Raw genomic sequence first — 57671 nt, forward strand, 5'->3', positions numbered from 1 at the left:
ATGCTGACGCACCGCGAAGTGGAATTGCTGTTCCTGCAAATTGAACGCCTGAAAGCCGAAGGCGTGTGCATCATCTATATTTCGCACCGCCTGGAAGAACTCAAGCGCGTGGCCGACCGCATCGCCGTGCTGCGCGATGGGCAACTCGTGTGCGACGACGATATCGCGGGCCATTCCGCCGCCGACCTGGTCAGCCTGATGGTGGGCCGCTCGGCCGACGACGCCGTCGACCTGAGCGGCCGCACCATCGGCGCACCGCTGTTGCGCGTGCGCGGCCTGACGCGCGGCAAGGTCGTCAACCCGACCTCGTTCGACTTGCGCGCCGGTGAAATCCTCGGTATCGCCGGCCTGATCGGCTCGGGCCGCACGGAATTGCTGCGCCTGATCTTTGGCGCCGACCGTGCCGATGCCGGTGACGTGTTCCTCGGCGACAGCGAGGTGCCCGCCGCCTTGCACTCGCCGCAGGCGGCAGTGAAAGCCGGCATCGCCATGATCACGGAAGACCGCAAGGGTCAAGGTTTATTATTGCGCCAGTCCATCGCCGTCAACACGACCCTCGCGTCGCTCGACACCGTCAGTGGCGCAGGCTGGCTCAACGATGCGGCCGAAGCATCGGTGGCCGACGATTACATCCAACGCCTCGGCATCCGTTCGCGCAACAGCGCGCAAACGGTGGCCGAATTGTCCGGCGGTAACCAGCAAAAGGTGGTGATCGCCCGCTGGCTGTATCGCGACTGCCCCGTCATGCTGTTCGACGAGCCCACGCGCGGCATCGATATCGGCGCCAAGTTTGATATTTATCAGGTGCTGGCCGAACAGGCGCGCCAGGGCAAGGGCCTCGTCATTGTCTCGAGCGACTTGCGCGAACTGATGCTGATCTGCGACCGCATCGCCGTCATGAGCGCCGGCAGCATCGTCGACACCTTCGAGCGCGGCGCCTGGAGCCAGGACGCGCTGCTGTCGGCTGCCTTCTCCGGCTATTTGACCCCCACTTCCACTCCAGCTGCGGCCTGATCCGCCGGAAAGATTCCCATGACCACCAATTCCTCTCCTTCGTATCTGCAGCGCAGCCTTGCCGACTTGAAAAACTATGCGGGCCTGATCGGCGCCCTGGTCGCCATGTGCGTGCTGTTCTCGTTCGCCAGCGAAAACTTTTTCACCCTGGCCACCTTGAGCACCCTGTCGAACAATATCCCGACCCTCGTCGTGATGGCTGTCGGCATGACGTTTGTCCTGATCATCGGCGGCATCGACTTGTCCGTCGGTTCCGTCATGGCGCTGGCCGCGTCCGTGCTGTCGCTGGCCGTCGTGCACTGGGGCTGGCCCGTGTGGAGCGCGGCCCTGCTGGGCATGTTCGTTGCCGCCTTGTGCGGCGCCACCACGGGCCTGATTTCCGTCGGCTGGCGCATACCCTCGTTTATCGTCTCCCTGGGCGTGCTGGAAATGGCACGGGGCCTCGCGTATCAAGTGACGAACTCGCGCACGGAATACATCGGCAGCGCCGTTGACGGCATCAGCTCGCCGATCGCGTTTGGCCTGTCGCCCGCTTTCATCGCCTCGATCGCCATCGTCGTCATCGGCCACCTGGTGCTCACGCGCACGGTGCTGGGCCGTCACTGGATCGGCATCGGCACGAATGAAGAAGCCGTGCGTTTGTCCGGCATCAACACAAAACCGTCAAAAGTACTGGTGTTTGCCTTGATGGGCTTTCTCGCCGGCGTGGGCGCCTTGTTCCAGGTGTCGCGCCTGGAAGCGGCCGACCCGAACGGCGGCGTGGGCATGGAATTGCAAGTGATCGCCGCCGTCGTGATCGGCGGCACGAGCCTGATGGGCGGACGCGGTTCCGTCATCAGCACGTTCATTGGCGTGCTGATCATTTCCGTGCTGGAAGCGGGCCTGGCGCAAGTGGGCGTGTCGGAACCCGTGAAACGCATCGTCACGGGCCTGGTGATCGTCGCCGCCGTCGTGCTCGACACCTACCGCCGCCGCGGCGAGCGTTCATAATAGCCGCCCATGGCAACCATCAAACAAGTGGCGCAGGCGGCGGGGGTGTCGTTTACCACCGTGTCGCACGTCCTCAACAATACCCGTCCCGTCAGCGACGAGGCGCGCCGCGCCGTGCTGGCGGCGGCGGAGGCACTGCATTACGTGCCCAGCGCGCTGGCGCGTTCCCTGCGCAGCCGCAGCACGGGCACCATCGGCCTGATCATTCCCAACAATACGAACCCGTATTTCTCGGAAGTGGCGCGCGGCATCGAGGACAGTTGCTACGCGGCCGGCTACAGCGTGATCCTGTGCAATTCCGATGACGACCCCGTCAAGCAGCGCGACTACCTGAATGTGCTCTTGACCAAGCGCTGCGACGGATTGATCCTGTCCGCGCTGGCCGACAGCGATGGCGAACTGCTGCGCAAGATGAAGGTGCCGGCCGTGCTGCTCGACCGCGCGCCCAGCGACCTGTCCATCGATGCCGTGGCCGTCGACAACCGCGCCGGCGGCGTCCTGGCCGCGCGCCATTTGCTGGGCCTGGGACGCCGGCGCCTCGCCTGCATCGCCGGTCCCCGCGAAGTGAGCATTTCCAACGACCGCATAGCCGGCGTGCGCAGCGCCATGGCGGAGGCGGGCGTGGCCCTGGCCGACGCCCTGTGCCGCCACGCGGACTTTACCAGCGCGGGCGGCTATGCGGCCGCGCTGGACTTGCTGGCGCTGCCGCCAGGCCAGCGCCCCGACGCCTTGTTCTGCTGCAATGACTTGATGGCCTTTGGCGCCCTGCGCGCCGCCGCCGAGCGCGGCATTGCCGTGCCCGTGGACCTGGCTGTCGTCGGCTTCGACGATATCGACCTGGCCAGCTTCGTGCATCCGGCCTTGACCAGCGTGGCGCAAAACACGCGCGAGCTGGGCCACATCACGGCCGCCTGCCTGCTGGCGCGCATCGCCGACCCCGCCTTGCCGCGCCAGCAGCGCAGCATCGCACCCGAGCTGCACGTGCGCGGCTCCAGCGTGGCCGCCACGCTACCTTCTTCCGCACCTACTTCTTCACCTGCAACTGAACTGATGGGAATGACATCATGATCGTGGTTATCGGCAGCATCAATATGGACCTGGTCTTGCGCGTACCGCGCATGCCCCTCCCCGGCGAAACCCTGACGGGCGGCGCTTTCCGTACAATTCCTGGCGGCAAGGGCGCCAACCAGGCCGTGGCTTGCGCACGCCTGAGCGGCAATGTGGCGGGCGCCCAGCAAGTGGCCATGGTTGGCTGTGTGGGCGACGACGCGTTTGGCGCGACGTTGCGCGCGGCGCTGGTGGGCGACGGTATCATCGACAGCCACATCACCACCTTGCCGGGCGTGGCCTCGGGCATCGCCTCGATCCTGGTCGACGACAATGGCCAGAACAGCATCGTGATCGCCGGCGGCGCCAACGATCTGCTCAGCCCCACGCACATTGACGCAGCGCAAGGTTTGATCGAACAGGCGGACATCGTCGTGCTGCAGCTGGAAACGCCGATGGCCACCGTCGTGCATGCGATCAAACTGGCCCGTTCGCTGGGCAAGACCGTGGTGCTGAACCCGGCCCCGGCGGCCAGCTTGCCGGACGGCGTGCTGGAACTGGTCGACTACCTGATTCCGAATGAAATCGAAGCGGCCATGCTGGCTGGCGTCAGCCCGGATGGCGCGGATGCCAAGGCGCTGGCCGCCGCGCTGCAAAAGCTGGGCAGCGACAACGTCATCATCACCTTGGGTTCCAAGGGCGTGCATGCGGCCCTGTATGGCGGCGATTACACGTTCCCGGCCGAAGTGGTGCAAGCCGTCGACACGACGGCCGCCGGCGATACCTTTATCGGCGGTTTTGTGGCGGGCCTGGCGTCCGGCATGGACGAGGCGGAAGCGATCGGCCAAGGCCAGCGCGCTGCCGCCTGGAGCGTCACCAAGCCCGGCGCGCAAACCTCGATCCCCCACTTGCACGAGTTGTTCTGAGACCATGAAAAAATCACCGCTGCTTAATATTGCGCTGTCGCAACTGATCGCTTCGCTCGGCCATGGCGACATGCTCGTCATCGGCGACGCGGGCTTGCCGTCGCAACCGGGCGTGCCCCTGATCGACCTGGCCCTGACGCGCGGCATCCCCGGCTTCATCGATACCGTCAACACGGTATTGAGCGAGATGCAGGTGGAATACCATTTGCTCGCCAGCGAGTTGCCGCAGCACAATCCGGTCATGGCGGCGCAGGTAGCGGCCCTGGCCTTGCCCGATGCGCGCCAGGTGACGCACGAGGAGTTCAAGCAATTGAGCAAGGGCGCGCGCGCCATCGTGCGCACGGGCGAGTGCAGTCCGTACGCCAACATCATTTTGGTGGCCGGCGTCGTGTTTTAACGCAAACAATGGTGAATTTGTTTGCCAAAAACATCAACGCTATTGTCCTCACTGAAATAATTATCCATTGGCAAAAGGGGCGGCTACAATAGCCTTACCCCTGCCAGCTCGGCAGCTTCCTGGTGTTCCGCCATGCCGATGAAAGCCCCCGACGCTTTCCGCTTTGTCTTGCCGCTCGCCGGCAGGCTGGCGCACGGCTGGCGCTGCCTCTTCTTCTTCTTCTTCTGCCTGCTGCTGTGCCTGGCTACGCCTGCGCGGGCGCTGGAACCCGTCTCCCTGCAGCTCAATTTCACGCACCAGTTCCAGTTTGCCGGCTATTACGCGGCCATCGAGCAAGGCTATTACCGCGAGGCGGGGCTGGACGTCAAACTGGTCGAAGGCGGTGGCGGGCAGTTGGCCGAGGCGGCCGTGCTGGCGGGCCAGGCCGAGTATGGCGTGGGCAACAGCACCTTGTTGCTCAGCCGGCTGGCGGGCAAGCCCCTGGTGGTGCTGGCCGTCGTGTTCCAGCATTCGCCCAGCGTGCTGCTGATGCGCCAGCAGGGCGGCGCGCCCGACGTGCGCAAGCTGGTGGGCGCGTCCGTGATGATCGGTGCGGCCGGCGATGTGGCCCTTGCTGCCGATGAAGTGTCGCTGTTCCTAGCGAAAATGGGCGTCGCGCCGCAGCAGATGCGCCACTTGCCGCCCAGCTACCGGATCGAGGATTTGATCAATGGCAAGGTCGATGCGATTGCCGCGTACTCCACCAACGAACCGGACTACCTGGACCGGGCGGGCTTTTCCTATTACCAATTTACGCCGCGCACGGCCGGCATCGATTTCTACGGCGACAACCTGTTTACCAGCGAGCACGAACTGCGCCGTCATCCCGAACGCGTCAAAGCGTTCCGCGCGGCCAGCCTGCGTGGCTGGCAATATGCGATGGCGCATCGCGAGGAAATGGCGCGCGTGATCCTTGCCAAGTACAGCCAGCGCCACGACCGCGCGCACCTGCTGTACGAGGCGCAGCAGATGGAATTGCTGCTGCAGCCCGTGCTGGTGGAGCTTGGCTACATGAATCCCCAGCGCTGGCAGCACATCGCCGACACCTATGCCAGCATGGGCGTGCTGCCGCGCAATGCCACGGACAGCCGCGCCTACAAAGGTTTTTTGTACCGCCCCGTGCCGGGCGCCGACCTGGGCTGGCTGTATCTGTCGCTGGGCCTGGCGGGCAGCCTGCTGGCCGTCTCGGCCGCCTTTCACTTCAACAACCTGGCACGCGAGCGCCGCCGCACGGAGGAAACCATCCGCCAAGGGGAATTGCGCTTCCGCACCATGTTCGAGGAAGCGCCCATGGGCATCGCCCTGATCGATACCGTGAGCGGACAGTTTCTCGACATCAATCCACGCTACCTGGCCATCAGCGGACGCAGCCTGGAACACATGAAGCAAACGAGCTGGATGGAGATCAGCCATCCCGACGATGTGCCCGGTGAGCTGGAGCAGGTGGCGCAGTTGCTGGCGCGCAGCTTGCACGGCTTTCGCCATGCCAAGCGCATCGTGCGGCCCGATGGCGGCGTGGTGTGGGTCGACGCGTCGGTGACGGCCATCGCCACGGCGCGCCATGGCGGTCCGCACCACTTGTGCATGCTGGAAGACGTGACGGACAAGCGGCAAACGGAAGCGCTGATCTGGCAGCAAGCCAATTTCGATACCCTGACGCAATTGCCGAACCGGCGCATGTTCCACGAACGCTTGCGCCAGGCCTTGGCCCAAGGCCGGCGCGATACGAGCCGCGTGGCCATCCTCTTCATCGATCTCGACCATTTCAAGGAGGTCAACGATACCCTCGGCCACCACCAGGGCGATATCCTGCTGATCGAGGCGGCGCGGCGCATCCGCGTGGGCGTGCGCGAGACGGATACGGTGGCGCGCCTGGGCGGCGATGAATTCACGGTGATCCTGTCCGACCTCGATGATTTGCAGCAAGTCGACCGCATCGCGCGGCAGATACTCGACGGCTTGCTGGCGCCGTTCCTGCTGGGGCAGGAGCAGGCCTTTATTTCCGCCTCGATCGGCATCACCCTGTATCCGGACGACGCGGGCACGATCGAGGACTTGCTCAAGCATGCGGACCAGGCCATGTATGTGTCGAAAGGGGCGGGGCGCAACCGCTACAGCTACTTTACGCCCGCCATGCAGGTGGCGGCCGTCAACCGCATGCGCCTGGGGGCGGACTTGCGCACGGCCTTGCGCGAGCAGCAGATGCAACTGTATTTCCAGCCCATCGTCGAGCTGCACAGCGGCAAACTTGCCAAGGCGGAAGCCTTGCTGCGCTGGCACCATCCGCAGCGGGGTGTGGTATGCCCGCCGGATTTCCTGGCGCTGGCCGAAAGCAGCGGCCTGATCGTGGAGATCGGCGACTGGGTGCTGTGCACGGCGGCCGCGCAACTGCTGCGCTGGCGCGCGCAGGGCCAGGTCATTGGATTGCCGGGGCTGCAACTATGCCTGAACCAGTCGCCGCTGGAACTGCAGCGCGAAGTGGAGGCGCCCGGCACCTGGCTGCGTCAGCTGATGGCGCTCGATGTGCCGGCCTCGGCCATCGTGCTCGACATGCGCGAAGATGTACTTTTGCCAGGTGGCAATAGCATGGCGCCACGCCTGCAGCACTTGCGCGAAGCGGGCTTGCAGATCGCCCTGGACGACTTCGGCAGCGGCCATGCCTCGCTGACGCAGCTGCAGCAGTGCGGCATCGATTACCTGAAGCTCGATGGCGTGCTGGTGCGCAAGCTGGCACCCGGCAGCAGCGAGCTGGTGCTGTGTGAAGCCATCGTCACCATGGCCCACAAGCTGGGATTGCAAGTCATCGCCGAAGGGGTGGAGACCGAAGAGCAGCGCGCGCTGCTGCTGGAGATCGGCTGCGATTTTGCGCAAGGCGAGCTGTTTGCGCCGCCGCTGGCCATCGTAGCGTTCGATGCGCTGCTGCTCGCGCAGCGGCCCTTGCACCCTTGAAACAGGCATCGTCCGCCACCAGATTTCATCCAGGCCTGCGGGACGGGGCTCCCGGCTTGAACGGGCTTATACTCGACGGGCTGGCGCCTGCGCCCGGCTTTGCTGTCACCGGTAGCTAACGGGGTGCGCAGGCAATATTTCTTCCATTCACTCAACTCGAGGTGACCTCATGGGCATTTTCAGCAATATCTACAACAAGATCTTCCACCATTCGTCCGACGCTGCCCCGGCAGCCACGCCGGCCGCCGCCACGACAGCACCTGCCGCAGCACCGGCGGACGCACCTGCACCTGCTGCGCCAGCGGCTGCCGTGCCCGTGGTGGACGTAGAAGTGGTGCTGGTCGACCTGGCCAGCAAGAACGCGGAAAAACTCAATTGGCGCACGTCCATCGTCGACCTGATGAAATTGCTTCAACTCGACAGCAGCCTGGCGTCGCGCAAGGAACTGGCGCAAGAGCTGCATTTCACGGGCGACACCAACGATTCGGCCAGCATGAATATCTGGCTGCATCGCCAGGTGATGATCAAGCTGGCGGAAAACGGCGGCAAGGTACCGGAAGAACTGAAAAATTAAACACCTGGCGGCGGCAGGGGTATCCACTGTCACCGCTATCCAATCGCGTGGGAACTGCCTATCATGGAGTTCCCATGATGTCGTGATAGCTAAAACTAATTGAAACTATTGTGACAATCAATTTTGAATATGGGTTAAAACCCCTTACACTAGAGTCTTACTGATTCACCACACGAGAGGAAATGAAATGTCGCTGATCAATACCCAAGTTAAACCATTCAAGGCAACCGCATACCACAATGGCAAATTCGTCGACGTGACGGAAGCGTCGCTGAAAGGCAAGTGGTCGGTATTCGTCTTCTACCCAGCCGACTTCACCTTCGTTTGCCCAACCGAACTGGAAGATCTGGCCGATCACCACGCTGAATTCCAGAAGCTGGGCGTCGATGTCTACGGCATCTCGACCGATTCGCACTTCGCGCACAAAGCATGGCACGACACCTCGGACGCGATCAAGAAAGTGCAATACGCACTGATCGGCGACCCAACCGGTACCCTGTCGCGCAATTTCGAAGTCATGATCGAAGAAGAAGGCATGGCACTGCGCGGTACCTTCGTCATCAATCCGGACGGTTTCATCAAAGTGCTGGAAGTGCATGACAACGGCATCGGCCGTGACGCATCGGAACTGTTGCGCAAAGTTAAGGCAGCTCAATACGTTGCCGCTCACCCAGGCGAAGTTTGCCCAGCCAAATGGACGGAAGGCGCAGCAACCCTGACCCCATCGCTGGACCTGGTCGGCAAGATCTAAGTCTCGATGCAGCACGTAGCAAACAAGTAGTTACCGCGATGCCGGACCGGGCGTCCGGCCCGGCATTCGCCTAAATATTTGTAAAGGAAGAAAAAATCATGTTAGATGCAACCCTCAAAACCCAACTGAAATCCTACCTGGAAAAAGTGGTGTATCCGCTTGAGCTGGTCGCTTCTCTCGATGACAGCGCAAAAGCCCGCGAGATGAAGGAATTGCTCCAGGAGATAGTCCTGTTGAGCGACAAGATCACGCTGGTCGAGCGCCTTGACGCTGGCGTACGCGCCCCGTCGTTCAGCATCAACCGTACCGGCTCGGACATCGGCGTGCGTTTCGCTGGTGTGCCGCTGGGCCACGAATTTACCTCGCTGGTGCTGGCGCTGCTGCAAGTGGGCGGCCACACCATCAAGTTCGACGATGCCGTGATCGAGCAGATCCGCAACCTCGACGGCGATTACGAATTTGAAACGTTTATTTCGCTCTCCTGCCATAACTGCCCGGAAGTGGTGCAGGCCTTGAATGCCATGGCCGTGATCAACCCGCGCATCAAGGTCACCACCATCGATGGCGGCGTGTTCCCGAAAGAAGTGGAAGAACGCCAGATCATGGCCGTGCCGATGATGTTCCTCAATGGCGAACACTTTGGCCAGGGACGCACGAATGTCGAGGAAATCCTCGCCAAGCTCGACACCAACGCCGGCGCTCGCCAGGCCGAAGCGTTGAACAAGAAAGACGTGTTTGACGTGCTGATCGTCGGCGGCGGCCCAGCCGGCGCGGCAGCGGCCATCTACGCGGCCCGCAAAGGCATCAAGACGGGCGTCCTGGCCGAGCGTTTCGGCGGCCAGGTGCTCGACACCCTTGCCATCGAGAATTTTATTTCCGTCAAGGAAACGGATGGTCCGAAGTTCGCCATGGCGCTGGAACAGCACGTCAAGGAATACGAAGTCGACATCATGAACACCCAGCGCGCCGCGAAATTGACGCCGGGCAAGTTGGTGCAGATTGAAACGGCGAATGGCGCCATCTTGAAAGCCAAGACCGTCATCCTGGCCACCGGTGCCCGCTGGCGCGAAATCAACGTGCCGGGCGAGAAGGAATACCGCAACCACGGTGTTGCCTACTGCCCGCACTGCGATGGTCCTTTGTTCAAGGGCAAGCGCGTGGCCGTGATCGGCGGCGGCAACTCGGGGGTGGAAGCGGCGATCGACCTGGCCGGTCTCGTGAAACACGTGACCCTGATCGAGTTCGGCGCGGAACTGCGTGCCGATGCGGTGCTGCAACGCAAGCTGCACAGCCTGCCCAACGTGACGGTGATTACGTCGGCGCAAACGACCGAAATCCACGGCGACGGCAAGATCGTCAATGGCTTGAGCTACACGGACCGGGTCAGCGGCGAGTCGAAGAAGGTCGAGCTGGAAGGCGTCTTCGTGCAAATCGGCCTGGTGCCGAACACGGAATGGCTCAAAGGCACGGTAGCGTTGTCGCGCCACGGCGAAATCGAAGTGGATGCCCGCGGCCAGACCTCGATCCCCGGCGTGTTTGCGGCCGGCGACGTCACCACGGTGCCATACAAGCAGATCATCATCGCCACCGGCGAAGGTGCGAAGGCAGCCCTGTCCGCCTTTGACCATCTGATCCGCTCGGACGACGACGAAGTGGTGGAAGAGTCGGCAGCGAAAGAAGCGTTGACGGCATAAGTATTGAGTTGTATCAAAAAACCGGAACGGTCGCGAGGCCCTTCCGGTTTTTTTTCGCCTGGCGCCTTACATCTTGAATGCCAGCCCCACGCGCACGTTGCGCCCTTCGCCGTAGTACGAGGAGTTCGAATTGACCTGGTATTGCTTGTCGAACAGGTTATTCACATTCACGGACACGCTGACGGTTTTGCTGAACGCGTATTGCAGCATGGCATCGGCCAGCACATAGCTGCCCTGGCGGATGATGGGGTCGCCCGGCAAGGCCAGGTAGGACATGTCGGAGCGCGTATGGTTTTGCCAGCGCACGCCGCCGCCCACGTTCAGGCCGCCCGCGCCGGCGCCGCCCAGCTCTGGCAAGCGATAGCTGGTGAAGACTTTGAAGGTGTTTTGCGGCACTTCCGTATTGAGTTGCTTGCCGTCGGAATCGGCGCTCATGTTGCGCGCAAAGCCGGCCATGCCTTGCCAGTTGGTGGCCAGCTGGCCCGCCACTTCCAGTTCCAGGCCGCGGCTGGTCGTGCCCGTGGCGGCGCGGTAGGCTTGCGAACCGTCCGGCGCAAAGGCGCCGGGGATCGACACGGCAAAATTGTCTTGCTTGGTTTTGTACAGGGCGGCCGTGACGTTGAGGCGGTTGTCCAGCAGTGCGCCTTTCACGCCCGCTTCGTAGCTGTTGCCCAGCAGGGGATCGAGGTAGCTGCCATCGGCGCCCTTGTTGTTTTGCGGCTGGAAGATATTCGTGTAGCTGCCATACACGGACCAGTCGCGGCTGACGTCGTAGACGATGCCGGCGTAGGGCGTGAATTCGCCCGTTTCCTGGCGGCTGCTACGGTCCGTGACCTTGCTGTCGTACGGCGTTTCCGATTGCGCACGCTTCCAGCTGGTGACGCGCGAACCGAGCACCAGCGCCAGGCTGTCGGTCGCCTTGATGCGCGCCGTGGCGTAGACGCTGTTGGTGCGCTCGGTGGAATGGATGTTGCTGTTGGGCGGATTGTCCGGTTTCACGGGCGTATTGCCATCCCAGGTGAAAATATTCTCGATGACCTTGCTCCAGCCGGGGAAGGACCAGCGGCCGTGGCCTTGCGTGTCGTTGCGCGTGCGCGAACTGGTGGCGCCCAGCACCAGTTCATGGCGGCGGCCGAACAGGTCGACGGGGCCATTCGCATAGATGTCCAGCGTATCTTGCACAGGTTCGCCTGCCCACAGGGCCGACCACAGCCCCACGCCTGTGCCGGTGACCTTGTCGATGCCGAATTCATCGGTCCAACCCGGCACTTCCGTGTAGTCGCTGCTGTCGCGCGTCAGCGTGGCCTTGGCGCGCCAGCCGTTGCCGAACTGGTGTTCCAGGCTGGCAAAGTAACTGCGGTTTTCGCGGTCGGTGGACGCCCAGCGCGCGCCCGAGGAATCGGAGCGGCGCCAGTGCGTGCGCGTGCCGTCCGTGTAAAAGAAGGGGCGGCCCGAGCGACCGACGCCTGTGGCGTTGTAGTCTTGCCAGGCAAAGCCGAGGGTGGCCAGCGTATTCGGCGCCAGGTCCGCCTCGACGATGCCATAGAGCACTTTGCGCTTTTCCTTTTCATAGTCGACTTGCGACTGGTTTTCCTGCACGGCCGCCACCAGACGCGCGCGCACCGTGCGTGCCTCGTTGACAGGGCCGGCAATATCGGCTTCGCCGCGGCGGTAATCCCAGGTGCCGCCCGTCAGCTTGAGGCTCGCTTGCGGCGTGGCCGTGGGACGCTTGCGTACCAGGTTGATGGTGGCGCCTGGCGTGCCGATGCCGTTCATCAGGCCGGTGGCGCCGCGCACCACTTCGGCGCGGTCATAGATCACCATGTCATTCGTCTGGAAGATGCCCACGTAATCCGTAAACAGCCGCGCCACCCCGTCGACCTGCATGTTTTGCACGCTGGCGCCGCGCGCAAAGAAGCCGTTGGTATCGCTGCCGGACGGACCGTATTGCACGAAGGTCAGGCCCGTGGTGCGCTTGACGAGGTCTTCCTGCTGCACGATGTTTTGCTCGTCCATCTGCTGGCGCGTGACGACGCTGACGGACTGTGGCGTTTCGCGGATCGACAGGGGCAAGCGCGTGGCCGTCTGCATCGACGCCGTGGTGTAAGAGGCGCTGCCTTCCGTGGTGCCGTCACGTTCCTGCGCCGCGCTGACGGTGACGGGCGCCATGGTCTTTTCCGGTGCGGCAATGCTCCCCACGCGGATGATCACGTCGTTACCTTCCACTTGCGCCACCAGGCCCGTGCCGGCCAGCAAGCGTTCGAGCGCCTGGCGCGGGGACAATTGCCCGCTGACTGCGGGTGCCTGCTTGCCGGCCACCAGGTCAGGGTGCACCATCAGTTGCAATCCCGCCTGGCGCGCCAGGGTATTCAAGGCCGTGCCCAGCGCCTGCGCCGGCACGGCCACCGTGACGACGGATTCCGTGGTCAAGGCCTGGGCGTGCAGCGAGGGCGTGGCGCCGATGGCGGCCAGGGCGATGGCCAGGGTGAGGGGAGCGAGGTGGAACGGGGAAACGGTACGCGGGCAAGACATCGGGGCTCTTCTCCAAAAGTAAACATAAATACGAATCATTACCAATGAAGACGCACGAGCTGCCAAACAGTTGAGGTCAATCGCAAAAAAATTTACGGCGCGGCCGTGATGACGGTGCTGCCGCCTTCTTCGTGCAGGCGCAGGGGCAGCACTTGCGGCAGGGCGCGGCGGAAGGATGCCACTTCGCGCAGTTTGAAACTGCCGTTCAGGCGCAGTTCGCCCACGGCCGCATCGCCCAGGCGCAAGTGCGTCGGGCCGTAGCGTTCGAACTCGGCCAGGGCTACACGCAGTGGCGTGTTGTTGAAATGCGCACGGCCTTCGCGCCACAGCAGGGCATCCTCGGGCGTGGCATTCGTCAACGCTCCCAGCTTGCCCGCCGCATCGCTACGCACGGCCTGGCCCGCCGTCAGCACCAGCGGTGCGCCGTTGCCCGCCACGCGCACGATGCCATGTTCCACTTGCACATTGGCGCCATCGCCGTACAGGCCACTATGCGTATGGCGCACGCTAAAGCGCGTGCCCAGTACGGTGACGCGCACGGGGCCGGCCAGCACCTCGAACGGGCGGGTCTTGTCGGGCGCGACCGTCAACAGGGCCTGGCCTTCCGGCAGGCGCACTTCGCGGCGCTGGCGGTACAGGGTGACGTCGGCGCGCGTGGCTGTGTCCAGGCGCAAGGTACTGCCGTCGGGCAATTCCACGGTCAATTGTTCGCCGCGCGCGCTGGCAAAGCTGGCGCTGTAGACGGGCTGATGCAGCCAGTATTGCCAGCCCGCCAGCACGGCGCAAACGACGGCGGCGCCAGCCAGGCGCATGGGCTGGCACAGTTGCATCAGCCAGGCAAGGCGGGGCGGCGATGGCGCCGCCTTGCTGGCGGGTACGGGACGCAGGCGGGCGATGGTGGTGTTCGGCAATGCGTCGAGGCCATCCCATGCGCGGGCCAGTTGCGCGTAGGCAGCTGCATGCGCCGCGCTGGCGGCCAGCCATTGCTGGAAGGCCGCTTCCTCGCGATCATCGAGGCCATCCTGGCGGCGCACCAGCCAGTCGGCGGCCTGCACGTCCAGCGCGGGCTGTTGCGCGAGGAAGGCGGCGCTGTCGTGGCGATCCGATGGTCTCATGGCTGCGTCTCCTGCATGCGCTCTTCCACGGCCTTGCAGGCGAGCACGCCGCGCATGATGTGCTGCGCCACCATATTGCGCGAAATGCCCATCTGGTCCGCCACTTGCTGGTGCGACAGGCCATCGAAACGGTTCAGGATGAATGCTTCGCGGCAGCGCGGTGGCAAGGCTTCGATGGCGCGGGCGATGGCCGTGGCATATTCCTCATAGGCATAGATTTCTTCCGGCTGCGCATGCGCGGGCGCGCAAGGCTGCTGCGTTTCCAGCAAGATGTCGAGCTCGTCATGGTCGCGCACGGCGCGGCGGCGGTGGCCATCGATCAGCAGGCGGCGCGCCGTCTGGTGCAGCAGGGCGCGTGGCTCGGCGATGGCTTGCCCCGCGCGCTGCATGCTGAGGAAGCGGACATAACTTTCCTGTACCACGTCAGCGGCGGCCGCCCGATCCTTCAGGCTGCGCAGGCAAAAATTCAGCAGTTCTCGGTAATAACGTGCAACCACGGGAGACAGTCGGCAGGAAGGGCAGGACGGCGTTGCTAACATGCCGTAAATGATAACGATTCTCATTGTAGCAGTGCCCCAACGCCGCTGTCGATGCCGCGCTTCCGTGCTGTGGTGTTTATGCTGAAGCTCAGCTGCCCGCGTACTGCGGATTGGCGGCCACATACACCTGGATACCGTCGACGGCCATGTCCTTCGGCGCGATGTCGCTCAGGGCGAAGACGGTCTTGTTGCTGAAAGTTTGCACGTGCCACGTAAAACGCTGGCCGGCGCGCGCGATGGTGACGGTTTCGCCGCGCGTGACGTTGATGTGGCGCGTGTCGGGCTGCAGTTCGATGCTGCGCTGGGCGGCGGCGTGCGGGGCGCTGCTGCCGTAGTCGGCGGCCGTGCCCGTGGGGCCGGCAGCGATGGCGGAGGTGGCAAAGGCGGCGCACAGGATGGCCAGGGTGCGGCGGTGGGTGTTCAACATGCTGATCTCCAAGAATAGGCTGGACGCGGTGAATAACCGCGCCGTTTTATGGTGGTGGCTGCACCGGGATCGCCGGTTTTTGCAACACGGCATCGTAAGCTGTCCTTGGTCGATCTGCAAAGCTGTATTTTCTGTCTATATTTCCACCGTCGCCGCCAGCGGTACGTCCGGCGTCAGGTGGCTGGTCAGCACGATGCACTGGCGCGCCAGGCGGGATGGCTCGGCTAAGCGCTGGCGCAAGTACGCCATGGCGGAGGCATCGAGGCCATTGAACGGTTCATCGATCAGCAGCAGGCGCACGGGCAAGGCCAGTGCCAGCGCCAGTTGCAGTTTTTTATGCTGGCCCAAGGACAGGGCGGTGATGCTCTGCTGCAAGGTGGACGTCAGGGCAAACGCGCTCAACTCGTCGTTCAGCAGGGACTGGTCGCAGCCCGGATACAGGGCCAGGTGCAGGTCGAGAAACTCGTGCACTTGCAGCCAGGGCAGGGCGGGTAGGTCGCCGCCGCAATAGAAAGCTTGCGCGCGGTAGGCCAGCGGCATGCAGTCGCTGTCGATATCGTCCAGGCGGATGGCGCCGCGCGCGGGCAGCAGGGCGCCGCCCGCCAGCTTCAGCAAGGTCGTCTTGCCGGCCCCGTTCGCGCCGCGCAGCCAGTTGATGCCGGGGCCGCATTGCAGATTGAATCCCTGGAACACGCTGTGCGTGGGAAAGTGAAAATCAAGGTGCTCGATGTGCAGCACGGGAGAAGACAGCTTCAATTCCATAATTCGCTTCCGATGGCGCTCAAGGCAAGGATGGACAGGACGACGAGGACGACCCGCCCGCGCGCCGTCAGGCGGGGGAGGCCGACGATGGCCAGCAGGGCGGCGCTGGCAGTGAGGGCATACACGCTGGTCACGCGCTGCTGCAGGACTGCCGGATCGATGACGTACAGCAAGAAAGCACCCGCCAGCAGCACGGCAAACGCCGGCAGCAGACTGGCCGCGCAGGCCAGGCGCGTCAAGCCCGTGCTGGCCAGGGGCCAGGCGTCCAAGGTGGGACGCAGCACGGCGATCTGCTCGCGCACGGCCTTGTCGCCCCGGTCCGTCAGAATGACCAGGCTGGCGCTGGCCAGCAAGCCAAGCAGCGGCGCGGGCACGAGCGGTGTGCGCAGCAGCCAGGCCAGCATGCTGGCGCCAGCCGTGGCCAGCAGCACGCTTTGCTGCAGGCCGATCACATTTTCGTTGCGCCAGAACGGCAGCCAGAACAGCTGGCGCCACAGGAATACGCTGCGCCAGCGGTGGCGTTGCGGCACGTAGGTCGTCATCGTGGGCGGGCGCGCTCCTTGTGCGGGGCGGGGTGCGCGCAGGCGCAGCGCGATGATGCCGCTCGTCAATATCCACGCCAGCAGCCAGATGATGAGGGTGGCGGCCATGCCGGGCGCGACGATAGTGCGCAGCCAGGGCGGCGACTGTATCAGCCAGATGGCGGCCGAGACGGCATAGGCGAGGCCCAGCGGCAGCATCAGCAGGCCGGCCACGGCGATGTCGGCCTGCCAGCGCAGGCGCGGCGGCAAGGGCAGTTGGCGCAGCCAGGCGGCGGTACTGGCCGGCAACAATCGCTTGCGCAGCAGCCACGCGGGCAGGCACGTGAGCAAGGCTTGCGCGGCCAGCAGGCTCAAAGCGGCGGGCCAGGGCAGTGTCATGGCGAGAAAGCCGGGCAGGGCGATGACGCTGAGCAGACCCAGCAGGACGGGACCGGCCAGGAACACGAGAATTTCCATGGAACTGGCCAGGCTGGCGGCAAATTGCAGCAAAGCATGATGGGCCAGGCGCAGTCGCAGGGCGAGGTAGGGGTGAATACTACGGGGCAAGCGCATGCGGGCAGGGGCGGAGTCAGGGTAGCGCTGATTCTAGAGCATTTGCTGTCCAGAAATGGGAAAAGCCCTTCGGTTCTGGGAACCAAAGGGCTTTTCTTTTATTGGCGGAGCGGACGGGACTCGAACCCGCGACCCCCGACGTGACAGGCCGGTATTCTAACCAACTGAACTACCACTCCAAGCTCGTATGATCTGTGTTGCTGATCCATGAAGCACTGGATAATTTTCTGTTTTGGTGGTGGGTGCTGAGAGGCTCGAACTCCCGACCTACGCCTTGTAAGGGCGCCGCTCTACCAACTGAGCTAAGCACCCGCATACCCAGAAAACTATCCTGACGTTTGTCACCACGTCTGGAAGAGGCACCATTATAGGGGGCGCTTTCCCCGTTGTGCAACTATTCTTATGGGATAAAAGCATTTTTTTGCTGAAAAACGCAAAAATGTTCGGGCGAGGGGGGATAGGCGTGTTTTTGGCTTCTGAAATGGGAAAAGCCCTTCGGTTCTGGGAACCAAAGGGCTTTTCTTTTATTGGCGGAGCGGACGGGACTCGAACCCGCGACCCCCGACGTGACAGGCCGGTATTCTAACCAACTGAACTACCACTCCAAGCTCGTATGATCTGTGTTGCTGATCCATGAAGCACTGGACAGTTTTCTGATTTGGTGGGTGCTGAGAGGCTCGAACTCCCGACCTACGCCTTGTAAGGGCGCCGCTCTACCAACTGAGCTAAGCACCCGTTGCTTGTCTCAGAAAACCATCCCGACGTTTGTCACCACGTCTGGAAGAGGCGCTATTATAGGACGGCTAAAATCCTTCTGCAAGCGCTTTTTTCACATTATTCCGTGATATTCCACTGTGACAGCATCCACGCCATATTGAATGCGTTTTCGGCGATGGCGTTATAGCGGCCCGAGGCACCGCCGTGGCCGGCACCCATATTCGTTTTCAGCAGCAGGGGATTGCCGTCCGTTTTATACGCGCGCAGCTTGGCCACGTATTTTGCCGGTTCCCAGTACATGACCTGGCTGTCGTTCAGGCCCGTCGTCACCAGCATGGCGGGATAATTCTTGCGCGCAATGTTGTCGTATGGCGAGTAGCTGAGCATGTAGTCGTACGCGGCCTTCTGGTTCGGGTCGCCCCATTCCAGATATTCTCCCGTGGTCAGCGGCAGGCTGGCGTCCATCATGGTGTTCATCACGTCGACAAACGGCACGGCTGCGTGCACGGCGTGGAACAGGTCGGGGCGCATGTTGACGACGGCGCCCATCAGCAAGCCGCCCGCGCTGCCGCCCTGGATGATCAGGCGGTTCGGGCTGGTCCATTTTTCGCGCACCAGATAGTCGGCGCTGTCGATGAAGTCATTGAAGGTGTTTTTCTTCTTCATCAGCATGCCGTCCTCATGCCAGGCTTCACCCATGTCGGTGCCGCCGCGGATATGCGCCTGCGCATAGATGACGCCCCGTTCCAGCAGGCTGATGCGGCTGATGGCAAAACTGGCTTCCGTGGAAATGCCATACGAACCATACGAGTACAGCAGCAGCGGCGCGGAACCGTCGAGTTTCACGCCTTTCTTGTAGACAATCCACAGCGGCACTTGCACGCCATCGCGCGCCTTGACCCACAAGCGCTGCGTCGTGTAGCGGCTGCTGTCAAAGCCGCCGACGATTTCCTGCTGCTTCAGCACCGTGCGCTTGCCATCCTGCATGCTGACGTCGATGACGGTGGGCGGCGTGACGGGTGACTGGTAAGACATGCGAAATTGCGTGGCGGAAAACTCCGGAGTGCCGGCCGCCGTGGCCAGGTAGACGGGATCGTCGAACTGCACCGTCTTCCAATTCTTTTGCGCAAAATCAAGGATGCGGGCGCGGTTCAGGGCGCGCGCCTTTTCCATCACCACCAGGTAACCCTGGAAGACGTCGATGGACTGGATCACGGCATCCTTGTTGTGCGGCACGACCGGCTTCCAGTTCTTCGGCTGCGGCGCGGACAAGGGCGCGCTGACGACACGGAAATTCTTCGCCTCCTTGTTGGTCAGAATATACAGCTGGCCGTCGCGGTGCTCGATGCCGTAGCGGTGGCCTTTTTCACGTTTCAACACGGACTGGAAGCTGCCTTGCGGCTTGCTCGTTGGCAGCAGCAGCACTTCGCTGGTATCCGTGCTGCCCGAGGTGAGCACGAAGAATTGCTTGTCGCGCGTGCGACCCACGTTGATGGCGAACTGTTCCACCGGCTCGTGGTAGACCTGTTGCGGCGCACCGCCCAGGGCCAGGCGGAACAATCGATCCGAGCGCTTGGTGGTGGCGTCTTCCTGCGCCAGCATCAGGGTGGCGTTGTCCGCCGCCCACGCCAGCGATGTCACGCGCGGCATGGTATCGCCCAGCAGTTTGCCCGTTTTCAAATCCTTGACATGCAGCTCGTACTGGCGGAAACCCGTCGTGTCGGTGGTGTAGGCCAGCAACTGTTCATTCGGGCTGACGCTGAAGGCGCGCACGGCAAAGAATTTGTGGCCTTCGGCCAATTGATTCTGGTCCAGCAGGATTTCTTCAGCCGCCTGCGCATCGTAGGCGCCACTGGCGCCGACGGGGCGGCGGCAGTGAATCGGGTATTGCTTGCCCGCTTCCACGCGCGTGTAATAGTAGAAATTGCCCTGGCGCGCGGGCACGGACAGGTCCACTTCCTGCATGCGGCCCTTGATTTCCGCATACACCTTGTCGGCCAGCGGCTGGATCGGCGCCGTGACGGCGGCCGTGTAGGCGTTTTCCGCATTCAGGTAGTCGATCACGGCAGGATCGGTTTTCTTTTGCAGCCAGCGGTAGTCATCCGTGACGACCGTGCCGTGGCGCGTTTCCTGCCAAGCCGTCTTGGCGGCGACCGGTGCACTGGTGGTTATGGTGGTGGTGTCGGCCAGCGCGGATGGCGCCAAGGTGGAGAGAAGCACGGCCGGCAGGATGGATGAGCAGACGGCCAGTCGGCGTAAGACGTGAGGTACAGTGGACAAGGCAACTCCCTAGGTTTCGTTGTTGTGCAGCGATTCTATTCTTGCTAAATAGAAAAGCCAATCATGATTTCAATCAATACCGTCCCATTGCTTGCATCCACTGGCATTTGCAGCGATACTGTATATAATTACAGTATCCGATAGCATCCCGCCGCGAGGTGTCCTTGACCGCATCTGCCCCTACATTGCCTGAAACCCGCCGCTGGATAGCCCACTTGGACATGGACGCCTTCTTCGCCTCTGTGGAACTGTTGAAATATCCGGAATTGCGCGGCGAAGCCGTCGTCATCGGCGGCGGGCGCTTGCAGCAGCCCGTGCTGCAGGAAGATGGCACGCGGCAATTTGCGCGCATGCGCGACTACGTGGGGCGCGGCGTCGTCACCACCTCGACCTACGCGGCGCGCGCCTTTGGCGTGTTTTCCGCCATGGGCATCATGAAGGCGGCCAAGCTCGCGCCCGACAGCATCCTGCTGCCGGCCGATTTCGAGGCTTACCGCGAATATTCGGCCCGCTTCAAGCAGGCCGTGGCCCGGTTGTGCCCCATCATCCAGAACGTGGGCATCGATGAAATCTATGTCGATCTGACCGAATACGGTGAGCAGGCGCCGGCCATGGCGGCGCACCTGAAGGCGGCGGTGTCCGAGGCGACGGGCCTGTCGTGCTCGATCGGCCTGGCGCCGAACAAATTGTTGGCGAAAATCTGTTCTGACCTGGAAAAACCCGACGGGCTCACCATTTTGTCGCCCGAAGATATCGCCACGCGCGTGTGGCCCTTGCCGGCGAAAAAGATCAACGGCATCGGCCCGAAGGCGACGGCCAAGCTGGAAGCCTTGGGCATTGTCACCATCGGCGAGCTGGCGCAGGCCGACATGGCCATGCTGCGCACGCAGTTTGGCGACCTGTACACGGGCTGGCTGCGCCAGGCGGCGCTGGGCATCGATGAGCGGCCCGTGCAGACGAGCCGGGAAACCAAGTCCGTCAGCCGCGAAACGACGTTCGAGCGCGACTTGCAGGTGGTGCGCGACCGCGCCACCCTGTCGGAAAAGCTGGAAAGCCTGTGCACGCGCGTGGCCGGCGACCTCGACAAACAGTCGCTGGCGGGGCGCACGGTGGGCATCAAGCTGCGCTTCGAGGATTTCAGCACCGTCACGCGCGACATCACCTTGCCCAGCGCCACGGCGGACGCCGCCGCCATCCTGCGCGCCAGCCGCGATTGCTTGCGGCGCGTGCCATTTGAAAAGAAAATCCGCCTGCTGGGCGTGCGCATCTCGACCTTGTCCGATCCGGCCAGCGTGATGCGGCAGGCGCCAGCCCAGGCGGAGCTGTTTCCCGCCCTGTAGCGGCATTCTCCACGCATCAACAACACCACGCCAGTCCGCGCTTTTGACGGCATTCCCGTGTCGAAAGTGTAGAATGGCGTTCCCCTGGCACTACTGAAACAAACGGAAGACAAAAACTATGTGGTTCAAGAATCTTCAGATTTACCGCCTGCCCGCACCATGGGCCTACACGCCAGAACAACTGGAAGAGGCCTTGTCCTCGAACAAATTTACGCCGGCGACCAGCATGGATCTGATGCGCCAGGGCTGGGATACGCCACGCCCGAACGGCGGCCTGGTCCACGTGGTCAACAAGCAGATGCTGATCCTGCTGGGCACGGAAAAGAAACTGCTGCCAGCGACCGTCATCAACCAGGTGGCCAAGGCCCGCGCTGCCGAGATGGAAGAAGCGCAAGGGTTTGCGCCTGGTAAAAAGGCCATGAAGGAATTGAAGGAACGCGTGGCCGACGAGCTGCTGCCGCGCGCCTTCAGCATCCGCAGCAACGTCTGGACGTGGATCGATCCCGTCAATGGCTGGCTGGTGGTCGATGCCGCCAGCCCGGCAAAAGCCGATGAAGTCATCAAGCTGCTGCTCAAAGCCGTCGACAAACTGCCGCTGGAAAGCCTGCGCGTGCAGCGCTCGCCCGTGGCGGTGATGACGGAATGGCTGCAAGCGGACGATGCGCCGGCCGGCTTCACGGTCGACATGGATACGGAATTGCGCGCCACGGGCGAGAGCAAGGCCACCGTGCGCTACGTGCGCCACACGCTGGAAGCGGACGACGTGCGCCGCCATATCGCGGCCGGCAAGCAGTGCACGCGCCTGGCCATGACGTGGAACGACAAGATTTCGTTCGTGCTGACGGAGTCGCTGGCCATCAAGAGCGTCAAGCCGCTGGACGTGATCAAGGAAACGGAATCGAGCACGAAGAACGACGAAGAGCGTTTCGACGGCGACGTGATGCTGATGACGGGCGAGCTCTCCAAGCTGATGGCCGACGTGGTCGAGGCATTGGGCGGCGAAGCGACTGCATAAGCGCAGTCATGCCGGTACGGAAAAGGAGCTGCGGCTCCTTTTTTTTCGCCTATGCAATGTGTTGCTGCATAAAAAAAGCGCCTTGCACGGTGAGGTGCAAGGCGCTTTCGAGACAAGCTAATTTACAACGTCAAATTAGAACTTGTAGTTGCCGGTGATGTAGAACGAACGCATCATTGGATCGGCGTAGCGTGGGTCGAAACCAACCTGGTGGCCCGACGAAGAGCGCAGCGACAGCGGCGGTGCACGGTCGAACAGGTTTTTGATGCCTGCGCGGATCGTGGTTTGCTTGTCAAAGGCGAAACGCGCTTGCCAGTCGAACGTGGTGTACGACGGAACTTGCAGGCGGAAATCCTTCACTTCTTTTTTGGTGGCCACGTCGTACACGGTAGCTGCCGCATCGGTGTAGCCGTTACGGTAGTTGACCGTTACCGTGTTGCTCAGGCGGCCCGTATCCAGGGTCGTCGTCAGCTTCATCAGGTTGCGGAACGTGACTTCGTTGGTATCGCCGAAGAAGTCCATGTTGCTGGTGTAGATATTGTCGCTACCAGCTTTGGTGTAGTTCGCGTGCAACATGTGCGTACCGCTCAGTTGGGCGGTCAGCTTGCCGAAGTCAAACTTGTGGTTGGCCGACAGATCCCAGTCGATACCACGGTATTCCTTCTTGCCGATGTTGACCGACAGTTTCTTGAACGCGTAGTAGGGATTGCCGGTCGACGGTTCGATATATTGCGTGAAGCTCGTCGCGTACTTGACTGGATCGGCAAATGCCTGCGCTTCGGTGATTTCCGATACGGCATTACGCAGTTTCACATCCCACAGGTCGGCGCCGAACGAGAAGGCCGCGCTAGGCTCGACACGGAAGCCCAGGGTGAACTGTTTCGATTTTTCCGATTGCAGCTCAGGATTACCTTCCGACATGGCGTTGTATTGCGTTGCTTCCGCGCGGCACAGTGCCGTACCTGGGTAAGGGCAATCAAATTTCTTGGCAGTAAAGCCTGCAGTGACCAATGGCTGTGCCAGGTCCAGCATGCTTGGCGCCTTGAAGCCCGTGCCGTAGGAACCGCGGATCAGCACGGTTTGTACCGGCTGCCAGCGTGCCGATACCTTGTAGGTATTGGCGCTGTCTTTTTTGCCGACAGTTTTGCTGTTCAGCTTGTCATCGATCGCCTTGACGGCATCGTAACGGCCGCCAACGGTCATTTCGAACGACTTGGTCAGCGGTGCCAGCAATTCGACGAAAGCGCCATAGGTATCGCGGCTCAAGTCGTAGGCAGGCGAGGTGTTGAAGTTGTAGATATCTTTCGACGTGCCGTTGCTGTCTGGCGACTGCTCATAGCGGTAGGTGCGGTAATCGCCACCGATACCCAGGCTGGCCTTGCCGCCTGGCAGGTCGAACAGTTCACGCGAACCGTGCGTGTCGACGCCGCGCATGGTGGTCGATGCGGTACGGATCGAACCGATGAACTGCGCGCCAGCGATTTGCGACTGCACGGATGGCTTTTGCGTTGTTGCAAACGGATTGAAATCCGGATTGGCGAGGATGTCCTTGAAGCCTTGATTTGTTGCGTAACCGCCCGTGTAGCGCTCGTCGATCGAGTTTTGCGACCAGGTCAGGCCGCTTTCGAAGTTCCAGGCGCCCAGTTCACCTTCCACGCCCACCACCATGTGCTTGGTTTCGGTGATGGTGTTGCTGGCGCGCAGGCCGAAGTCCGTCGTACGGTAGTTGGCGGTGACCGACTTGACGTCGGCACGTTGCGCTGGCGTCAGGTAGGGCGACACATAGGTGTTGTACAGCGCGCTGTCCTTGGCGATCGAAATCGGAATCGGATTGGCGGCGATACGCGCGGTCAGGTCGAAGCGCGAGTAGGCGACTTCGGCGAACGCGTTCAGGTTGTCGTTCAGCTTGTACGTGCCTTTGGTAAACAGGCTGTCGCGTTTCGATTGCGGCACGATTTCCACGGTGGAACCGGTGTCGAAACCGCAAGCGCGTGCATTGCTGGTGGTGAGGTCGAAACCTGTAGGGCATTCGCCGGTCATCTCCAGGTAAGGCGTGAATGCGGTCGAGACACTGTCTTTTGTCTTGTAGGCAACGGTGGCGCCTGCTGGTGCAGCCGAGGTGCTGGTGCGGTCCCAGATGTAGTTCTTGCCGCCGCGGGCGAATTTCAGGTACGAGCTATCGGCGAACGTACGGTCGGTAGCGCGCAGTTTCGACTGCTCGTCGTGGCGGTACGAGACCAGCACGTTGAAGCGGTCTTCGTCCAGGTCTCCGAAACCATAGGTGACGCTGGTATTCCAGGTGTTGCCGCCCTTGGCTTCCGGAGCGCTGTAAGTGGCTTCCAGGGTGGCGCCTTGCTGGTTTTTCTTCAGGATGAAGTTGACTACGCCGGCGATGGCGTCCGAGCCGTACAGGGCCGAAGCGCCGTCGGTCAGGACTTCGACGCGCTCAACGGCGCTCATCGGGATGGCGTTCAGGTTGACCGTGGTGCCGGAACCTTGTGGCGCGATGCGGCGGCCGTTCAACAGCACCAGGGTGTAGGTCTCGCCGATACCGTGCAGCGATGCGCTGGTATTGCCGCCCGAATTCGAACCAGCGGCGACTGCGCCGATGGTGAAGCCTTGCATGGCTGGCAGTGCCTGGATCAGGTCGGCTACCGAAGTGGCGCCCGATTTGGCGATCGCTTCTTGCGACAGGCGCTGTACAGGCAAGGCGCCTTCGACAGCGATACGCTTGATGCTCGAACCGGTAATTTCAACTTTTTGAATTGCTTCGTCCGCCATGGATTGGCCAGAGAACAAGACGCTACCTGCCAGAACGGTCAGGGCCAGGCGTACGCTGCGCACGCCAATTTTTTCTTTAAATGCCATTGTAACAATTACTCCGTAGTAGTTTTAATAACGACAAGCAGTACACGAGCACGTATAAGCCATCGGATAGATGACCAGCAGTGCTCGTGTACGGTAGGCGGAACCACGTCGGTGGGAAGTGGAAGACTACTTAGCGCAATATTGTTATAAATGCACTTTTGACTTGTCGAGGCGAACATTATGTCGTCTCAGCAAGAAAAAATGCATATCAACCGTGTCGGATTTGGCAATAAATTATGGATACAGAAGAATATTCAAGTTAATTGTTAAATTGCAGTTTTATATTTAATAATATCGGTGTTTTTAAAAATGATGAATGGCGTTTTTTTACAACATAAAATTATTGTATTGGCAATTTGATGTTTTACCTGCAATAATTCGACGAAATCTGCGGCTTTGCAGAATTTTTGAAAGGCAAAAAAACGTAAAAAAAGCCCGTTAAAAACGGGCTGGTCGAATTGTGACAGCGTGCCAGTCAGACCGTGTGTCGGTCTGACTGTCGTGCGCTGTCGGGCATTGGCTTACAAGGGCTGGAATACGCCGGCGGCGCGGTTCTTTTGCACATTGTCCCAGGCGAAGATCTGGCCATTCATGGCCACGTACACGCCGGCTGGCAAGGTTTGCGCTACGCCGCAGGCAAAGCCCAGGTTGAACAAGGCATCGGAGTTGTCGATTTCGTAGGGAATCATGGCCCCCGTCAAAATCACCGTTTGCTGCAGGTTCGCCGCGCCCAGCACTTGCGCTGTTTCGCGCATGGTGTCGGTGCCGTGGATGATGACGATGGCTTTCTCCTGCGCCGCGCGGCACGAGGCCAGCACGCGCTGACGGTCCGCATCCTGCATGTCGAGCGAATCGAGCAGGGGCAATTGCTCCAGCGCCACGGGCGCCGTCATGCGCGCGCGGGCAATCGCTGCCGGCAAATGACTGTCGGAAAAGCCCAGGGTACCGTTCAATTCGTTGTAGTGTTTGTCGAAAGTGCCGCCAGTGGCGAGTATGCGCAAAGTCATGATGTGGTCACGATGTCAGTGGAGAATGACGCGCATGATAGCGTGGATTGGCAACGTTGCGTGAATGCTGCCGCAGATGGGGCAGCGTGCTTGCCGCCCTGCTACCGCGCCGCATCTGGAAAATTTGGCCATCTGTGAGTACACTGGTTTCTTTGTTTGCCTGCCACCCCGACTCCGTATGAAAGCGCTCGCTCCCGGCACCGTCATTTTTCACCGCCACCGCGGTTACGGGGTGATCACGTCCGTCAATTTGCTGACAGGCTGGATCGCCGCCCGTTTCGGCAGCGAAGCGCGGACCCTGGACCTGAACCTGTCGACCGACGACGTGCAATTTGCCGATGGCGAAGCGATCCTGTTTCGCCGCGCGCCGCCGGACCGCATGCCGCATGCGCGCCTGATGGCCATGGTGCGCGAACTGCATCAGGCCGGCTATCAGAAACTGTATCTGTATTCCTGGCCCAAGCCGTCGGGCCTGCACTGGCGCTGGCATTTGTTTACGGGACCGCGCGACTGGATGCAACGGCCCTGGCGCGAAGGCTGGTATGGTTCGGGCGCCGATTACAACGTCAACCCCGTGATGGGCTGGGGCGACACGCCCGGCGCCACCACTGGCGAGTTGATCGATGCCCTGGCCCGTTTCGATCCGCAAGGCCTGGCGCAGGCGCTGGGACGCGACGACGACCATAGCGACTGGTTTGGCCGCGTCTGCGACGCCTTATTGCCCCATTACATGTACAGCCTGGACATGCAGCGCACGCCAGGCGAACCCTTGCCCGACATGCCGCCCGTGCCGGTCGTCGCCGTGCGCGCCGGCGTGGCGCCGTACCGTGGGCCGGACATCGCCTGGCCGCCCGGCTGGTGCGGCCTTTGGCGCGGCCGGCACGTGCTGCCCGTGCCTGCCATCAGCATCACGGGCGAGCCGGACCTGTTGAAGGGCTTTCAGCGCTCCTGAGGGGCTTGCCGCGCATGCGCCAGCACTTCCGGATTGAGCAGGCGCGTGCATTGACCTTGTGCAAAATCCACGATGTTTTGCAAGGCGTAGCGGAAATACAGCTCATAGCTGTCACGCTCGACGTAGCCCAGGTGTGGCGTGGCCAGCACGTTCGGCAGCAGCAGCAATGGCGAGCCTGGCGGCAGCGGCTCGTCCGTAAACACGTCCAGCGCGGCCGCGCCCGGGCGCCCCTGTGGCAGCGCCGCTTCCAGCGCGCCATCGGCGACCAGCTCGGCACGGCTGGTGTTGACGAACAGGGAAGTGTGCTTCATGCGCGCCAGGTCCTCGGCTGTTACCAGCCCGCGCGTGGCGTCGGACAGGCGCAGGTGCAAGGTCAATACGTCTGCCTGTTCAAAGAAGGCTTCGCGCGATGTCGCCGCCGTATCGCCGGCCGCCACGGCCGCGGCGCGGCTCGCTTCGCTGCCCCACACGAGGATGGTCATGCCGAAGGCGCGGCCATAGCCGGCGATCAATTGACCGATCTTGCCGTAGCCCCAGATTGCCAGGGTGCGCCCTTTCAATACCGTGCCGAGGGTGTTGCGCGTTGGCTCCAGCGACGACGTCTGCCACAGTCCCTCTTGTAAATGTTGCGCGTACGGCACGATCTTGCGCTGCGCCGCCATGATCAGCGCCCACGTCAGTTCGGCCGGCGCCGTGGGCGAGCCGATGCCTTCCGCGATGGCGATGCCCAGCTCGGTGGCGGCCGGCACATCGATGTGTCCGCTGACCTTGCCCGTTTGCGAAATCAGTTTCAAATTCGGCAGTTTCGACAGCAAGGCCCGGTTGAAACTGCTGCGTTCGCGGATCAGCACCAGCACGTCGAACGGCGCCAGGCGGATCGCCAGCTGGCCCAGGCCCCGCGCCGTATTGCTGAACACTTTGACCTCGTGGCCATCGAGCAACTGGAAACAATCGAGGCCGCGCACGGCATCCTGGTAATCATCAAGTATGGCAATTTTCATGGTGGATGGCCGATTTTAGTGAGGATTTGGTAGGGAAATAACAGAATACGGGAAATGCTGAATAGCCTACTACATTAGTCAAGCTATTCTCCTACATTTTTGCGAGAATAGCTGTTTGGCGGGTGTACAATCGCCGGCACTTTTGAAGCTTCCTGATTATAGTTATAGCGCAAACTGTTCCTGCAGCCTGGGTGCATGATCCAGGTAAACGACACCAGAGCCCTGCCCGCGTGAGCACACCGCCCGCAGTGAGCCGCAGCCACCTCTCGACGATGCTGCCCGTCTTGCCGGAACGACCAGAATTTCTTTTATTGGTATTGGAGGTAATATGAATCAGCCCGTCATGGGTGGCGTCGCCGCACTCAACGTCCCAGCTTATATTAAACAACAGAAACTGATCAACTGGGTGGCCGACATTGCCGCGCTGACCAAGCCAGATCGTATTTACTGGTGCGATGGTTCGCAAGAAGAGTACGAGCGCCTGTGCGCTGAAATGGTTGCCAGCGGCACCATGAAAAAACTGAATGCCGAAAAGCGCCCGAATTCTTACCTGGCCTGCTCCGATCCGAGCGACGTGGCCCGCGTCGAAGACCGCACGTATATCTGCTCGGCAACGAAAGAAGCGGCCGGCCCGACGAATAACTGGACCGAGCCTGGCGAGATGCGCCACACCTTGAACGGCCTGTTCGACGGCTGCATGCGCGGCCGCACCATGTACGTCGTGCCCTTCTCGATGGGCCCGCTGGGCTCGCCGATCGCGCACATCGGTGTGGAACTGTCCGACTCGCCGTATGTCGCCGTCAACATGAAGATCATGACCCGCATGGGCCGTGCCGTGTACGACGTGCTGGGCACCGATGGCGCATTCGTGCCGTGCGTGCATAGCGTGGGCGCACCGCTGGCTGCTGGCCAGGCTGACGTGAAATGGCCGTGCAACAGCACCAAGTACATCGTGCATTTCCCGGAAACGCGTGAAATCTGGTCCTTCGGTTCGGGCTATGGCGGTAACGCCTTGCTGGGCAAGAAATGTTTCGCCCTGCGCATCGCCTCGAACATGGGCTACCAGGAAGCGCAAGCATCGGAAAACAATCCGGGCTGGCTGGCCGAACACATGCTGATCCTCGGCGTGGAATCGCCGGAAGGCAAGAAGCACTACGTGGCGGCGGCGTTCCCCTCGGCTTGCGGCAAGACCAACTTCGCCATGCTGATCCCGCCGGCAAGTTTTAACGGCTGGAAAGTGACCACCATCGGCGACGATATCGCCTGGATCAAGCCGGGCGCGGATGGCCGCCTGTATGCCATCAATCCGGAAGCGGGCTACTTCGGCGTGGCGCCGGGCACCAACGAAAAAACCAATTACAACTGCATGGCCTCCATGCGCGACAACACGATCTTCACCAACGTGGCGCTGACGGACGACGGCGACGTCTGGTGGGAAGGTTTGACCAAGGAAGCACCAAGTCACCTGATCGACTGGCAGGGCAAGGACTGGACGCCAGCGTCCGGCACCAAGGCGGCGCACCCGAACGCGCGCTTCACTGTTGCGGCAACGCAAAACCCGGTGATCGACGCGGCCTGGGACGACCCGGCCGGTGTGCCGATCTCGGCCTTCATCTTTGGCGGCCGCCGCTCGACCACCGTGCCGCTGGTCACCGAAGCGCGCAACTGGGTCGAAGGCGTCTACATGGCCGCCACCATGGGTTCGGAAACAACGGCCGCCGCCGTGGGCCAGATGGGTGTCGTGCGCCGCGATCCATTTGCCATGTTGCCGTTTATCGGCTATAACATGAGCGATTACTTCCAGCACTGGCTGGACATGGGCGTCAAGGTGGGCAAAGTCAACCCGGCTGCCCTGCCGAAGATCTATTGCGTCAACTGGTTCCGCACGGATGAGGCTGGCAAATTCGTCTGGCCTGGCTTCGGCGACAACATGCGCGTGCTCAAATGGATGCTTGAGCGTATCGAAGGCAAGGCGGGCGGCGTGGAAAACCTGTTCGGCACGACGCCGCAGTATGGCGACCTGAACTGGGATGGCTTGCCATTCACGCAGCAACAGTTCGACACCATCACCTCGATCGACAAGGCCGCGTGGGTGGAAGAGCTGAAATTGCATACGGAGTTGTTTGAAAAACTCGCGTATCATCTGCCGCAGGAATTGGCAGATCACAAGGCTGCGCTGGAAAAGCGGCTGGGTGCATAAATAAGTTAGCGTAAAGCGGCACCTGACAAGCGCAGTAGCTTGTCAGGTGTTGAGAGTTGTAGTGGGGGAGAAACACGCCAGCAAAGACTGGCGTGCGATAAATGACACGCCGGCAATGACTGGGGTGCTATCAAAAAGAGAAACGGCGCGGATTGCATGAGCAATCCGCGCCGTTTTTTATGGCGCCGGGCTATTCCATGCAAGGCGATTTGCCAGTGTGCCGCCCTTGTGGCGCCAAAACCATCGCAGCGGAGAAATACGGCTTAAAAGATAGACAATATTTCTGTAAATCTATATTATTTGACAACTTGAAAATTTCTTGATGGAAAATAATGTGGATAAATTGGCGTCTGTAAAGAATCTGCTTGCCTCGCTTACCCTATGCTGTATTAGCGCCTGTGGCGGCGGCGGCGGTGCCGATGCCAATGTCGCTCCTCCGACCCCGACGCCGCCTGTGGTCACGGTGCCACCGACGGTACCAGTCCCCGAAACTCCGATTGCGCCAGTAACGCCAGTGACCCCTGCGCAGCCAGATCCAGTCGTACCCACCAAGCCTGGTGTGATCTATCCGGCGTTGACGTTTACGCCATCAAAGGTGGTGGAAGTCATGCTGCTTGGCGAGAGCAGGGTATCGAAAGTGCAGATTACTTTGAGCAGTCCGGCGACAGAACCGCTTTTTTTCCGTTTCTTCGATCCAACCGGCGTATTGCAGTTGAGTAGTTCCGTTACTCAAGAGAATAATGTGACGTATACCGCCCTGATCACGATGCCGAGCACGCTGTCGTTTGGTACTTATGAAGGCTATATGGAAATCCAGGTTTGCCGGGATGCGGCCTGCAGCAATCCGATCTCCTATTCAAGGCAGTTGCTGCCTTACTCGGTCAGCGCCTTGCATACCATACCGGTGGAATTTGTTAATCCTATTTCCATATCCGAATCTTTTTATGAGGGACAGGCCGCCACGACCAGTGGCGTGCTTGCGGCACCATCCGGACAGTCTAAAATCAATCTGTACATTACCGCCACTGATCCGAAAGGCGTCTTCATCAAAACGTCCGACTTCCGCTGGAATGGTGACTTCATGTATGAGTTCACGCTGAAAACGGTGCCAAGCCTGGCCAGTGGACGCTATCGCGGTAACATTGAAATACGCGCCTGCCGTGACCTTGAGTGCAGCGCGCGCTATCCGGTGACGACCATGTCGGTGCCATATGACGTTGAAGTCAGGGCGTTGTCTACCTTGACTGCGTTGACGCGCTGGCCGGGTGTGTCCGATTGGCAAGGTGAACGAGGCAATGCGCAACGCACCAGTTATGTACCCGTCACGCTCGATGTGTCGAAATTTTCCAGGCGCTGGACCTGGCCCATTCCCGGCGCCAGCTATATGCACCGCACGCCAATGGCGATTTCCTCCAATCACGTTTTCTTGAATGCAGGTGCGATTCTGTATGCGCTGAAGGAATCCGACGGCAGCGTCGCCTGGAGCCGGGATTTCGGCAGAGATCCTTTTTCTAGTACTTCGGGCGATATGCTGTATGTGAGAACTGGCACCGATGACAGCCGGCAAGTATTGTATGGTTTGAATGCGAGCACCGGGACGATGGTGTTCACATCCTACTCATCGTTCCCCAAGCGCGACGGCTATACCATACCTCCTTTATGGATGAAGCCGATGGTCAGTGGTGGAAAGCTGTTCCATAGCGTTGCCAGTGGCGATACGAATGGCGTGCAGGCACTGGAGGCGCTCACGGGAACGCCATTATGGTTTGCGCCCATGACTTCGGCGACGCTACAGGGCAGCAATTTGTTCAGCCTTGACCAAGGCTTGTCCCTGGCCGACGCTACGACGGGAACACTCCAGAGGACGATTGCCACCCCGGAGATGATGTGGACCTCTACGAGCGCATCTTCGCTGGCGCCGGTCGCTGGTGCACCTGGCTCCATCTTCGGCATGACGCAGCCGGAAAGTGCCAGCAAGACCAGAAAACTGGTCAATTTTAACGTTGCGCAAAACAAGGTGGCATGGTCCAGCACCGGCACCTATGGCGATAATTTTGCGTATGCGGAAGGCGTGGTGTACGTAGTGGATGATGCGACGTCGATGCTGGAAGCGCGTGCGGAAAGCGACGGCAAATTATTATGGAGCTGGGAAGTGCCGCGGCGCTTAATATCGTTCGCCGGTACGGATATCCTGGTTACGAAGAACCTGGTTTTTGTTTCGTTCAGCGGGACTACCTATGCGCTGGATGTGAAGACCCACCAACTGGTATGGACCGAGCCGACCGGTGGGGTATTGTCGATGTCGGCCAATGGCGTTCTATATATCAGTGCGTTGGGAGGCTCGGTGGTGGGATTTAATGTGAAATAAATCCGCGGCAGCATGCCGAATGCTCGTAGAGCAGCTTGCCCAAACTGCCCCCCCGGACAAGATTATTGGCCGGGGGAGCGCGAGGGAAGCGCCGCTTATTGCTTCAGCAGCGGCCCCAGGTACTTGCCCGTCACGCTGGCCGGGTTCAGCGCCACGTCTTCCGGCGTACCGGTGGCGATGATCTGCCCGCCGCCAGCGCCGCCTTCGGGGCCCAGGTCGACGATCCAGTCGGCCGTCTTGATGACGTCCAGGTTGTGCTCGATGATGACGAGGGTGTTGCCCTGGTCGCGCAGGCGGTGGATGACCTTTAACAACAAATCGATGTCGTGGAAGTGCAGGCCTGTCGTCGGTTCGTCGAGGATGTACAGGGTGCGGCCCGTGTCGCGCTTGGACAATTCCAGCGACAATTTCACGCGCTGCGCCTCGCCGCCGGACAGGGTGGTGGCGCTCTGACCCAGCTTGATGTAGCCGAGGCCCACGTCGAGCAGGGTTTGCAGCTTGCGCGCGATCAAGGGCACGGGCTTGAAGAATTCATGCGCCTCTTCCACCGTCATGCCCAGCACTTCCGTGATGTTCTTGCCCTTGTATTGTACTTCCAGCGTTTCGCGGTTGTAGCGCTTGCCGTGGCAGACGTCGCATGGCACGTAGACGTCGGGCAAGAAATGCATCTCGACCTTGATCACGCCATCGCCCTGGCATGCTTCGCAGCGTCCGCCCTTGACGTTGAACGAGAAGCGGCCCGCGCTGTAACCGCGTTCCTTGGCCGTCGGCACGGTGGAGAACAGGTCGCGGATCGGCGTAAACAAGCCCGTGTAGGTGGCGGGATTCGAGCGCGGCGTGCGGCCGATCGGCGCCTGGTCGACGGAAATGACCTTGTCGAAGTGTTCCAGGCCGCTGATCGACTCGTGCGGCGCCGGTTCCGTCTGCGAACCGTACAGATGGCGCGACAGGGCCGGATATAAAGTATCGTTGACCAGCGACGACTTGCCCGAACCGGACACGCCCGTCACGCACGTCATCAAGCCCACCGGCAAGCTCAGCGACACCTTTTTCAGGTTGTTGCCCGTCGCGCCAGTAATGAGCAGCTGCTTTTCCGGATTGCTGGCGTGGCGCTTGGCTGGTACGGCGATCTTCAGCTTGCCGTTCAGGTATTGCGCCGTCAGCGATTTCTTGTTCTTGAGAATGTCGGACAAGGTGCCTTCGGCGATGATTTCGCCGCCGTGCACGCCCGCGCCGATGCCCATGTCGACGATGTAGTCGGCCGTGCGGATGGCGTCTTCGTCATGCTCGACCACCAGCACGCTGTTGCCGATGTCGCGCAAGTGTTTCAAGGTTTCGATCAGACGGTCATTATCGCGCTGATGCAAGCCGATCGACGGTTCATCGAGCACATACATGACGCCCGTCAAACCGGAGCCGATCTGCGATGCCAAACGGATGCGCTGTGCTTCACCGCCGGAGAGCGTGTCGGCGCTGCGGTCCAGCGACAGGTAGTCGAGGCCCACATTGTTGAGGAATTTCAGGCGCGAAATAATTTCCTTGACCACGCGGTCAGCGATCTCTTTCTTGGCGCCCGTCAGTTTCAGTTTTTCAAAAAATTCCAGGGTCTCGCGCAGCGGTTTTCCCGCCACTTCATAGATGGCCCGCTGCTGCTTGCCGGTGCCGACCTTGACGAAGCGCGCTTCCACGCGCAGGCGCGCGCCATCGCATGACGGGCAGCATTTTTCATTGATGAACTTGGCCAGTTCTTCCTTGACGGCCATCGAATCCGTCTCGCGGTAGCGGCGCTGCAGATTGTTGACCACGCCTTCGAACGTGTGTTCCTTGATGACGGTGCGGCCCCGTTCGTTCACATAGCTGAACGGAATCACTTGCTTGCCGGAACCGTACAACACGGCTTGCTGCGCATTCAGTGCCAGCTGCTCGAACGGCATGTCCAGGTCGAACTCGTAATACGCGGCCAGATTCGACAGCATCTGGAAGTAAAACTGGTTGCGGCGGTCCCAGCCCTTGACGGCGCCCGAGGCGAGCGACAGGTTCGGGAACGCGACGATGCGTTTCGGGTCAAAGAATTCGATATGTCCCAGGCCGTCGCATTCGGGGCAGGCGCCCATGGGGTTGTTGAACGAGAACAGACGCGGTTCCAGTTCCTGCAGGGAATAGCCACACACATTGCAGGCGAACTTGTTGGAATACACGTGCTCCTGGGCCGTATCCATTTCGTAGGCGATGGCGCGGCCATCGGCCAGGCGCAGGGCTGTCTCGAAACTTTCCGCCAGCCGTTGCTTGATCTCCTGGTTCACCTTGACCCGGTCGATGACGACGTCGATCGTGTGTTTTTCCGTTTTCTTCAGTTTCGGGAGGTCATCCACTTCATAAATCTTGGCGGCATGCGTGCCGCTCTGCACGCGAAAGCGCACGAAGCCCTGCGCCTGCATCTGCTCGAACAGGTCGACATGCTCGCCCTTGCGGTTGGCGACGACGGGCGCCAGGATCATCAGCTTGGTGTCTTCCGGCATGGCAAGCACAGCATCGACCATTTGCGATACGGACTGGGCCGCCAACGCGTTTTCAGGATGGTCGGGGCAGTAGGGCGTACCCACGCGCGCGTACAGCAGGCGCAGATAATCGTGGATTTCCGTCACGGTACCCACCGTCGAGCGCGGGTTATGCGAAGTTGCCTTCTGTTCGATGGAGATGGCGGGAGATAAGCCCTCGATCAGGTCGACGTCGGGTTTTTCCATCAATTGCAGGAACTGGCGCGCATACGCCGACAGCGACTCGACATAGCGCCGTTGGCCTTCCGCGTACAAGGTGTCGAAGGCCAGCGAAGACTTGCCGGAGCCGGACAAGCCGGTAATCACGATCAGCTTATTGCGCGGCAAATCGAGATTGATATTCTTGAGGTTATGCGTGCGAGCGCCGCGAATGCGGATCTGTTCCATGTGATTGCCTTGCTTTCAGTGAGTGGTGCGGCCGGCGCATTGTGCCTGGGTGCAGATGAGGAGCCACAACGGGTCAACCTGTAACTATAGCCGGGTTTTGCTCTGCATGCCTGAGGCGTCCATGGGCGGATTGCGCCGCCAGGCGAACGTGCCCTGACAAAGTTTGATACAGATGCGTGCAGACGTTTAAACACTGTATATAATACCAGTATTCAAGTTTCTTGTTTTCACCTGACGTGAAAAAAACCTGCTGCCGCACGGGAGAGGGCGTCCGCCAGAAAGCGGGTGCTTTGCGCCGCGTGGTCGCTTATAATCCTCGTTTAGTACACTAAACTACCGCGCGGGACACCGGCTCCCGCTGCAGTTCATCAGGAGTTATTCATGGCATCAGTCAACAAAGTCATCATCGTCGGCAATCTGGGCCGTGACCCGGAAATCCGCTACATGCCTAGCGGCGACGCGATCGCCAACATCGCCGTGGCCACTTCGTACAAATCGAAGGACCGCAACACGGGCGAACAAAAAGAATTGACAGAGTGGCACCGTATCTCGTTCTTTGGCCGCCTGGCGGAAATCGTCGGCCAATACCTGAAAAAAGGTTCGTCCGTCTACGTCGAAGGCCGTCTGCAAACCCGTAAATACACGGACAAGGACGGCGTCGAGAAGTACGCAACCGACATCATCGCTGAACAGATGCAAATGCTGGGCGGTCGCTCCGGCATGGGCGGCGACGCCGGCGGTGGCGATGACAGCTACGGCGGTGGCGGCGGCTACGAAGCCCCGGCTCCGCGCCAGGCGCCAGCACCGCGTCCAGCCCCGGCGCCAGCACCACGCCCGGCACCGAAGCCAGCACCGAACTTCTCGGACATGGACGACGATATCCCGTTCTAAATACGCCGTTCTGACGCCTGCCGTCAGGCACTGTCGATAAACAGCCTGCTTCATCCGTGAAGCAGGCTTTTTTATGGGCGCGGGCAGTAGAAGGTGATGCGGAATGCATGGTCACATTCCACAGCAAGAAGCGGATGGCGGCGCTGTCCGGATGCTGGTCTGATGGCGGTTTTGACGCCACCGGAGAACAGCATGGATTTTCGTATTACGGGTTTGTCGCCCGAGCCTTTTCTGCCTTTTTTTTCCTTATCCGATGCCGAGTTGACCGCGCTCGGCATACGGCGCTATGTGGTCGACCAACATCCCGGATTTCCTGACCGTATTACGCTGGTGGACGCCGAGCTGGGTGAGACCGTGCTGTTATTGAATCATGTGTGCCAACCCGCCATGACGCCCTACCGGGCTTGCCACGCCATTTTTGTGCGCGAGGGTGCCACGCAAGCGTACGATGCCGTCAATCAGGTGCCGGAATCGATGCGGTTGCGTTTATTGTCGCTGCGTGCCTATGCTGCCGATGGCATGATGCTCGATGCCGACGTGGTGGACGGCACCGCCATGGAAGCCGTCATTGCACGACTATTTGGCAATGCGGACGTCAGTTATATCCACGTTCACAATGCCAAGCGGGGCTGTTATGCGGGTCGCATCGACCGCATTGACCGCGCCTGATTTGCTCCCTTATCTAATCGCGCAAGCCGATATCGAGCGTGTATGCCGCCACCGCATTCCTGCGCGCCGCGTTGCGCATCAGGTAGACCTGTACCGTGTACTCGCCATCGGCCGGCAGTTTTGCCTGGTAACTGTTGCCGCTGGTCGAGCCGATGAACAGGGCTTCGTCCTGGCCTGGCTGGCGGATGTTGAAGTAATTCGACGGTTGATTGGTTTTCAGCTTGACGCCGAGGCTCTGGCCCGCTTTGCCCGTGAGCGTGTATTCGGCCGTGGCGTAGCCCTTGATCTTGCCCTTGACCGTATGCGTGGCCTGGTTCGCCGTCAATGTCACGCTTTCCTTGTGGATGGGATCGGCGCTCCAGGCGGGCGTGGCGAAGACGAGTGCCGCCAGCAGCAGGCAGGCGTGGATGGGCAATGGACGATGCGGCATGCGGTTTTCCCTTTGACGTTGATGCCAGCACGGTTGCTGGCGCTTTCCATCTTACGCCAGGCACAAAAAACGGCCGCGCACTCATCGAAGGCGCGGCCGATTTGCGTTGCATCAAGCGCGTTGATGCAAGCCTTATTGGGTACTGACTTCCTTGCGGTTATCGCGCGAGACCCGGTCGATCATCTTGTTGTACGGATCGACGCCCACTTCAAACGGTTTTTCCTTCACCGTAATCGTCACCACGGGGTCACTGCCCGACAACACGCGTTTGTCCGTGAACAGGACTTTTTCATCCTTTTCTTTGGCACCCGGCGCGCGCGCGAAGATGGCGATCTCTACCGGTTCGTCGTAGGCGCGCGGGCTTTCCTTGCCCTTGCCGTCCGACTCCAGCTTGGCCAGGTGCAGCTGCATCGTGACGTCCCACTGGCCATCCTTGCGCTGCACGGCTTTCGCTTGGGTCACGCGGTTATCGTAGAACACGATTTTCTCGAACAGGTCCGTGATCAGGGCCTGCTTGTCCCGCGGCGCTTCGGCGCGGATGTAGGCCAGCAATTCCGATGCGGTGGTGAATGGCGCCTGCTGGTAGCCCTTGTCCTGCAGATAGCGTTTCAGGGCACGGTTCAAGGCGGCTTCACCGATTTCGTCGCGCAGGCGGTAAAACACCAGGCTGCCCTTGTTGTAGTGGATGTATTGCTGTCCCTCTACGCGCGCCAGCGGCAATTCCTCGATGGCTTCGCCGCCGCGCCCGCTCAGGTAGCGGTCCAGTTCATAGCGCAGGAAGCGGCGCATCTTGTCGCGGCCGTATTCCTTTTCCATCACCATCAGGGCCGAGTACTGCGCCAAGGACTCCATCAGCATGGTGGCGCCCTGCACGTTGGCGCCGATCACCTGATGGCCCCACCACTGGTGCGCCATTTCATGCGTCGTGACGTAGAACACGTAGTCGATGTCCTCCTTGTCGCGCAGGTCGGCGATGAAGCCGATGCCTTCCGAATACGGAATCGTATTCGCAAACGACTGGGCGAAGCTCTGGTAGCCGGGGAACTCGAGGATGCGCACCTGCTTGTGCTGGTAAGGCGTGAACTCGGTGCTGTAATAGTCGAGCGACTTTTGCACGGAAGTGATCATGCGGTCCGTGTTGTAGCCGTGTTTCTTGTCGAAATAAATTTCGATCGGCAAGCCGTGCCATTCGCCTTTGTTGACTTCCCAGCGCGCCGACAGGTAGGCAAAGAACGGCAGCATCGGCTGGTCCATCTTGTAGCGGTAATAGCGGCGGCCATCCTTTTCCCAGCTGCCTTGCAGATAGCCGGGCGCCAGGGCGATCTGCTCGCCGCTGGTGGACACCGTCGTGTCGAAATGGATCCAGTCGGCATCGCCGCCCAGCACCGTGTCGCCATACGCGGTAGCGTCTTCCAGCTTGGCCATGCGCTGCGGTTCGCCCAGTCCCCGCTTGCGGCGCTCATTGCGGTCCGTCAACTCCATCTCCTTGGCATAGCCGAAGTGCGGAAAATACGCCTGGTTGTTGAAGAAGCTGCCGTTCAGGTTGACCTGGTCCGCTGCGCCGCTGTTGGTGAAGCCCTGATGCGTGACGGCCACCGTGAAGTCGAGCGGCAGGGTGGCGCCGGGCGCCAGGGGCTGGGCCAGCTTGAGGATGCTGAAACCGAGCGCCTTGTCGTCGAGCGCTACCTTGTGCTCAGGCAAGTTCAACCAGTGCGTTTCCAGGTCTGGATTGAGCTGGATGCGCAGGGTATCGAGCGGCTGCGCCGTCTTGTTTTGCAGCACGTAGTGACCCTTGATCAAGACTTTACGTTGCTCAGGATAAATATCCACATTGGCCTGGACTTGCGTGATCTTCATCTGCGGCAAGTGCTGGTACTGTTTGTACAGTTTTTCGTAGCGCGCCTGCCTGTCCATGCCGATGTCCGAGGTCTCGTATTTGTTCAGCATGTTCGTGTTGTAGAAGATCCAGCCGCCGGTGCCTGCCCAGCACAGCAGCACCACGGCCAGCGCGGCGCCCGTACGGCCTTGCAGGCGTTGACGAGCCAGGCCCAGGCGTCTCCGCCAGCCGGTCGACAGGCCGCGTACCCAGAATGCCTGCGCCAGCATGACAAGCGCCACGGTGAACAGGCTCCAGTACAGCGCAAACCAGGCCCAGCCCGTGAAGAAGTGGCCGTAGCCATTCATGTCCGAATACGGGATGGCCGGCGTGCCGCCAAAGGCGTACAGATTGTGTTCGAAGTGCAGCATGCCCAGCACGGCTTGCGCCACCATCAGCAGGATCACCAGCAGGTAGCCGATGAACTTGTTATTCGACAGCACTTGCAGGGTGAGGGCGCACAAGCTCATCAGCACGAAGAAGAGGGCGCCCAGCAGGGTGCCTTTCAGGTACAGCCCCAGTTCCACGGGCGCGCCGCCCTTGACGAGCTGGAAGCCGATGGCCGTGAGGACGCCCGCCAGCAGGTAGCCGGCGATGACGCCGACCAGGGCCGTGCATTTGGCCAGCAGTGGCACCCAATCGGGTACGGGCATGGCGTCGCTGACGTCGGCGATCCTCACTTGCCGTTCCTTGAAGATCAGTTCGCCCGCATAGAAGGTGACGATGATGATCAGGAGGAAGCTGAAGCTGTTGCTGATCTGCTGCAACAGCAAATGCGTCATCGGATACACGGCCGTGCCATACATGTTCTTGCTGACATTGGCGGCGGCGATCAGGTTGATCATGCCGAACAGCAGCATGACGAGGAAGGGCAGGCTCTTGAAGACGCCGGCGGCGTCGAAGCGCAGGATTTGCCACCACTGGCGCCAGGCCGTCGCGGCCGTCAAGGTGGGGATGCTGCGCGGCAAGTCCCGCGGCGCCGTGACGGCGGGGGCGAGCGTTTCCGCCTTGTGCTTGCCGAACAGGCGCTTGCCCGTCCCCGTGCGTTGCGGCTTGAACAGGATCACGGTAGCGGTGAACAGCAGCGCCGTGATACCCAGCCACAGCAAGCGGTTGGCCAGCAGGAAGCCGGCAAACGGCGGCAGGCCCGCGTTCGCTTCGGCGGACGTGAAGTAGCGCGTCATGCGGCCCAGGGCGCGCATGCCGAACGGATCGAGCAGGACGGCGATCCATTCGTTGTTGATGTCGCGCGTAAAGGCGCCAGCCGTGCCCCACAGCACGAAAAAGCCCAGCACGCCCACGTAGACCAGCATCATCGAGCGCGTGGTGGCCGCCAGCAGCATCAGCAGGGCGCCGATGAAGAGCAGGTTGGGAATCACCATCACGGCAAAGCTCCACGCATATGCCTGCAGCGAGAACGCGCCCACGCGCTGCGGATCGACCCAAGGCATGAGGGGGCCGAGCATGATGCCGAAGGCGATGCAGACGAAGATGGCCAGGCAGGCGAAAAAGCCGGCGGCGAAGCGGCCGAACAGGTAATCCCATTTACGCATGGGCGTGGCGAACAGCATGTCGGCCATGCCCACTTCGCTGTCGCGCAGCACGGCGCCGGCGATGAAGATGGTGATGAGCAACATCGACAGCAGGCTGAACATCGTCAGCAACTGCGCCACCACGGTGGGCGCATTGCGGTTGATGTTGCCGATGGCGCCGCCGATCTGGATCGAATCGCTGCTGCTGGCGCCAAAGGCCAGCAAGGCCAGGATGACGGCAAATACCCACAGCAGCGGCTGTTTCAGCTGGTAGCCGAGGTCAAACTTGAAAAATTCCTTCCACATGGCGCGCTCCTTACGCCGCGACGGCGGACGGTGCCGCAGCGGGAACGGCGGCGCCGTTGCGGGCAGCGTTGCGCACGTGCAGGAAGTACACGTCTTCCAGGTCAGGGGCGATCTGCACGAAGCCGCTGTCGGGCTGGCTGTCGGCATACACATTGATCTGCGGCTTGCCGCCCACCAGGCGCGTCGACAGCACATTGTGCGACTGCTGGTACTGCGCCAGCTCGTCCATGCCGACGCTGCGGCGCCACACCTTGCCGAGCAGCGTATCGATGGCCGCCTGCGGCTCGCCCTGCACCAGCACCTGCCCCTTGACGATCATGGCCATGCGCGGGCACAGGTCCGTCACGTCGTCGACGATGTGGGTCGACAGGATCACCACCACCTGCTCGCCGATCTTGGCAAGCAGATTCAGGAAACGATTGCGCTCGTCAGGGTCCAGGCCGGCGGTGGGCTCATCGACGATCACCAGGCGCGGCGCACCCAGCAGCGCCTGGGCGATGCCGAAGCGCTGGCGCATGCCGCCCGAATACGTGCCCAGGTTGCGCTTGCGCGCTTCCCACAGATTAGTTTGCTGCAACAACGCTTCCACGGCTTCCTTGCGCGGGCCCTTTTCCGTCAAGCCTTTGAGCACGGCAAAGTGGTTGAGCAGGGTTTCCGCGCTGACCTTCGGATACACGCCAAAATCCTGCGGCAGATAGCCGAGCTGGCGGCGCAAGCCGGCCTTGTCCTGCAGCACATCGACGCCATCGAAATGGATGCTGCCGCTATCGGGGTCTTGCAATGTCGCAATGGTGCGCATCAGCGAAGACTTGCCCGCGCCATTCGGCCCCAGCAAGCCGAACATTCCGTTCGGAATGTCCAGGCTGACATTGTTGATGGCCTTGACGCCATTGGCATAGGTTTTGTTCAGCTGTTTGATCTTTAGCATGCAGCACTCTCCAGGACGTGGGTCTAAACGCCGGCAGATGCGTGCCTGCCGGCCTGTGGAAGGGGATCACCCTTGTTTTTATCAACCGCGATGGCGGATGTTACTTAAGAGTAATAATATATAAGCAACTGGCATGAAAAAATGGTTTTGTGACCAAGTGAGGAAATGCAGGCATGAAATGCAGGAGGGCGGGGATGAGTGACGCAATGCTACACTCGCCAGTTTCAGTGACGCCATGATGCGAAAAGGATGGGGATATGCCTGCAACGCCAGGAAACATGACTTTGCGCGCCGTTGCCCCGGGCGAAGAGGGGGCATTGGCGCAGCTGTTCCAGCTGTACTGTTATGACAATTCCGCCTGGAGCGGAGAAAGTGTGCTGGCCGATGGCCGCTACGACGTGTGCGACGCGGGGCTGGCCGAGTATGTGCATACGCCCGGGCATACGGCCAGCTGGATCGAGGTCGATGGCGAACTGGCTGGCTTTTTCCTCACGGAGCCTGGCATGGCGGGTGAATTGGCCGTGCAGGAGTTCAGCGACTTTTTTATCCTGAAGAAATACCGGCGCCGGGGCGTGGCGCTGGAAGTGGTGCGCAGGGTGCTGCTGGACAGCGCGCAGACGTGGCTGGTGGCGACGTTTCGCGACGATGCCGCTGCCTGCGCGTTCTGGCGCCACGCGTTTGCACGCCTGCCGTTTGCCAGGGGCGAGCCATACGACGATCCGGCCTTGCCGCAGTTCCAGCTGACCTTGCTGAAACCGGCGGCCTGAGCGCGTTTAGAAGCGCACTTTCACATACGCCGACGGTCCTGTCAGGCGCACGTTCAAGTCCGCATCGCGTTCGCTATCGCGGTGCAGCTTGATTTTCGAGATGCCGTAATCGGCCACGAAACCGATATTGTTGAACGGAAACCATTCCACGCCGATATTGCCGCCGTAGATGTGGCCGTTGATGCGCCCGCCATTTTTTTTGATGCCCGATGCTTCCGCATACATGCGCAAGTCCGGTGTAAACGCGTGGCGCCAGCCCACTTCCAGCAGCGGCGCGAACGCGTGCTCGCCGATGGAATCGCGCGCCGTGGCCGTTTCGCCATTGACGATGCCGGTGGCCGTGCCGTTCAGGTTTGCATTGTAATAGGCCGCGCCCAGGCCGATGCCGAAAGTGTCGTTGCCGCTGCCCAGCCACCATCGGTACGACATCTTGGCCAGGTCCAGTTTCAGATCGGCATCTGCGCTGGCCGTGCCTGTCACGGGCTGGCCATTGATGGTGGTCTGGCCGCTGAGAGTAGGAGTATAGGATTTGTCATAGCGGTAGTAGTCGAATGCCAGGCCGTGGCGGTCGCCGATCAGCAATTCGGCCTTGATGCGCGGAATGGTCGTATGCTTGGGATTCGATTCGGGCGCGTCGATGCGGCCAAACTGCGTGTCGGCGCCGATATTGATGCGCGGATCGGCGGAAAACGCCCCCACCGACAGACTGACACGGTCCAGTGCCGGCGACGGCTCGGCCCGCGCCGTGGCGCTCGCCGCGGCAATGCCCAGCACACCCAGCATCATGGCGCCGCGCATGGCGAGGTGGTGCGGGCGTGGTGGGGACAGGCGGGTGGACACGGACATGGCAGACATGGGCAACTCCTCAAGATAAAGTGAAAACTGTCGCGACGCTTGGGCGGCCCACGCTGGGCAACAGTGCAATGAGGAAATGGTAGCAACTGTTACATTTAGATCACGTAGCCGCACGGCGCAAATTACCGTCGGATTTGTCCTACCGCGTGTAACGGCTGGTACATGCCGACATTGCCTGCGATGGGGAACGCGGGCAAAATGGTGTGCAACAGGAGGAGACACCGCATGAGAATCGCCGCCATTTCCGATATCCACGGCAACCTGGATGCGCTGGACGCCGTGCTGGCCGACATCGCCCGGCGTAATGTAGACGTGACCGTCAACCTGGGCGATATCGTTTCGGGCCATCTGCAGCCGCGCGCCACGGCGGCACGCCTGATGGGGCTCGATTTACCCACCATCCGCGGCAACCACGAGCGCCAGCTGCTGGGCGATCCGGTCCGCATGGGCGTGTCGGACGCCTACGCGCGCGCGCAACTGTTGCAGGAGCAACTAGCCTGGATCGCGGCGCTGCCCGCCACCTTGCGCCTGCGGCATGACGTGCTGCTCGTGCACGGCACGCCCAGCAGCGACCTCGTATATTTCCTCGACAGCGTCACGCCGCAAGGCAGCCGCGCCGCCACGCCGCAGGAGGTAGCCGAACGCGCCGGGACAACGGACGCGGCCTTGATCCTGTGCGGCCACACGCACATGCCGCGGCAGGTGCGCCTGCCTGATGGGCGGCTGATCGTCAATCCGGGCAGCGTGGGTTTGCAGGCCTACGACGATGACCATGTGTACCCGCACCTGATGGAAAACGGCACGCCGCATGCGCGCTATGCCATCGCCGAACAGGGAGTGGACGGCGCCTGGACGGCGCAGCTGCACGCCGTGGAATATGACTGGGAAACAGCGGCCCGGCTGGCGCTGGCGAATGGGCGGCCCGACTGGGCCTTGCCCTTGCGCGCGGGCCGGGTCGGCTGATCAGCGGAACTCTTCGGCCACCAGATTGTACTTCTGCATCTTGTGGTACAAGGTCTGCTTCGGCAAGCCGAGCACCGTGCTCACTTCGCTGACGTTGCCGGAATATGCGCGCAGTTCCTGTTCGATCAGGGCGCGTTCGAAGCCGTTGACCTGCTCCGCCAGCGACAGGGGGCTGGCCAGTCCGGCTGCCAGCAGGCTCGAGGCGCCACCGGCGATGCCCAGCACGAAGCGGTCGGCGATGTTGCGCAACTCGCGCACATTGCCGGGCCAGGAATGGGCCATCAGGTTGCGCATCTGCGCGCTGGAGACCACGGGCGCGGCGCGGTTGTAGCGGGCGGCGGCGGCCAGCACGAAGTGTTCGAACAGGATGGGAATATCCTCGCGCCGTTCGCGCAACGGCGGCAGATGCAGCACGATCAGGTTCAGGCGGTAGTACAGGTCGCTGCGGAATTTCTGTTGCTGCGACAAGTCTTCCAGGTCCAGCTTGGCCGCTGCGATGACGCGCACGTCGACGGGCGTGGGCACGTTCGAGCCCAGGCGTTCGATATAGCGTTCCTGCAGCACGCGCAGCAATTTGACTTGCAAGGACAGGGGCAGCGATTCGATTTCATCGAGGAAAAAAGTGCCTTGATCCGCGTGCTCGATCTTGCCCACTTGCCGCTTGGCCGCGCCCGTAAACGCCCCCGGTTCGTGGCCGAAGACCTCGCTTTCAAATATGCTTTCGGGAATCGCGCCGCAGTTGACGGCGACGAAGTTGTGCTTGCGGCGGTGGCTGAAGTCGTGCAGGCAGCGCGCCACCATTTCCTTGCCGGTGCCCGTGTCGCCATAGATCAGCACGTCGGCCGGTTCGTCTGCAACGTCGAGGATCAGGCGCCGTATGTCGCGCATTGCCACGGAATTACCCAGTAACCGCGATTCGATGCCGCCGCCGTCTTCCAGTTGCCGGCGCAAGCTGTGCACTTCCAGGGTCAGGCGCCGCGTTTCCAGCGCGCGCAGGATGACGTCGACCAGTTGCTCGGACGAATACGGCTTTTCGATGAAATCGTAGGCGCCCGTGCGCATGGCGTGCACGGCCATCGTGATGTCGCCGTGGCCCGTGACGAGGATCACGGGCAGGTTGGCATCGAGTGTCTTGACCGCTTGCAGCAATTCCAGGCCGCTCATGCCGGGCAGGCGCACGTCGCTGACCACGATGCCGGGAAAATCCGGCGTCAGCAGTTTATAGGCCAGCTCGGCCGAGTGAAACGCCAGCACGTCCAGGCCGGCCAGCTGTAGTGCCTGCTCGCTGCCCTCGCGTACGGTGGGGTCGTCCTCGACCAGCAAGACCTTCAAGCCGTCAAACATGTTTTTCCTCCTGCGTTGCAATCTGTAGTTCGATGGTGAAGATGGCGCCGCCGCCGGGGGCGTTTTCGGCGCGCAGCACGCCGCCGAACTGGCGCGTGATCTGTTCGGAAATGGCCAGTCCCAGGCCCAGACCCAGGCCTTGCGGTTTTGTCGTGAAGAACGGTTCGAACAGGTGTTCGCACACTTCCGTGGACAAGCCGGGTCCCGTGTCGGCCACGTGGATCAGCACGTGCTCGGGCGTGCATTCGACGGCCACGCGCAGGCTGCGCACGTCGCTGCCGTTCATGGCGTCCAGCGCATTCGCATACAGGTTGACCAGCACCTGCTCCAGGCGGTTGCTTTCGCACATGGCGAAGATGTCTTCCGGTGGCAGTTGCAGGGTGAAACGCACATTTTCCACCTGCAGCCGGCGTTCGACGAGGAACAGGGCATTGCTGATCGCCGTGGGGATCGAGACGGAGGTCAGGCTGGTCGTCGACTTGCGCGCAAAAATCTTCAATTGACCCGTAATGGTCCCCATCCTGGCCGCAATTTGCGATATCTTCGCCAGGTTGCGCCGCGCGTCGTCGAGCCGTCCGCGCTCCAGCAGGATGACGGCATTGTCGGACATGGTGCGCAGCGCCGTCAGCGGCTGGTTAAGTTCATGCGTGATGCTGGCCGACATTTGCCCCAGCACGGCCATCTTGCCGGCTTGAAACAGTTCGTTTTGCGTGATGTGGAGTTTTTGCTCGGCCTTGCTGCGCACGTCGATTTCCTGGCTCAGGCTTTGCGTCATGGCATTGAGTTCCGAGGTGCGTTCCTCGACCATGGCTTCCAGGTTGTCGTAAGCATGTTGCAGATCTTCGCGGGCGCGCAATTTTTGCGCCACGGCCGCGCGGCGCTGGCGCAGGTAAAAGAACAGCAGCATGAAAAAGCCCAGCAGCACGCAAGAGAAGGCGGCCGCCGCGCGCGCGCTGGCCTTGGCCTGCGCCAGATCCGACAAATAAATGAAAGTCCAGCCTTGCGGCGACTTGAGCTTGATCTGCGTCATGACGCTCGAGCTGATCTTCGGTGGCGTGTCGGCGTGTTCCTGCTCGCGCACGCTGATCACGCGGGCGCCATTGCCCAATTGGCGGTCGGAAATGAAGGGGATGGCTTCCAGCTGCTTCGAATAATACTGGCGCGTGCGATTGAGTTCTTCGACGATCGCGGGCGACAGCTGCGCCAGGGTCTTGTATTTCCAGTCCGCCATGGAACTGAGAAAAATCACGCCGTGCTCGTCGGCCAGCATGACCTTGTCGGCGCCCTGCACCCAGCGTTTTTCCAGGGTTTCCAGGTTCACCTTCACCGTTGCCAGGCCCAGCATGTGGCCATTCTGGTAGATGCCGTGGGCAAAGAAGTAACCGGGTTCCAGCCGCGTTGTGCCCACGCCATAGAAGCGGCCCGGCGTGCCGCGCAGCGCATCCTGGGCGTAGGGGCGGAACGAGATATTGTCGCCAATAAAGCTGTCGGGCTGCTGCCAGTTGCTGGCGGCGCGCGTGTTGCCGTCGAGGTTGCTGATGAAAATGGTCGAGGATTTCGCCTGGGCATTCATCTGCTCGAGGTAATGGTTGACCGTATCGACCAGCACCGGGTCTTCCGGGTGCTGCAGCAAGCGGATCACGTCGCGGTTCAGCTCCAGGGTCTTGGGCAGGAAGTCGTATTTTTCCAGCGCATTTTCCAGGCTGCTGACATATACCTCGAGGCGTTGCGCACCGCTGGCCTGCAGCTTGCCGATGGCGATGCGTTCGGTCCAGAAATACACGAGCCAGACGGTGGCCAGGCAGGCGGCCAGCACGACGCCCCAGGCCAGCGTTTCGCGGCCCGACCGTTGCGACAGGCGCTGGCGCCAGGAAAGGGAGGGTTTCGTAGTACTGCTATTCATAAAATCAGCTGCCAACTTGCAAGAACCCACAGTATCGCATTTAAGTAATCGCGGAAATAAAAAAGCCGCCGGATGTGCATCCGGCGGCCTGCGCTGTAACTAGCCGCGATTAGAACGTATGACGCATACCTAAATTGAAACCGCTGTTGCCGGTGCCATTGTCCGTGGCATTGCCGACGACGAAGGTGGCGCCGTTCTTGTTGCTGATGTGGCCGTAACCGGTGTACAGGTCGCTGCGCTTGGACAGGGCGTAGAACGCGCCGATGGCCCACTGCTGGGCGTCACGGTTGGCGTTGCTCTTGTCGTTGTGGCGGATGTACGATGCGACCAGCTTGGTGGCGCCGAACGGTGCGCTGAAGCCGAGCAGGATGTCGTTGCTCTTGCTGTCGTCGAGGGCGCGGTTGTCGGCGTAGCCGAAGTTGCCTTGCACTACGCCAAAGTCGTAGCGCGTGGCCAGCAGGGTGTTGCGCGTTTGCTGGGTCGCCAGCGCATTTTCCTTGCGGTGGTGCGTCAGGGTCACGTTCAGCGGACCGTCGATGTAGTGCACGGCGCCGCCCATGCTGCGGTTTTTCGCATTGTCGCCGGCCACTTCGCCAAAGCCATACGCCAGGTCGGCCGACAGCTTGCTCCAGGTCGGCGTGGTGTATTGCACCATGTTATCGACGCGGATATTCGTCACCATCAGGTTCGATGCCGTGCCGGCCAGGCCGATGACGAATGGATCGGCCACGTCGCGCAGGGCCAGGTAGTACGGAGAATATTGGCGGCCCAGGGTGACGGCGCCGGCGCTGCCGGTCAGGCCGACATATGCCTGGCGGCCGAACAGCAGGCCGCCCTGGCCCGAGGTGCCGGTGTCGATATTGAAGCCGCTTTCCAGCACGAAGGTAGCGGCCAGGCCGCCGCCCAGGTCTTCCTTGCCCTTGAAGCCGATGCGCGAGCCGGAAGCGACGCCGGAAGCGACGCGGTTCAGGCGGTCTCCAGCCGCATCCTTGTCGAATACCAGGCCGGCGTCAGCCACGCCATAGATCGTCACGCTCGATTGGGCCATGGCGCCGGTGGAGGCTGCGCCGAGGGTCAGCAGGGTAAACAGGACTTTTTTCATGAAAATCTCTCTAATAAGTTGGAATGACTACTGATCGCACTACCTGACTGCTTGTTACTCAACATCGACAACAAATAAATGGCCCGCTTGTGGCGGGCCATGGCGCTATCAGGCTTTGCTAGCGTGATCCGCTTCGCCCCAATGGCTTTCCGTGTTCTGGCTGGCCGCGTTGGCGGCAGCGGCTTCTTCCTCGGTGGCCAGGCCACCTTCCCACTTGGCGACGACAGCCGTGGCGACGGCATTGCCGACCGCGTTGGTAGCCGAACGGCCCATGTCGAGGAATTGGTCGACGCCCATCAGCAGCAGCAAGCCGGCTTCCGGAATATTGAACTGGTTCAGGGTAGCGGCAATCACCACCAGCGAGGCGCGCGGTACGCCGGCCATGCCTTTCGAGGTCAGCATCAGCAGCAGCAGCATGGTGATCTGCGTGCCGATCGACAGATCGATACCATAGGCTTGCGCAATGAACAGCACGGCAAAGGTGCAGTACATCATCGAACCATCGAGGTTGAAGGAGTAGCCCATTGGCAACACGAAGCTGGAAATCTTGCGGTCCACGCCGAACTGGTCGAGCGCCGTCAGCAGTTTTGGATACGCCGCTTCCGAGCTGGCCGTCGAGAATGCCAGCAGGAATGGTTCGCGGATCAGGCCGACGAGCTTGAAGATGCGCGGACCGATGACGACGAAGCCGGCGCCGATCAGCAGGGCCCACAGGCACAGCAGGCCGACGTAGAAGCCGCCCATGAACTTGGCAAACGTGACCAGCACGCCCAGGCCGTGGGTGGTGATGACGGAGGCCATCGCGGCGAACACGGCCAGTGGGGCCAGGTTCATGATGGTGCCGGTGATGCGCAGCATGACTTGTGCCAGCTGGTCGACGACGGCTGTCAGGGTCTTGCCCGATTCGCCCAGGCCGGCCAGTGCGCCGCCGAAGAAGATCGAGAACACCAGCACTTGCAGGATTTCATTGTTGGCCATGGCCTCGATCGGCGACTTCGGCACCAGGTGCGTGAAGAAATCTTTCAAGGTGAAGGCGGCCGTTTTCAGATTGGTTGAAGCGTGTACGTCCGGCAATGGCAAACCGAGGTTGGTTCCCAACTGCATCAGGTTCGACAGCACCATGCCCAGCGCCAGCGAAACGAGCGAGGCTACGACGAACCAGCACATGGCTTTCAGGCCGATGCGGCCGGCCGTCTTGCCGTCGCCCATGTGGGCGATACCGACCGTCAGGGTGGAGAACACCAGCAGCGCAATGATCATCTTGATCAGGCGCAGGAAGACGTCGGTGACGATGGAAATATTGCCAGCGATTTGAGCGCTGAGCTTGGCATCAGGGAAGGCGGTGTTGCATCCATAGCCCACGGCAATGCCGAGGATCATGGCAATCAGGATGTACAGGGTTAATGGCCGTTTCTTTTTCATTTTGACTCCTCCGGTGAAACGCCGCTGTGAGCGGATTATTGATAGCGAGCAACTCAAGCTTGGAGTCAATATTTCTCAAAAACAAGCCCTTGCGTGCTAGCGATTATTTGCAGCAAAACCTGTACATAGCAAAGGATATGCCTGAAATTGGAATTTCCTACATAACTTCTTAAGTTGTTGATTTAAGGCGGCTTTTTTGTTGTCAGGATGTCGCAATTTCGCACACTTGCGCGAAATATTGGACGCGCAAGCGCATCGCTGTATGACTTTTCATACGCTAGTCGCGGCAGGGCGGAGGTGCGCCAAAAAGACAAGATTATCAGGACAATAAAAAAGCCCCTCCGAAGAGGGGCCCGATGTTGCGGAATACTATTCTTGACGTTAGAACTTGATATTCGCCGTCAGGCTGAACGAACGTGGCTGGCCCGGAGTGTAGCGGAAGCCGGATTTGTTGATGGCCGCCACATAGGTCTTGTCGGCCAGGTTGTAGGCATTCAACTGCAAGTCGAGGTTCTTGTTGACGGTGTAGGTTGCCATGGCGTCGAAGACCCAGTAGGCATCCACGCGGGCCGGCGTGCCGACGGCGCCATCGGTGCCGCGCAGCATTTCACCCACGTAACGCGCGCCGCCGCCGATCTTCAGGCCAAACGGCAGGGTGTACGAAGTCCAGCTGGTGAACGCCTGTTTTGGCGTGTAGGTGAGGCTCTTCTCGCCACTGGCTGTAAAGACCTTGTTCGACTCGACCTTGGTATTCATGCGCGTGTAGCCGGCGCTGACCAGCCAGTTCGGCATGATCTCGCCCACCACGCCCAGTTCCAGGCCTTGCACGCGCTTCTTGCCGGTCTGGTAATAGATGGTCGAGATGACAGGATCTTGTTCCAATTCATTCTTGACGGTGGTCTGGTAGACGGCGGCCGACAGCGACAGCTTTTGCTTCAGGAAGTCCCACTTGGTGCCGATTTCCTTGGTGATGGTTTCCTGCGGGTCATAGTTCGGGTTTTGCGCGCTGTTGGCGCCCGTGCTCAGGGCGAAGTTGACGCCAGGTGGCGCTTTCGACGTGGCCAGCAAGGCGTACACGCTGCTGTCCGGCGTCGGCTTGTACATGGCCGAGATCTTGCCGTTGGCCAAGGTGTCGCTCAGGGTCAAATGGGTAGGAATCGGCGTGCCGACCGGCAGTTTTTGTACCTGGTCCTTGGCCACGGCCGCTTGCAGGGCGACGGCGTCATACGTGGTGTTGAAATGGTCGAAGCGCACGCCGCCGTTGAAGATCCACTTGTCGCCGAACTTGACGGTGTCGAACACATACAGGCTTTGCGTGTTGACTTCGCCTTCCGTGAAGGCGCCGCTGCGCACGGGATTGTGGCCGGTGACGGTGTCGCGCGGATTCGGATTGTACAGATTAGCATCCGGCAAGGTGCCCAAGGTGGCTGGCACATAGCTGTAGTTGGTCTGTTTTTCGCTGGTGAACTCGGCGCCGGCCACCAGGGAGTGCTTCAGCACGCCCGTGTCGAATTGCGCGCTGACCACGGTCTGGTTGGTCAGGATCGTGTTTTCCTGGTCCTTCACAGTGCGCAGCGAGCGCGCCAGCGTCCAGGTCGACGGATCGGTGGTGACCGGCGTCTTCAGGTTGGCCTGGCTGCCCATGAAGGCCGTCAGCAGGTAGTCCTGCTGGGTCTTGCCGTAGCGCGTCGTGTTCTGGAGCTGTACGTTGGGCGAGAAATCATGGTCGATGCGCAAGGTGCCCATGTCGGCCTTGACCTTGTCGTAGTCCGAGGTGGAACCGTAGAAGTTCTTCGGATCGACCTTGGCGGCGCCGTTCAGGAAGGTGCGGATGACCGGTTGCTCCTTCGTGGCGACGTCCGGCGTCGAGTAGCCTGGCAAGCCGATGGTCGGCACGCCGCCGTCGGGCACGTTGTTTTGATCCACGTGCAGGTAGCTGGCCGTGATGCGCGTCGGCTTGCCAATGCCGAAGGTGACGGTGGGCGCGAAGGCCCAACGCTTGTTCGTGACTTCATCGCGCGCCGGATTGCCGCTGTCCTGCGTCATCAGGTTCAGGCGCAAGGCCGTGCCGGTATCGCTGTCGAGGATGCGGTTCCAGTCGGCCGTGGCGCGCTTCTGCTTGCCGCTGCCTGCTGTCAGCAGCGAGTTGAATTTGTTTTCCATGGTGGCCGTCTTGCTGACCAGGTTGATCGAACCGGTCGGCGAACCGCGGCCGCTGTCCGTGCCCGCCGGGCCCTTCAGGACATCGATCTGCTCGATGTTGAAGACGTCGCGCGCGATGGAACCCACGTCGCGCACGCCATCGACATAGATGCTGCCGGACGAATCGAAACCGCGCATGTAGACGGCGTCGCCCGTGTTCGTGTTGCCGTTTTCACCGAGGAAGAAAGTACCGACGCCAGGCGTGTTGCGCAGCGCGTCCGTCAGGGTCAGCGCGCCTTGCTGTTCGATCAATTCCTTCTTGATCACGACGATGGTTTGCGGCGTATTGACCAGCTCTTCCGTGTATTTCGGCGACGAGGCTTTTTCGGCCTTGAAATCATTTTCCTTGGACCCCACGACCTTGACTTCGTTCAGCATTTGCTGCGATGCCGGGGCGCTTTGGCCGGCTGGGTCGGCCGCCTGGGCGACGACGGGCAGCAGCATCACGGCCAGGGCGGCGCCGATGTGCTGGTTGAAACGGGTTGGGGCGTGTTTGCGGCTCTTGATTGCCATCTTGCTCTCTCGATAAGGTCAGGGTAGTGGTTCCTGGCTGGCGCTGCGCGCGGTGCTATCGCACGCGGACAAGTGGCTGGCTGGGGAAACGGGTTGTGTGACATTGTAATAATTGGGCGCTATTTCGTAAATGAGAATCGTTATCAGTCTCGTTTACGCAACGATTTTTGTGTGCCGGAAAAAAAACACTGTGATGCCGCATGAATGCTTGCTTTGCGGCCGAACCGCTGCTACGCGGGCAGGCGTCCGGGAGCGAGAGTATGATGAGCAACCTTTACAAATTTCCGCCAAGCATGCTCCATACTCCTGACGCTTTTGTGCCCCTGATCGACGCTCCCGAACCGGCTCCGACCGCCGAACAGACGCTGACGTTTGTCTTTCATCGCGGACGTTTATTGTTGCGAACGCCGGACCTGACCCTGCCCACCGCCGCCGAGGCGGCCGCGCTCGATATTGACCTGAGCCGCGCCCAGCCCGTGGGCTTGTGGCAGGGCCGCTATTGCCAGACGGTCTGGACCGACGAAGAGTTGCAGCCGGGCGACGGCCTGGCCTGGCACGGCATGCGTTCGTTGTTCAATGCCGTCGACGACGCGTTCCTGGGCCTGGCCAGCCGCGCCGCGCAACTGGCCGAGTGGGCGCGCACGCACCGCCATTGCGGCGTGTGCGCCACGCCCATGCAGCGCACACGCGGCGAACGCTGCTTCACCTGCGCCGCTTGCGGCATGCTCGCGTATCCGCGCATTTCGCCAGCCATGATGGTGCTCATCCGCAAGGCCGACCAGGTGCTGTTGGCCATGCACAAGCATTCGCCATCGCAGCGCTTCAGTCCGCTCGCCGGTTTCCTGGAAGCGGGCGAATCGATCGAGGAAGCCGTGCACCGCGAAGTGATGGAAGAGGTGGGTTTGCGCGTGCATAACTTGCAGTACTTCATGAGCCAATCATGGCCGTTTCCCCATTCGCTGATGATCGCGTTTACGGCCGATTACCTCGATGGCGAAATTCGCCTTGACGAGAACGAGATCGCCGAGGCGCGCTGGTTCGGCCCCGGCGATGCGTGGCCGGAAGCGAGTTCGAGCGTGTCGATTTCCGCGCTGCTGGTGCGCGCCCACCGTCCGCCAACGGCATAGGAAAAGCCAGGGTTGCTCGGGCAGCTTGCCGCATTTTCTATATACTGGCGGCAATTGAAAATTTTAGGGTGGTTTAGCATGTCTCAAGAAGAATTCTCCGAAAACGACTGGCGCCGGCTGATCAGCAGCTTTGGCGAAGATCCGCAGCGTCCTGGCTTGCTGGAAACGCCGGCGCGCGTGGCCAAGGCGTGGAAGCACTGGACGTCCGGCTATGGCCAGGACCCGGTGGACTTGCTGAAAGCGTTTGAAGATGGCGCGGAACAGTACAACGAGCTGATCGTCGTGCGCGGCATCCCCGTCTACAGCCATTGCGAACACCATCTGGCGCCATTTTTCGGCAAGGCCACCATCGGTTATGTGCCTAACGGCAAGATCGTCGGCCTGTCGAAACTGACGCGCCTCGTCGATTGCTTCTCCAAGCGCCTGCAAGTGCAGGAACGCATGACGATGCAGATCGCCAATGCCCTGATGGAAGTGCTGGAACCGAAATCGGTGGGCGTGGTCGTACGCTGCCGCCACCTGTGCATGGAAAGCCGCGGCATCCGCACGCCGGGCGAAGAAACCATCACCTCGGCCATGCTGGGCGAGATGCAGCCGAACCTGGCGCTGCGCACGGAGTTTCTGGCGTTGGCACGCGAAGTCTGATTTTCGGCGACAATGCAAGACAAAGGTGGCATATGCCGCCTTTTTTTATGCGTTTTTATATTCTCCTGGATTCCCGCTCCGCCAGGTAGCGCGCCGGCGGCTTGCCCACCGCCTTGCGGAACATGGTGACAAAACCGCTGGTATTTTCATAGCCGAGTTCCAGTGCCACCGCTTTCACGCTGTGGCCTTGCGCCAGTCGTTGCAAGGCAAGGATGACGTGCAATTGCCGACGCCAGCGGCCCACGCTCATGCCCATTTCTTCCAAGGACTGCCGGGTCATGCTGCGCTCGCTCATGCCGATGCGGCTGGCCCATTCGGCCAGGGTGCTTTTATCGGCAGGCTGCGCCAGCAGCAGGGCGGCCAGGCAGCGCAAACGCGCATCGTGCGGCATCGGCAAATGCAAGTCTTCCACGGGCGCGGCCGCCAGTTCATCGAGCAGGGTGAGCACGAGGCGTTCCTGCGCGCCCTGCAGCGCGGCCAGAGTGGGAAAACCGGCCGCCTTGGTGATCAGTTCGCGCAGCAGCGGCGAAACGGCCACGGTGCAGCAGACGGCCGGCAAGGCCGGCGCCATGGCCGGCTCGACAAACAGGCAATAGCATTCCGCCTCGCCCACGCCCTGCGCCGAATGCATCAGGCCGCCCGGTATCCACACGGCGCACTGCGGCGGCACGATCCACACGCCGCTTTCCACCTCGCAATGAATCACGCCCCGCGTGGCATACAGCAACTGCCCCTTGCGGTGCTGGTGCGGCGCCTGCTCGGCATCCTCGGGCACGCTGGCCAGGCCCACGGCCAGCAGGGGACGCAGCACGCCATCGACATCGAAATCGAGGATGGAGGCGTCATCGTCCAGGCCCAGGTGGGCCGTCAGCATGCTGGGCAAGAGGGGATGGGGCATGGGAAGACTTTGGCTGGATTGAATAATATTGTGGCTATTTTATGCAATGACGCGCAATGCCGCCAACGCTATCGTATGGGCATCCGCAGCCCCGCTTCAACGGCAACCGCCGCCGCCCGTGTTCTGATGAAGGTGAGGAGGAACGGCAACCCCTTGAAGGAGTCTCCCATGCAACTCGATATCACCGATTTCCCCCTCGTCTGGATGCGCCGCGACAACGCCGCCAGCAGCCCCGACGATGCCTTGTTCGCCCAGTTCGAGGACTTGCTGGCGCGCCAGCAGGCGTTTGTGATTCTCAGCGAAGAAGGCCTGGACGAGGATGGGCATGACCATCCGCAGGAAGAGCGCAAGCGCGCCGTGCTGTGGATGAAGCGGCACAAGGCCGCCTTGCGCGCGTATATCCAGGGCATGGTGCTGGTCGAACCGAGCGCCGCCAGGCGCCTGGCCGGCAAGGCCTTCGCCGTCATGTTCGGCCAGTTCTGGGGCTACCCTTTACACTTTGGCACCAGTCGCGACGACGCGCTCGACATCGCGCAGCATTTGCTCAGGGCCTGGCTACCGCCGCGGCTGCCGCCAGGTGACGGCAGCTCGGCCGCGCATCAGTAGCGGTAGTCGTTGATGAAATGCTTGGTGAAGTTGTACTTGCTGCCACCGTCGAGCAAGTCGACCAGGCGTTTCGGCGCCGAAGCCGACATGAAGGCGTCGGCCGCGCCGCCCGTGCTGCGGAATTTCATGCCGGGGCTGAGAATCTGGTTGGCGCCGATTTTCAGGTGCTGGAAACTTTTCGTTTTCTCATTGTTGAGGATGAAGTGCAGTTCCTGCTTGAATGTCAGGAAGGGGATCTTCAGCCACCAGCCTTCGTCGGTGCCATAGCTGGCGACGCTGGCAAAATGCGTGTTCTTGTCCGTCAGGGTGGGTTTGCCCAGGCGGTCGTTGATGCGTTTCATGGCTTCATTCTTGGTCATGCTGTGCTTTCGTGATTCATTGAATATACGGCGTGCATTTTGACACACGCACGCCACTCCCGCCTGCCTTGCCAGCGCCTATCTGCGTGCTTTTTTACTGCAATGCAGCATCAATTCTCATCAATTGTCGCAACGCATTAACAACACCGGGCAAAAATCATTGCTTCCCGGCATTGTAAATGTCGGTCGTTCGAGCGTATGCTGGAGTCGTCTGAACGGTGCCGCCAGAGTACCGTCGCCGCCGCATTCCTGGCCGTAGAGCCGGAAGCGGGCTACACCCCCATCGCCGCAAATCTACAGTCGGAGACACAGCATGAAGAAATTGACGTTCCAGCAGAAGTTATGGATCCCCCTGATTTGCAGCCTGTTGTGCATCACCGTTATTTTTGTCTATAACGCCCTGGAAGTGCGCAAGATCCGCATCGAGGAGCGCAGCGCCGACTTGAGCAATGCCGCCGACCTGGGCCTGGGCGCCGTCAAGATGTTCGGCGACCTGGCCGCCAGCGGCGCCTTGACGAAGGAAGAGGCGCAAAAGCAGGCTACGGCCGTCATCAAGAGCATGCGTTTCGGCGAGACCGGTTATTTGTCCATCATCAACCTCGATGCCGTCGTCGTGATGAATCCCGCCGCGCCGCAAACCGATGGCAAGAACATGTCGGACTTCAAGGATGCCAACGGCACCTATCTGTACCGCGACATCGTTACCGTCGGCAAGAGCGATGCGGGCAAGGGTTTCGTTCACTATTATTTCCCCCGTCCGGGCCAGAAAACCCCCGAACCGAAGATGAGC

At 61.1% G+C, this 57671-nt stretch carries 44 protein-coding genes and 4 tRNA genes (2 of these 48 running past the window's edge); 22 read left to right on the forward strand and 26 right to left on the reverse strand.

Annotated elements, in window-relative coordinates:
* The 9 genes from CSQ93_RS18190 to ahpF form a co-directional block, all read left to right on the forward strand.
* On the forward strand, positions 1-1014 hold the 3' portion of the coding sequence (locus CSQ93_RS18190) for a sugar ABC transporter ATP-binding protein (RefSeq protein ID WP_099379237.1). It extends 537 nt beyond the left edge of the window; 1014 of the gene's 1551 nt are visible here — the last part of the coding sequence; its start codon lies beyond the left edge, outside the window; its stop codon occupies positions 1012-1014.
* A gap of 18 nt (positions 1015-1032) precedes the next feature.
* Positions 1033-2004 (forward strand): ABC transporter permease, encoded by a 972-nt coding sequence (locus CSQ93_RS18195; RefSeq protein ID WP_099379238.1) that lies wholly within the window; start codon positions 1033-1035, stop codon positions 2002-2004.
* Between the two features lie 9 nt (positions 2005-2013).
* A complete protein-coding gene (locus CSQ93_RS18200; protein WP_099379239.1) occupies positions 2014-3072 on the forward strand; it encodes a LacI family DNA-binding transcriptional regulator in 1059 nt (352 codons plus the stop codon).
* Positions 3069-3977 carry a ribokinase gene (rbsK, locus tag CSQ93_RS18205; protein WP_099379240.1) on the forward strand — a complete coding sequence of 303 codons (909 nt, stop codon included), beginning with the start codon at positions 3069-3071 and terminating at the stop codon, positions 3975-3977. Before CSQ93_RS18200 ends, rbsK begins: the two co-directional genes overlap by 4 nt.
* A gap of 4 nt (positions 3978-3981) precedes the next feature.
* Positions 3982-4374 (forward strand): D-ribose pyranase, encoded by a 393-nt coding sequence (gene rbsD / locus CSQ93_RS18210; protein ID WP_099379241.1) that lies wholly within the window; start codon positions 3982-3984, stop codon positions 4372-4374.
* A 132-nt stretch (positions 4375-4506) separates the two neighbouring features.
* Complete coding sequence (locus tag CSQ93_RS18215; protein WP_233516239.1) at positions 4507-7362, forward strand: EAL domain-containing protein; 2856 nt, start codon at positions 4507-4509, stop codon at positions 7360-7362.
* Positions 7363-7531: 169 nt separating this feature from the next.
* Positions 7532-7936, forward strand: a complete 405-nt coding sequence (locus CSQ93_RS18220) for a DUF3597 domain-containing protein (RefSeq protein WP_099379242.1) — start codon at positions 7532-7534, stop codon at positions 7934-7936.
* A gap of 187 nt (positions 7937-8123) precedes the next feature.
* Positions 8124-8687 carry an alkyl hydroperoxide reductase subunit C gene (gene ahpC, locus CSQ93_RS18225; RefSeq protein WP_099379243.1) on the forward strand — a complete coding sequence of 188 codons (564 nt, stop codon included), beginning with the start codon at positions 8124-8126 and terminating at the stop codon, positions 8685-8687.
* A 98-nt stretch (positions 8688-8785) separates the two neighbouring features.
* Complete coding sequence (gene ahpF, locus CSQ93_RS18230) at positions 8786-10381, forward strand: alkyl hydroperoxide reductase subunit F (RefSeq protein WP_099379244.1); 1596 nt, start codon at positions 8786-8788, stop codon at positions 10379-10381.
* A gap of 66 nt (positions 10382-10447) precedes the next feature.
* On the opposite strand, the gene CSQ93_RS18235 is transcribed toward ahpF, so the two are convergent.
* The 11 genes from CSQ93_RS18235 to CSQ93_RS18285 all read right to left on the reverse strand — a co-directional run bounded on the left by CSQ93_RS18235 (position 10448) and on the right by CSQ93_RS18285 (position 19847).
* Positions 10448-12913: a TonB-dependent siderophore receptor gene (locus CSQ93_RS18235; protein WP_099379245.1), complete on the reverse strand. Its 2466-nt coding sequence runs from the start codon at positions 12911-12913 to the stop codon at positions 10448-10450.
* Between the two features lie 92 nt (positions 12914-13005).
* Positions 13006-14028, reverse strand: a complete 1023-nt coding sequence (locus CSQ93_RS18240) for a FecR family protein (protein WP_099379246.1) — start codon at positions 14026-14028, stop codon at positions 13006-13008.
* The gene (locus tag CSQ93_RS18245; RefSeq protein WP_199534449.1) at positions 14025-14525 is read right to left on the reverse strand and encodes an RNA polymerase sigma factor; all 501 of its coding nucleotides are present in this window, start codon (positions 14523-14525) and stop codon (positions 14025-14027) included. The genes CSQ93_RS18240 and CSQ93_RS18245 overlap by 4 nt, the downstream gene beginning before the upstream one ends.
* Before the next feature lie 130 nt (positions 14526-14655).
* A complete protein-coding gene (locus CSQ93_RS18250) occupies positions 14656-14994 on the reverse strand; it encodes a CzcE family metal-binding protein (RefSeq protein WP_158301280.1) in 339 nt (112 codons plus the stop codon).
* 135 nt (positions 14995-15129) lie between these two features.
* On the reverse strand, positions 15130-15756 hold the full coding sequence (locus tag CSQ93_RS18255) for an ABC transporter ATP-binding protein (protein ID WP_099379249.1): 627 nt from the start codon (positions 15754-15756) through the stop codon (positions 15130-15132).
* Positions 15747-16844, reverse strand: a complete 1098-nt coding sequence (locus CSQ93_RS18260; RefSeq protein ID WP_233516240.1) for a hypothetical protein — start codon at positions 16842-16844, stop codon at positions 15747-15749. Before CSQ93_RS18260 ends, CSQ93_RS18255 begins: the two co-directional genes overlap by 10 nt.
* 108 nt (positions 16845-16952) lie before the next feature.
* Positions 16953-17029, reverse strand: a tRNA-Asp gene (locus CSQ93_RS18265).
* A gap of 57 nt (positions 17030-17086) precedes the next feature.
* A tRNA-Val gene (locus CSQ93_RS18270) sits at positions 17087-17162 on the reverse strand.
* Between the two features lie 216 nt (positions 17163-17378).
* Positions 17379-17455: transfer RNA gene (locus CSQ93_RS18275), tRNA-Asp, on the reverse strand.
* Positions 17456-17509: 54 nt separating this feature from the next.
* Positions 17510-17585: transfer RNA gene (locus CSQ93_RS18280), tRNA-Val, on the reverse strand.
* Between the two features lie 99 nt (positions 17586-17684).
* Complete coding sequence (locus CSQ93_RS18285; RefSeq protein ID WP_233516241.1) at positions 17685-19847, reverse strand: S9 family peptidase; 2163 nt, start codon at positions 19845-19847, stop codon at positions 17685-17687.
* A 185-nt stretch (positions 19848-20032) separates the two neighbouring features.
* Here CSQ93_RS18285 and dinB point away from each other — a divergent pair, with 185 nt between their 5' ends.
* Complete coding sequence (dinB, locus tag CSQ93_RS18290) at positions 20033-21187, forward strand: DNA polymerase IV (protein WP_099379250.1); 1155 nt, start codon at positions 20033-20035, stop codon at positions 21185-21187.
* Positions 21188-21305: 118 nt separating this feature from the next.
* Entirely contained in the window at positions 21306-22202 is an 897-nt protein-coding gene (locus CSQ93_RS18295) for a recombination-associated protein RdgC (RefSeq protein ID WP_034754435.1), read from the forward strand.
* A gap of 135 nt (positions 22203-22337) precedes the next feature.
* On the opposite strand, the gene CSQ93_RS18300 is transcribed toward CSQ93_RS18295, so the two are convergent.
* Together CSQ93_RS18300 and CSQ93_RS18305 are read right to left on the reverse strand one after the other, a co-directional pair.
* Complete coding sequence (locus CSQ93_RS18300; RefSeq protein ID WP_099379251.1) at positions 22338-25070, reverse strand: TonB-dependent receptor; 2733 nt, start codon at positions 25068-25070, stop codon at positions 22338-22340.
* 521 nt (positions 25071-25591) lie between these two features.
* Positions 25592-26077 carry an asparaginase domain-containing protein gene (locus tag CSQ93_RS18305; protein WP_034781194.1) on the reverse strand — a complete coding sequence of 162 codons (486 nt, stop codon included), beginning with the start codon at positions 26075-26077 and terminating at the stop codon, positions 25592-25594.
* Between the two features lie 178 nt (positions 26078-26255).
* On the opposite strand from CSQ93_RS18305, the gene CSQ93_RS18310 reads away from it, so the two are divergent.
* Entirely contained in the window at positions 26256-27029 is a 774-nt protein-coding gene (locus CSQ93_RS18310; protein WP_099379252.1) for an L-asparaginase, read from the forward strand.
* On the opposite strand, the gene CSQ93_RS18315 is transcribed toward CSQ93_RS18310, so the two are convergent.
* Positions 27017-28030: a D-2-hydroxyacid dehydrogenase family protein gene (locus tag CSQ93_RS18315; protein WP_099379253.1), complete on the reverse strand. Its 1014-nt coding sequence runs from the start codon at positions 28028-28030 to the stop codon at positions 27017-27019. The two genes, CSQ93_RS18310 and CSQ93_RS18315, sit on opposite strands and share 13 nt — an antisense overlap.
* A gap of 328 nt (positions 28031-28358) precedes the next feature.
* Here CSQ93_RS18315 and CSQ93_RS18320 point away from each other — a divergent pair, with 328 nt between their 5' ends.
* Positions 28359-30230, forward strand: a complete 1872-nt coding sequence (locus CSQ93_RS18320; RefSeq protein WP_099379254.1) for a phosphoenolpyruvate carboxykinase (GTP) — start codon at positions 28359-28361, stop codon at positions 30228-30230.
* Positions 30231-30552: 322 nt separating this feature from the next.
* The gene (locus CSQ93_RS18325; RefSeq protein WP_158301281.1) at positions 30553-32598 is read left to right on the forward strand and encodes an outer membrane protein assembly factor BamB family protein; all 2046 of its coding nucleotides are present in this window, start codon (positions 30553-30555) and stop codon (positions 32596-32598) included.
* A 95-nt stretch (positions 32599-32693) separates the two neighbouring features.
* On the opposite strand, the gene uvrA is transcribed toward CSQ93_RS18325, so the two are convergent.
* The gene (uvrA, locus tag CSQ93_RS18330; RefSeq protein WP_099379256.1) at positions 32694-35543 is read right to left on the reverse strand and encodes an excinuclease ABC subunit UvrA; all 2850 of its coding nucleotides are present in this window, start codon (positions 35541-35543) and stop codon (positions 32694-32696) included.
* Positions 35544-35924: 381 nt separating this feature from the next.
* Here uvrA and ssb point away from each other — a divergent pair, with 381 nt between their 5' ends.
* Both ssb and CSQ93_RS18340 read left to right on the forward strand, forming a co-directional pair.
* On the forward strand, positions 35925-36434 hold the full coding sequence (ssb, locus tag CSQ93_RS18335; RefSeq protein ID WP_034781209.1) for a single-stranded DNA-binding protein: 510 nt from the start codon (positions 35925-35927) through the stop codon (positions 36432-36434).
* A 192-nt stretch (positions 36435-36626) separates the two neighbouring features.
* Positions 36627-37103, forward strand: a complete 477-nt coding sequence (locus CSQ93_RS18340) for a DUF1203 domain-containing protein (protein ID WP_099379299.1) — start codon at positions 36627-36629, stop codon at positions 37101-37103.
* A gap of 13 nt (positions 37104-37116) precedes the next feature.
* Here CSQ93_RS18340 and CSQ93_RS18345 read toward each other — a convergent pair whose 3' ends face one another.
* From CSQ93_RS18345 to CSQ93_RS18355, 3 genes are all read right to left on the reverse strand, one after another.
* The gene (locus CSQ93_RS18345; protein WP_099379257.1) at positions 37117-37533 is read right to left on the reverse strand and encodes a hypothetical protein; all 417 of its coding nucleotides are present in this window, start codon (positions 37531-37533) and stop codon (positions 37117-37119) included.
* 132 nt (positions 37534-37665) lie between these two features.
* Positions 37666-41247: an ABC transporter permease/M1 family aminopeptidase gene (locus CSQ93_RS18350; protein WP_099379258.1), complete on the reverse strand. Its 3582-nt coding sequence runs from the start codon at positions 41245-41247 to the stop codon at positions 37666-37668.
* Between the two features lie 10 nt (positions 41248-41257).
* Positions 41258-42175: an ABC transporter ATP-binding protein gene (locus tag CSQ93_RS18355; protein WP_099379259.1), complete on the reverse strand. Its 918-nt coding sequence runs from the start codon at positions 42173-42175 to the stop codon at positions 41258-41260.
* Positions 42176-42453: 278 nt separating this feature from the next.
* On the opposite strand from CSQ93_RS18355, the gene CSQ93_RS18360 reads away from it, so the two are divergent.
* Entirely contained in the window at positions 42454-42942 is a 489-nt protein-coding gene (locus CSQ93_RS18360) for a GNAT family N-acetyltransferase (protein WP_099379260.1), read from the forward strand.
* Positions 42943-42948: 6 nt separating this feature from the next.
* Here CSQ93_RS18360 and CSQ93_RS18365 read toward each other — a convergent pair whose 3' ends face one another.
* Positions 42949-43797: a MipA/OmpV family protein gene (locus CSQ93_RS18365; protein WP_099379261.1), complete on the reverse strand. Its 849-nt coding sequence runs from the start codon at positions 43795-43797 to the stop codon at positions 42949-42951.
* Between the two features lie 225 nt (positions 43798-44022).
* Between CSQ93_RS18365 and CSQ93_RS18370 the strand changes: the two genes are divergently transcribed.
* A complete protein-coding gene (locus CSQ93_RS18370; RefSeq protein ID WP_099379262.1) occupies positions 44023-44760 on the forward strand; it encodes a metallophosphoesterase family protein in 738 nt (245 codons plus the stop codon).
* Here CSQ93_RS18370 and CSQ93_RS18375 read toward each other — a convergent pair whose 3' ends face one another.
* The 5 genes from CSQ93_RS18375 to CSQ93_RS18395 form a co-directional block, all read right to left on the reverse strand.
* Entirely contained in the window at positions 44761-46104 is a 1344-nt protein-coding gene (locus CSQ93_RS18375) for a sigma-54-dependent transcriptional regulator (protein WP_034781227.1), read from the reverse strand.
* Entirely contained in the window at positions 46097-48007 is a 1911-nt protein-coding gene (locus CSQ93_RS18380; RefSeq protein ID WP_099379263.1) for a sensor histidine kinase, read from the reverse strand. The genes CSQ93_RS18375 and CSQ93_RS18380 overlap by 8 nt, the downstream gene beginning before the upstream one ends.
* Before the next feature lie 109 nt (positions 48008-48116).
* A complete protein-coding gene (locus tag CSQ93_RS18385; RefSeq protein ID WP_099379264.1) occupies positions 48117-49109 on the reverse strand; it encodes a porin in 993 nt (330 codons plus the stop codon).
* A 108-nt stretch (positions 49110-49217) separates the two neighbouring features.
* Positions 49218-50531, reverse strand: coding sequence for a dicarboxylate/amino acid:cation symporter (locus tag CSQ93_RS18390; RefSeq protein WP_035822991.1), 1314 nt, complete (start codon positions 50529-50531; stop codon positions 49218-49220).
* 381 nt (positions 50532-50912) lie between these two features.
* A complete protein-coding gene (locus CSQ93_RS18395) occupies positions 50913-53246 on the reverse strand; it encodes a catecholate siderophore receptor Fiu (protein WP_099379265.1) in 2334 nt (777 codons plus the stop codon).
* 293 nt (positions 53247-53539) lie between these two features.
* On the opposite strand from CSQ93_RS18395, the gene nudC reads away from it, so the two are divergent.
* Together nudC and folE are read left to right on the forward strand one after the other, a co-directional pair.
* The gene (gene nudC, locus CSQ93_RS18400) at positions 53540-54373 is read left to right on the forward strand and encodes an NAD(+) diphosphatase (RefSeq protein WP_099379300.1); all 834 of its coding nucleotides are present in this window, start codon (positions 53540-53542) and stop codon (positions 54371-54373) included.
* A 78-nt stretch (positions 54374-54451) separates the two neighbouring features.
* Positions 54452-55018 carry a GTP cyclohydrolase I FolE gene (gene folE, locus CSQ93_RS18405; protein ID WP_035822985.1) on the forward strand — a complete coding sequence of 189 codons (567 nt, stop codon included), beginning with the start codon at positions 54452-54454 and terminating at the stop codon, positions 55016-55018.
* 55 nt (positions 55019-55073) lie between these two features.
* On the opposite strand, the gene CSQ93_RS18410 is transcribed toward folE, so the two are convergent.
* The gene (locus CSQ93_RS18410) at positions 55074-55916 is read right to left on the reverse strand and encodes an AraC family transcriptional regulator (RefSeq protein ID WP_233516243.1); all 843 of its coding nucleotides are present in this window, start codon (positions 55914-55916) and stop codon (positions 55074-55076) included.
* Between the two features lie 168 nt (positions 55917-56084).
* Between CSQ93_RS18410 and CSQ93_RS18415 the strand changes: the two genes are divergently transcribed.
* Positions 56085-56522: a hypothetical protein gene (locus tag CSQ93_RS18415; RefSeq protein WP_099379267.1), complete on the forward strand. Its 438-nt coding sequence runs from the start codon at positions 56085-56087 to the stop codon at positions 56520-56522.
* Here CSQ93_RS18415 and CSQ93_RS18420 read toward each other — a convergent pair.
* On the reverse strand, positions 56516-56881 hold the full coding sequence (locus tag CSQ93_RS18420) for a hypothetical protein (protein ID WP_046683244.1): 366 nt from the start codon (positions 56879-56881) through the stop codon (positions 56516-56518). The two genes, CSQ93_RS18415 and CSQ93_RS18420, sit on opposite strands and share 7 nt — an antisense overlap.
* Before the next feature lie 313 nt (positions 56882-57194).
* Here CSQ93_RS18420 and CSQ93_RS18425 point away from each other — a divergent pair, with 313 nt between their 5' ends.
* Positions 57195-57671, forward strand: the start of a protein-coding gene (locus CSQ93_RS18425; RefSeq protein ID WP_099379268.1) for a methyl-accepting chemotaxis protein. 1170 nt of this gene lie beyond the right edge of the window; the window shows 477 of its 1647 coding nt (coding positions 1-477); it begins with the start codon at positions 57195-57197; its stop codon lies beyond the right edge, outside the window.

The sequence above is a fragment of the Janthinobacterium sp. BJB426 genome (assembly GCF_002735705.1).
In the GTDB taxonomy this organism is placed as follows: Bacteria; Pseudomonadota; Gammaproteobacteria; order Burkholderiales; family Burkholderiaceae_D; genus Janthinobacterium.

Excerpts from the sequence above, each read along its gene's own strand:
- CSQ93_RS18195 (WP_099379238.1), top strand. The coding sequence starts at position 1,033 with ATGACCACCAATTCCTCTCCTTCGTATCTGCAGCGCAGCCTTGCCGAC.
- CSQ93_RS18200 (WP_099379239.1), top strand. The coding sequence starts at position 2,014 with ATGGCAACCATCAAACAAGTGGCGCAGGCGGCGGGGGTGTCGTTTACC.
- rbsK (WP_099379240.1), top strand. The coding sequence starts at position 3,069 with ATGATCGTGGTTATCGGCAGCATCAATATGGACCTGGTCTTGCGCGTA.
- rbsD (WP_099379241.1), top strand. The coding sequence starts at position 3,982 with ATGAAAAAATCACCGCTGCTTAATATTGCGCTGTCGCAACTGATCGCT.
- CSQ93_RS18215 (WP_233516239.1), top strand. The coding sequence starts at position 4,507 with ATGCCGATGAAAGCCCCCGACGCTTTCCGCTTTGTCTTGCCGCTCGCC.
- CSQ93_RS18220 (WP_099379242.1), top strand. The coding sequence starts at position 7,532 with ATGGGCATTTTCAGCAATATCTACAACAAGATCTTCCACCATTCGTCC.
- ahpC (WP_099379243.1), top strand. The coding sequence starts at position 8,124 with ATGTCGCTGATCAATACCCAAGTTAAACCATTCAAGGCAACCGCATAC.
- ahpF (WP_099379244.1), top strand. The coding sequence starts at position 8,786 with ATGTTAGATGCAACCCTCAAAACCCAACTGAAATCCTACCTGGAAAAA.
- CSQ93_RS18235 (WP_099379245.1), bottom strand. The coding sequence starts at position 12,913 with ATGTCTTGCCCGCGTACCGTTTCCCCGTTCCACCTCGCTCCCCTCACC.
- CSQ93_RS18240 (WP_099379246.1), bottom strand. The coding sequence starts at position 14,028 with ATGAGACCATCGGATCGCCACGACAGCGCCGCCTTCCTCGCGCAACAG.
- CSQ93_RS18250 (WP_158301280.1), bottom strand. The coding sequence starts at position 14,994 with ATGTTGAACACCCACCGCCGCACCCTGGCCATCCTGTGCGCCGCCTTT.
- CSQ93_RS18255 (WP_099379249.1), bottom strand. The coding sequence starts at position 15,756 with ATGGAATTGAAGCTGTCTTCTCCCGTGCTGCACATCGAGCACCTTGAT.
- CSQ93_RS18295 (WP_034754435.1), top strand. The coding sequence starts at position 21,306 with ATGTGGTTCAAGAATCTTCAGATTTACCGCCTGCCCGCACCATGGGCC.
- CSQ93_RS18300 (WP_099379251.1), bottom strand. The coding sequence starts at position 25,070 with ATGGCATTTAAAGAAAAAATTGGCGTGCGCAGCGTACGCCTGGCCCTG.
- CSQ93_RS18305 (WP_034781194.1), bottom strand. The coding sequence starts at position 26,077 with ATGACTTTGCGCATACTCGCCACTGGCGGCACTTTCGACAAACACTAC.
- CSQ93_RS18310 (WP_099379252.1), top strand. The coding sequence starts at position 26,256 with ATGAAAGCGCTCGCTCCCGGCACCGTCATTTTTCACCGCCACCGCGGT.
- CSQ93_RS18315 (WP_099379253.1), bottom strand. The coding sequence starts at position 28,030 with ATGAAAATTGCCATACTTGATGATTACCAGGATGCCGTGCGCGGCCTC.
- CSQ93_RS18320 (WP_099379254.1), top strand. The coding sequence starts at position 28,359 with ATGAATCAGCCCGTCATGGGTGGCGTCGCCGCACTCAACGTCCCAGCT.
- CSQ93_RS18325 (WP_158301281.1), top strand. The coding sequence starts at position 30,553 with ATGGAAAATAATGTGGATAAATTGGCGTCTGTAAAGAATCTGCTTGCC.
- uvrA (WP_099379256.1), bottom strand. The coding sequence starts at position 35,543 with ATGGAACAGATCCGCATTCGCGGCGCTCGCACGCATAACCTCAAGAAT.
- ssb (WP_034781209.1), top strand. The coding sequence starts at position 35,925 with ATGGCATCAGTCAACAAAGTCATCATCGTCGGCAATCTGGGCCGTGAC.
- CSQ93_RS18340 (WP_099379299.1), top strand. The coding sequence starts at position 36,627 with ATGGATTTTCGTATTACGGGTTTGTCGCCCGAGCCTTTTCTGCCTTTT.
- CSQ93_RS18345 (WP_099379257.1), bottom strand. The coding sequence starts at position 37,533 with ATGCCGCATCGTCCATTGCCCATCCACGCCTGCCTGCTGCTGGCGGCA.
- CSQ93_RS18350 (WP_099379258.1), bottom strand. The coding sequence starts at position 41,247 with ATGTGGAAGGAATTTTTCAAGTTTGACCTCGGCTACCAGCTGAAACAG.
- CSQ93_RS18355 (WP_099379259.1), bottom strand. The coding sequence starts at position 42,175 with ATGCTAAAGATCAAACAGCTGAACAAAACCTATGCCAATGGCGTCAAG.
- CSQ93_RS18360 (WP_099379260.1), top strand. The coding sequence starts at position 42,454 with ATGACTTTGCGCGCCGTTGCCCCGGGCGAAGAGGGGGCATTGGCGCAG.
- CSQ93_RS18365 (WP_099379261.1), bottom strand. The coding sequence starts at position 43,797 with ATGTCTGCCATGTCCGTGTCCACCCGCCTGTCCCCACCACGCCCGCAC.
- CSQ93_RS18370 (WP_099379262.1), top strand. The coding sequence starts at position 44,023 with ATGAGAATCGCCGCCATTTCCGATATCCACGGCAACCTGGATGCGCTG.
- CSQ93_RS18375 (WP_034781227.1), bottom strand. The coding sequence starts at position 46,104 with ATGTTTGACGGCTTGAAGGTCTTGCTGGTCGAGGACGACCCCACCGTA.
- CSQ93_RS18380 (WP_099379263.1), bottom strand. The coding sequence starts at position 48,007 with ATGAATAGCAGTACTACGAAACCCTCCCTTTCCTGGCGCCAGCGCCTG.
- CSQ93_RS18385 (WP_099379264.1), bottom strand. The coding sequence starts at position 49,109 with ATGAAAAAAGTCCTGTTTACCCTGCTGACCCTCGGCGCAGCCTCCACC.
- CSQ93_RS18390 (WP_035822991.1), bottom strand. The coding sequence starts at position 50,531 with ATGAAAAAGAAACGGCCATTAACCCTGTACATCCTGATTGCCATGATC.
- CSQ93_RS18395 (WP_099379265.1), bottom strand. The coding sequence starts at position 53,246 with ATGGCAATCAAGAGCCGCAAACACGCCCCAACCCGTTTCAACCAGCAC.
- nudC (WP_099379300.1), top strand. The coding sequence starts at position 53,540 with ATGCTCCATACTCCTGACGCTTTTGTGCCCCTGATCGACGCTCCCGAA.
- folE (WP_035822985.1), top strand. The coding sequence starts at position 54,452 with ATGTCTCAAGAAGAATTCTCCGAAAACGACTGGCGCCGGCTGATCAGC.
- CSQ93_RS18410 (WP_233516243.1), bottom strand. The coding sequence starts at position 55,916 with ATGCCCCATCCCCTCTTGCCCAGCATGCTGACGGCCCACCTGGGCCTG.
- CSQ93_RS18415 (WP_099379267.1), top strand. The coding sequence starts at position 56,085 with ATGCAACTCGATATCACCGATTTCCCCCTCGTCTGGATGCGCCGCGAC.
- CSQ93_RS18420 (WP_046683244.1), bottom strand. The coding sequence starts at position 56,881 with ATGACCAAGAATGAAGCCATGAAACGCATCAACGACCGCCTGGGCAAA.